This is a genomic window from Rothia mucilaginosa, from assembly GCF_964210535.1.
In the GTDB taxonomy this organism is placed as follows: domain Bacteria; phylum Actinomycetota; class Actinomycetes; order Actinomycetales; family Micrococcaceae; genus Rothia; species Rothia mucilaginosa_F.
Map to the genome: position 1 here is coordinate 230,687 of NZ_CAXOMR010000001.1, position 57,671 is coordinate 288,357.

The 57,671-nt window shown below is 59.1% G+C and carries 47 protein-coding genes (2 of these 47 running past the window's edge); 17 read left to right on the top strand and 30 right to left on the bottom strand.

Going from position 1 to position 57,671, the window contains the following annotated elements; translation table 11 throughout:
• Positions 1-108: the 5' end (the start) of a class II fructose-bisphosphate aldolase gene (gene fbaA, locus AB8C10_RS00955; protein ID WP_005507927.1), read on the bottom strand. Its footprint begins 918 nt before the window's first position; 108 of the gene's 1,026 nt are visible here — the first part of the coding sequence; the start codon lies at positions 106-108; its stop codon lies off the left edge, out of view.
• 263 nt (positions 109-371) lie between these two features.
• Between fbaA and AB8C10_RS00960 the strand changes: the two genes are divergently transcribed.
• From AB8C10_RS00960 to AB8C10_RS00970, 3 genes are all read left to right on the top strand, one after another.
• On the top strand, positions 372-758 hold the full coding sequence (locus tag AB8C10_RS00960) for a cobalamin ABC transporter ATPase (RefSeq protein ID WP_368866546.1): 387 nt from the start codon (positions 372-374) through the stop codon (positions 756-758).
• A gap of 306 nt (positions 759-1,064) precedes the next feature.
• Entirely contained in the window at positions 1,065-2,666 is a 1,602-nt protein-coding gene (locus tag AB8C10_RS00965; protein WP_368866547.1) for an amino acid permease, read from the top strand.
• 306 nt (positions 2,667-2,972) lie between these two features.
• Positions 2,973-4,025: an ornithine cyclodeaminase gene (locus AB8C10_RS00970; protein ID WP_005504242.1), complete on the top strand. Its 1,053-nt coding sequence runs from the start codon at positions 2,973-2,975 to the stop codon at positions 4,023-4,025.
• A gap of 215 nt (positions 4,026-4,240) precedes the next feature.
• On the opposite strand, the gene AB8C10_RS00975 is transcribed toward AB8C10_RS00970, so the two are convergent.
• From AB8C10_RS00975 to AB8C10_RS01005, 7 genes are all read right to left on the bottom strand, one after another.
• Entirely contained in the window at positions 4,241-5,056 is an 816-nt protein-coding gene (locus AB8C10_RS00975) for a hypothetical protein (RefSeq protein WP_049342002.1), read from the bottom strand.
• Between the two features lie 102 nt (positions 5,057-5,158).
• A complete protein-coding gene (locus AB8C10_RS00980) occupies positions 5,159-5,992 on the bottom strand; it encodes a hypothetical protein (RefSeq protein WP_368866548.1) in 834 nt (277 codons plus the stop codon).
• 67 nt (positions 5,993-6,059) lie between these two features.
• Entirely contained in the window at positions 6,060-6,410 is a 351-nt protein-coding gene (locus AB8C10_RS00985; protein ID WP_368482953.1) for a peptidase inhibitor family I36 protein, read from the bottom strand.
• A gap of 448 nt (positions 6,411-6,858) precedes the next feature.
• Positions 6,859-7,614 (bottom strand): TrmH family RNA methyltransferase, encoded by a 756-nt coding sequence (locus AB8C10_RS00990; RefSeq protein WP_314925189.1) that lies wholly within the window; start codon positions 7,612-7,614, stop codon positions 6,859-6,861.
• A gap of 115 nt (positions 7,615-7,729) precedes the next feature.
• Positions 7,730-8,311 carry an orotate phosphoribosyltransferase gene (gene pyrE / locus AB8C10_RS00995; protein WP_314925188.1) on the bottom strand — a complete coding sequence of 194 codons (582 nt, stop codon included), beginning with the start codon at positions 8,309-8,311 and terminating at the stop codon, positions 7,730-7,732.
• A 79-nt stretch (positions 8,312-8,390) separates the two neighbouring features.
• Complete coding sequence (locus AB8C10_RS01000; RefSeq protein WP_368866549.1) at positions 8,391-9,971, bottom strand: anthranilate synthase component I family protein; 1,581 nt, start codon at positions 9,969-9,971, stop codon at positions 8,391-8,393.
• A 27-nt stretch (positions 9,972-9,998) separates the two neighbouring features.
• Positions 9,999-10,331, bottom strand: coding sequence for a rhodanese-like domain-containing protein (locus tag AB8C10_RS01005; protein ID WP_005504230.1), 333 nt, complete (start codon positions 10,329-10,331; stop codon positions 9,999-10,001).
• A 310-nt stretch (positions 10,332-10,641) separates the two neighbouring features.
• Between AB8C10_RS01005 and AB8C10_RS01010 the strand changes: the two genes are divergently transcribed.
• From AB8C10_RS01010 to AB8C10_RS01030, 5 genes are all read left to right on the top strand, one after another.
• Positions 10,642-12,102 (top strand): peptide MFS transporter, encoded by a 1,461-nt coding sequence (locus AB8C10_RS01010; protein WP_368866550.1) that lies wholly within the window; start codon positions 10,642-10,644, stop codon positions 12,100-12,102.
• Between the two features lie 332 nt (positions 12,103-12,434).
• A complete protein-coding gene (locus AB8C10_RS01015) occupies positions 12,435-13,625 on the top strand; it encodes a Fic family protein (RefSeq protein ID WP_368866551.1) in 1,191 nt (396 codons plus the stop codon).
• Positions 13,626-13,886: 261 nt separating this feature from the next.
• Positions 13,887-14,411: a DUF4242 domain-containing protein gene (locus AB8C10_RS01020; protein ID WP_005507939.1), complete on the top strand. Its 525-nt coding sequence runs from the start codon at positions 13,887-13,889 to the stop codon at positions 14,409-14,411.
• A gap of 30 nt (positions 14,412-14,441) precedes the next feature.
• The gene (locus AB8C10_RS01025) at positions 14,442-15,527 is read left to right on the top strand and encodes an acyl-CoA dehydrogenase (RefSeq protein WP_368866552.1); all 1,086 of its coding nucleotides are present in this window, start codon (positions 14,442-14,444) and stop codon (positions 15,525-15,527) included.
• A 257-nt stretch (positions 15,528-15,784) separates the two neighbouring features.
• Positions 15,785-17,119 (top strand): uracil-xanthine permease family protein, encoded by a 1,335-nt coding sequence (locus AB8C10_RS01030; protein WP_368866553.1) that lies wholly within the window; start codon positions 15,785-15,787, stop codon positions 17,117-17,119.
• A gap of 316 nt (positions 17,120-17,435) precedes the next feature.
• Here the strand turns inward: AB8C10_RS01030 and AB8C10_RS01035 are convergent, their stop codons facing one another.
• From AB8C10_RS01035 to AB8C10_RS01045, 3 genes are all read right to left on the bottom strand, one after another.
• Positions 17,436-18,248 carry an HAD-IIB family hydrolase gene (locus tag AB8C10_RS01035; protein ID WP_368866554.1) on the bottom strand — a complete coding sequence of 271 codons (813 nt, stop codon included), beginning with the start codon at positions 18,246-18,248 and terminating at the stop codon, positions 17,436-17,438.
• A gap of 52 nt (positions 18,249-18,300) precedes the next feature.
• Positions 18,301-18,846, bottom strand: coding sequence for a YbhB/YbcL family Raf kinase inhibitor-like protein (locus AB8C10_RS01040; protein WP_296548211.1), 546 nt, complete (start codon positions 18,844-18,846; stop codon positions 18,301-18,303).
• 83 nt (positions 18,847-18,929) lie between these two features.
• Positions 18,930-19,865 carry a carbohydrate kinase gene (locus AB8C10_RS01045; RefSeq protein ID WP_368866555.1) on the bottom strand — a complete coding sequence of 312 codons (936 nt, stop codon included), beginning with the start codon at positions 19,863-19,865 and terminating at the stop codon, positions 18,930-18,932.
• A 287-nt stretch (positions 19,866-20,152) separates the two neighbouring features.
• Between AB8C10_RS01045 and AB8C10_RS01050 the strand changes: the two genes are divergently transcribed.
• Positions 20,153-21,589 carry a glyceraldehyde-3-phosphate dehydrogenase gene (locus tag AB8C10_RS01050; protein WP_049345935.1) on the top strand — a complete coding sequence of 479 codons (1,437 nt, stop codon included), beginning with the start codon at positions 20,153-20,155 and terminating at the stop codon, positions 21,587-21,589.
• A 137-nt stretch (positions 21,590-21,726) separates the two neighbouring features.
• Here the strand turns inward: AB8C10_RS01050 and AB8C10_RS01055 are convergent, their stop codons facing one another.
• The 4 genes from AB8C10_RS01055 to AB8C10_RS01070 all read right to left on the bottom strand — a co-directional run bounded on the left by AB8C10_RS01055 (position 21,727) and on the right by AB8C10_RS01070 (position 31,310).
• The gene (locus tag AB8C10_RS01055) at positions 21,727-22,923 is read right to left on the bottom strand and encodes a putative glycoside hydrolase family 15 protein (RefSeq protein WP_368866556.1); all 1,197 of its coding nucleotides are present in this window, start codon (positions 22,921-22,923) and stop codon (positions 21,727-21,729) included.
• Entirely contained in the window at positions 22,913-24,628 is a 1,716-nt protein-coding gene (gene pelF / locus AB8C10_RS01060) for a GT4 family glycosyltransferase PelF (protein ID WP_070599560.1), read from the bottom strand. Before pelF ends, AB8C10_RS01055 begins: the two co-directional genes overlap by 11 nt.
• A gap of 33 nt (positions 24,629-24,661) precedes the next feature.
• Positions 24,662-26,017 carry a hypothetical protein gene (locus tag AB8C10_RS01065; protein ID WP_368866557.1) on the bottom strand — a complete coding sequence of 452 codons (1,356 nt, stop codon included), beginning with the start codon at positions 26,015-26,017 and terminating at the stop codon, positions 24,662-24,664.
• Positions 26,018-26,420: 403 nt separating this feature from the next.
• Positions 26,421-31,310, bottom strand: a complete 4,890-nt coding sequence (locus AB8C10_RS01070; protein ID WP_368866558.1) for an NAD-glutamate dehydrogenase — start codon at positions 31,308-31,310, stop codon at positions 26,421-26,423.
• Between the two features lie 240 nt (positions 31,311-31,550).
• Between AB8C10_RS01070 and AB8C10_RS01075 the strand changes: the two genes are divergently transcribed.
• The gene (locus AB8C10_RS01075) at positions 31,551-32,465 is read left to right on the top strand and encodes a shikimate dehydrogenase (protein ID WP_368866559.1); all 915 of its coding nucleotides are present in this window, start codon (positions 31,551-31,553) and stop codon (positions 32,463-32,465) included.
• An 84-nt stretch (positions 32,466-32,549) separates the two neighbouring features.
• On the opposite strand, the gene AB8C10_RS01080 is transcribed toward AB8C10_RS01075, so the two are convergent.
• The 6 genes from AB8C10_RS01080 to AB8C10_RS01105 all read right to left on the bottom strand — a co-directional run bounded on the left by AB8C10_RS01080 (position 32,550) and on the right by AB8C10_RS01105 (position 39,702).
• The gene (locus AB8C10_RS01080) at positions 32,550-33,842 is read right to left on the bottom strand and encodes an MFS transporter (RefSeq protein WP_368866560.1); all 1,293 of its coding nucleotides are present in this window, start codon (positions 33,840-33,842) and stop codon (positions 32,550-32,552) included.
• 250 nt (positions 33,843-34,092) lie between these two features.
• Positions 34,093-35,292: a hypothetical protein gene (locus AB8C10_RS01085; protein ID WP_368866561.1), complete on the bottom strand. Its 1,200-nt coding sequence runs from the start codon at positions 35,290-35,292 to the stop codon at positions 34,093-34,095.
• A 155-nt stretch (positions 35,293-35,447) separates the two neighbouring features.
• Complete coding sequence (locus tag AB8C10_RS01090; RefSeq protein WP_070689884.1) at positions 35,448-36,323, bottom strand: glycosyltransferase family 2 protein; 876 nt, start codon at positions 36,321-36,323, stop codon at positions 35,448-35,450.
• 49 nt (positions 36,324-36,372) lie between these two features.
• Positions 36,373-36,750: a DUF2304 domain-containing protein gene (locus AB8C10_RS01095; RefSeq protein WP_368866562.1), complete on the bottom strand. Its 378-nt coding sequence runs from the start codon at positions 36,748-36,750 to the stop codon at positions 36,373-36,375.
• 2 nt (positions 36,751-36,752) lie between these two features.
• A complete protein-coding gene (locus tag AB8C10_RS01100) occupies positions 36,753-37,439 on the bottom strand; it encodes a glycosyltransferase family 2 protein (protein ID WP_439958515.1) in 687 nt (228 codons plus the stop codon).
• Positions 37,440-37,680: 241 nt separating this feature from the next.
• Positions 37,681-39,702 carry a DUF6541 family protein gene (locus tag AB8C10_RS01105; RefSeq protein WP_368866563.1) on the bottom strand — a complete coding sequence of 674 codons (2,022 nt, stop codon included), beginning with the start codon at positions 39,700-39,702 and terminating at the stop codon, positions 37,681-37,683.
• Between the two features lie 395 nt (positions 39,703-40,097).
• Here AB8C10_RS01105 and AB8C10_RS01110 point away from each other — a divergent pair, with 395 nt between their 5' ends.
• From AB8C10_RS01110 to AB8C10_RS01120, 3 genes are all read left to right on the top strand, one after another.
• Positions 40,098-40,640, top strand: a complete 543-nt coding sequence (locus tag AB8C10_RS01110; protein WP_313969189.1) for a flavin reductase family protein — start codon at positions 40,098-40,100, stop codon at positions 40,638-40,640.
• Between the two features lie 112 nt (positions 40,641-40,752).
• The gene (gene argE, locus AB8C10_RS01115; RefSeq protein ID WP_368866564.1) at positions 40,753-41,982 is read left to right on the top strand and encodes an acetylornithine deacetylase; all 1,230 of its coding nucleotides are present in this window, start codon (positions 40,753-40,755) and stop codon (positions 41,980-41,982) included.
• 481 nt (positions 41,983-42,463) lie between these two features.
• Complete coding sequence (locus tag AB8C10_RS01120) at positions 42,464-43,471, top strand: MIP/aquaporin family protein (RefSeq protein WP_070819212.1); 1,008 nt, start codon at positions 42,464-42,466, stop codon at positions 43,469-43,471.
• Between the two features lie 161 nt (positions 43,472-43,632).
• On the opposite strand, the gene AB8C10_RS01125 is transcribed toward AB8C10_RS01120, so the two are convergent.
• The 9 genes from AB8C10_RS01125 to AB8C10_RS01165 form a co-directional block, all read right to left on the bottom strand.
• The gene (locus tag AB8C10_RS01125) at positions 43,633-44,067 is read right to left on the bottom strand and encodes a HEPN domain-containing protein (RefSeq protein ID WP_368866565.1); all 435 of its coding nucleotides are present in this window, start codon (positions 44,065-44,067) and stop codon (positions 43,633-43,635) included.
• A 40-nt stretch (positions 44,068-44,107) separates the two neighbouring features.
• The gene (locus AB8C10_RS01130; protein WP_314657241.1) at positions 44,108-44,653 is read right to left on the bottom strand and encodes an ArsR family transcriptional regulator; all 546 of its coding nucleotides are present in this window, start codon (positions 44,651-44,653) and stop codon (positions 44,108-44,110) included.
• Positions 44,654-44,766: 113 nt separating this feature from the next.
• Entirely contained in the window at positions 44,767-45,408 is a 642-nt protein-coding gene (locus AB8C10_RS01135; RefSeq protein ID WP_368866566.1) for a VanZ family protein, read from the bottom strand.
• Between the two features lie 225 nt (positions 45,409-45,633).
• Positions 45,634-46,086, bottom strand: coding sequence for a fluoride efflux transporter FluC (locus AB8C10_RS01140; protein WP_294627277.1), 453 nt, complete (start codon positions 46,084-46,086; stop codon positions 45,634-45,636).
• Entirely contained in the window at positions 46,086-46,490 is a 405-nt protein-coding gene (locus tag AB8C10_RS01145) for a CrcB family protein (protein WP_368866567.1), read from the bottom strand. The genes AB8C10_RS01140 and AB8C10_RS01145 overlap by 1 nt, the downstream gene beginning before the upstream one ends.
• A gap of 145 nt (positions 46,491-46,635) precedes the next feature.
• On the bottom strand, positions 46,636-49,422 hold the full coding sequence (locus AB8C10_RS01150) for an MMPL family transporter (RefSeq protein WP_368866568.1): 2,787 nt from the start codon (positions 49,420-49,422) through the stop codon (positions 46,636-46,638).
• A 190-nt stretch (positions 49,423-49,612) separates the two neighbouring features.
• Positions 49,613-50,314, bottom strand: a complete 702-nt coding sequence (locus AB8C10_RS01155) for a TetR/AcrR family transcriptional regulator (protein ID WP_368866569.1) — start codon at positions 50,312-50,314, stop codon at positions 49,613-49,615.
• A gap of 280 nt (positions 50,315-50,594) precedes the next feature.
• Positions 50,595-52,259, bottom strand: a complete 1,665-nt coding sequence (locus AB8C10_RS01160) for a sensor histidine kinase (protein ID WP_368866570.1) — start codon at positions 52,257-52,259, stop codon at positions 50,595-50,597.
• A 93-nt stretch (positions 52,260-52,352) separates the two neighbouring features.
• Positions 52,353-53,096 (bottom strand): response regulator transcription factor, encoded by a 744-nt coding sequence (locus AB8C10_RS01165; protein WP_200963600.1) that lies wholly within the window; start codon positions 53,094-53,096, stop codon positions 52,353-52,355.
• A gap of 254 nt (positions 53,097-53,350) precedes the next feature.
• Between AB8C10_RS01165 and AB8C10_RS01170 the strand changes: the two genes are divergently transcribed.
• The 4 genes from AB8C10_RS01170 to AB8C10_RS01185 form a co-directional block, all read left to right on the top strand.
• Complete coding sequence (locus AB8C10_RS01170) at positions 53,351-54,220, top strand: PRD domain-containing protein (protein WP_012902659.1); 870 nt, start codon at positions 53,351-53,353, stop codon at positions 54,218-54,220.
• Between the two features lie 776 nt (positions 54,221-54,996).
• Positions 54,997-55,977 carry a mannose/fructose/sorbose PTS transporter subunit IIA gene (locus AB8C10_RS01175; protein ID WP_049326832.1) on the top strand — a complete coding sequence of 327 codons (981 nt, stop codon included), beginning with the start codon at positions 54,997-54,999 and terminating at the stop codon, positions 55,975-55,977.
• Entirely contained in the window at positions 55,974-56,843 is an 870-nt protein-coding gene (locus tag AB8C10_RS01180) for a PTS mannose/fructose/sorbose transporter subunit IIC (protein ID WP_368866571.1), read from the top strand. The genes AB8C10_RS01175 and AB8C10_RS01180 overlap by 4 nt, the downstream gene beginning before the upstream one ends.
• Before the next feature lie 11 nt (positions 56,844-56,854).
• Positions 56,855-57,671 carry the 5' portion of a PTS system mannose/fructose/sorbose family transporter subunit IID gene (locus tag AB8C10_RS01185; protein WP_294632365.1) on the top strand. The gene runs 38 nt beyond the window's last position, so the window shows 817 of its 855 coding nt (coding positions 1-817); its start codon is at positions 56,855-56,857; its stop codon lies beyond the right edge, outside the window.

Sequence of the window (57,671 nt, forward strand, 5' to 3'; positions counted from 1 at the left end):
AGCGTTCAGGGTCTGGGAGGAGGTCACGTTCACTGCGGGGTACGCGAAGCCCTTTTCCTTCGCGGTCTGCAGCATTTCTGCGTAAACTTCGGGGGTTGCAATAGCCATATGCTGACTCCTTGGATAGATGCGACCGGTTACCGATGCTGGGCCGGTTCACCATATTTTGTTGGCGCGCGAGACGCCTCCTACTCGCACTATTTTACCAAGATACGACTTATTTATCGTTAATTTTTTGTGGGTTTTTTTGGGTTTACTGCAGCGAAAGTTCCGCGAATTACCGCGGTAAAGTAGAGGTGTTAATGACTTGATGTCTTCTGTGCGTGCAGGTCAGCGTACACATCACCCGGACGCGGCGAAAGGAACCTCCCATGAGCAAGGCGAGCGCTAAAAATAATCCGAAACAGCTCGACGCGAAGCGTGAGAAGCGTGCCCGCCAGGCGCAGCGTCGTGCTGAGCGTGAGCATCCGAATGCGGCGGCTATTGCGCCGGTGCGCGCCCAGTTGGATGAGGTTCTGGATCGTAAGAGTCGGCATGTTTTGGGGCACGGCGATATGGCGAAATCCCTTGAGTTGATGGAGAAAATGCGTGATAAGGGCGCGAGTGACCATGAGATTGATGTGGCGCTTGCGGAGGCGAAGCTCCCCTCGGTCGTGCAGGTGGGTCGTAAGTCGTTGATGCGTTGGCCGAGCTGGTGGTGGTTGAATCGTCGTGAGCGTGCGTTGCGTGCGAAGATTGACCGCCTGATGGAGGGCTAAAGTCCCGTTCTGATTAGGTTGCTGGAGCACCCCGTTGTGGGTGCTCTTGTGCTGTGCGGTGGTGAGGTAATTGATTTTTTGGACTCAGGGTTCAATTAATCTATTTCACAAAACAATTAAAACCACACAATACAACATGAACCAAATATATTCATAAGATATGCATTATATGTATATAAATTGTTACGTGACGCGGGTTATATTTACCTAAATTGCCGTGCTATAGTCGTTACAACTCACAGACGTGTTCCCAACCACATTTCATGTAACACGTGCTTCAGGCGTAACTATCCAAGGAGGTATAGCATGAGCACCTCACCGAACAAGAACCCGCAGACTTCTGCAGCGGATCAGTACACCAAGCCCCCCACAGACGACCCGTTCGCACACGAACAGGAAGGCTTCCACAAGGGGCTTGGCGCACGTCAGCTCCAGATGATCGCCATCGGTTCCGCTATTGGTACCGGCCTGTTCCTGGGCACCGGTAGCCGCCTACAGGACGCAGGCCCCATGCTCGCCGTCATCTACGCCGTCATCGGCTTCTTCGGCTACCTGATTCTGCGTGCTCTCGGCGAGCTGATTCTTCACCGCCCCTCCTCGGGCTCCTTCGTCTCCTACACCCGCGAATTCTACGGCGAAAAGGCCGCATTCGTATCCGGATGGCTGTACTGGCTGAACTGGGCAATGACCGCCGTTGCAGACGCCACCGCTATCGCCATCTACATCAGCTGGTTCGGTCGATACAACCAGTTCTTCGCAGATATTCCCCAGTGGCTCAGCGCATTCATCGTCGTTGTCATCACTGTGGCCCTGAACCTCATCTCCGTGAAGCTCTTCGGTGAGCTGGAATTCTGGTTCGCACTCATTAAGATTCTTGCCCTGCTGTCCTTCATGGCGGTAGGTATCTGGTACCTGGTCTTCGGTGAACCCATCAACGGCGTCCGCCCCGGCCTTGAACTCATCGCAGCCAATGACGGCTTCTTCCCCAACGGTATTCTTCCCGCTCTTATCGTGGTTCAGGGCGTTGTGTTCGCCTACGCCGGTATTGAGCTGGTCGGCACCACCAGTGGTGAAACCAAGAACGTTGAGAAGGTTATCCCCCGCGCTATCAACACCGTGATCTGGCGTATCGCGATCTTCTACGTTGGTTCCGTGGTTCTGCTCTGCCTGCTCATGCCCTACACCGCATATAAGGATGCAGAGTCGCCGTTCGTGACCTTCTTCGACTCGATCGGCATTGACGGTACCGCACCGATTATGCAGCTGGTCGTTATTACCGCGGCTGCTTCCTCGCTGAACGCTGGTCTGTACTCCACCGGCCGTATTCTCCACTCGATGGGTGTTGCGGGTTCGGCGCCGAAGTTCACCACTAAGGTATCCCGCTCCGGCGTTCCGGTGGCAGGTATTCTGCTGACCGGTGTGGTTGGCCTCTTCGGTGTTGTGCTGAACTTCTTCGTTCCCGAGCAGGCGTTCGAGGTCGTGCTGAACATCGCGTCGGTGGGCACCATGGCTAGCTGGGCGGCTATCGCAATGTCGCACCAGAAGTACCTGAAGATGGTCGGTGAGGGCAAGTACAAGCGCCCCAACTACCGCGCACCCGGCGGTCGCTTCAGCGACTGGGCTGTGATGGTGTTCCTCGCTGTTGTGCTGGTGCTGATGGCTCTGGATTACCCGGTGGGTACCTACACCCTGGCATCGCTGCTGGTGGTTATCCCGCTGCTGATTATCGGCTGGTACACGGTTCGTGACCGCGTCAACGAGATTGCTCGCGTCCGTGAAGGCTACACCGGTTCCGTGCCTGTGATTGCTGCCCGCCCGGTGGTGAAGAAGCTCGTTTCGGAGCCTCGTACCCACATTGACCTGGGTGAGCTGGATCTTGAGGATGAGGACAAGCCGAAGGGACACTAACCCGACCGGCAGCTTCCGATCCCGGTGATACCCCGGCGGAATCCCGGTGAAGGCGATGAGGGGGTTCTAGACCCTAGTCCTAAACCCTAGCCCGTAGGTTCCAGGAGCTCTAGACTCTAGAACCCCCTCCCTGCACGTCTTTTCGTGTTCGCTTCCGTATTACATCCGTGTAATACATAAAGCAAAGTACATATCTATAGCATTTCTAATACGGTGTGTCCTGCAATATATTTTGAGATAATAGATATCCGCAGTGACCACCAGATGCACAAAGAAGTTTTGTGCAGATATTCAAAGGAGAAAATCATGACTGAACGTCCTAGCGCACACGCGGTGGAATTTGTTGACGTCGCCTCGATGGCGAAGTGGATTCAGAAGGACGGCGTAGGCAACATCATTGCCGGCATGGTCGACTTCCTCGAAGAAGACTTCAAGAAGTGGCAGAGCTTCGACAAGATCCCGCGCGTCGCCTCCCACACCCCCTTCGGTGTGATTGAACTGATGCCCACCTCCGACAACATCACCTACTCCTTCAAGTACGTGAACGGCCACCCGTCGAACCCGGCACGCGGTTTCCAGACTGTGACCGCGTTCGGTCTGCTCGCTGACGTGGACAACGGCTACCCGGTGTTCCTGGCTGAGATGACCCTGCTGACCGCGCTGCGTACCGCTGGCGTGTCCGCCATGGTTGCTAAGCACCTGGCACGCAAGGATTCGAAGAAGATGGCGATGATTGGTACCGGCTCTCAGTCTGAGTTCCAGGCGCTGGGTATGCGCGCTGTGCTCGGCATTGAGGACCTGTCCGTCTATGACGTTGATCCGCACGCGATGGAGAAGTTCCGCCGCAACCTGGAGCCGCTGGGCTTCCGCATCCACCTGGCTAAGGACGTGGACGAGGCTGTTGAGGGTGCCGACATTATTACCACCTGCACCGCCGATAAGCAGCAGGCGAAGGTTCTGCTGGACCGCCAGGTGAAGCCCGGCGTGCACCTGAACGCTATTGGTGGCGACTGCCCCGGCAAGACTGAGCTGGAAAGCGAAATTCTGGACCGTTCCACCGTGTTTGTTGAGTTCCCGCCGCAGACCCGCATTGAGGGCGAGATTCAGCAGAAGGACCCGGACTTCCCCGTGGTGGAGTTCTGGAAGGTTCTGACCGGTGAGGAGCCGGGCCGCGTGTCGGATGAGCAGATTACCCTGTTTGATTCGGTGGGCTTCGCGATTGCTGACTTCTCGGGTCTGCGTTATGCCCGTGCGGCTACGCAGGACACCGACCTGCAGCAGTTCATTGACCTGGTTGCTAGCCCGGATGATCCGAAGGATCTGTACTCGCTGGTGAACGTTAACGTTCCGGTGGGCTAAAGGGCTTAGCAGCCTGACGCTGAGTGGCCTTGAGCTGGCGAGCCTGTAGGTGCGCTGGCGTAGGCTGCGAGGTTGAGAGTGAATAAAGTGAGGGCCGGGGAGTGTGACACTCCCCGGCTCCTTCTTGTGCGATTTTCTTATGCACGGATTTTCTATGGGCAACTTGTGGGCATTCTGCGGCTGGTTCGCCCGTTCTGCCTTTCAGGTGGATGCGGCTACTGGTGGGTGGCAATAATTTCGCGCGCCTTCGCTATCTTCGCATCACGTTCAGCCTTCAATTCATTCAGCAGCGCCTGATTCTTCTCAATCAAAGGCCCCTGATAAGACGCCTCAAGATCACCCAGACGCTGGGCCAACCTCACCTTCTCGCTACATTGAGCTTCAATGGTTGCCAGGCGGATAACCTCCTCCAACACTTTGGGATCATCAGCATTCAGACTGGCCGTTTCTTTGCTCGTCCATTCACCGTCCCCGGTGCGAGGCGTCAACCCTTCCTGACGCTGACAGTCCCACCAATCTGAGCGGGCTTTCTTCCATTCGGGGTCAGCCTGCGCACGCATGTACGCTTCACTACGGATACGCTCGACGGGGCGGTACTTTTTCTCATCATCCTCATCAAAATAGAGCATATCCAGTTCTTCCCGATGCTCTTCGCGGCAGCTGGCCCTGACGTCTTCAGGGATGCTCTTATAAATCCTTTCCTGCTCATCTCTGACTTGGATGGACGTAAAATGATTCGCCGCATGCTTCACGTTCCAGGAGCCGTACTGGGAGGCGTTGCCAGAAACCAAGCCGTTTTCTAGAATTTCAAAATCGTATCCTTTTTTCGCATAGCACTCTTTAAGAATCAACAAATACGCCCTATATGTTATATCTTCGGCCTGGTCACTCATATCGTATTCGTCGAGGGGAAGAGTAATATAGTTATTTTCAAAATCCAGCTGGGCTTTGAGGCTAGTATCCTTAGGCGCAGCGGCACAGGAACTTAAAGCTAAAGCAAAGCAGGCGAGTAGGGCAGAAGATTTCTTCATTGTTACCAACTCCTTTCAATCAAGAAAGTCAGGAGGAGCCCACAAACATTGGGCTCCTCCATCACAATTATTAGTTGCACTGTTCAGTTCAAACAGAATGTGTTATTGACTAGTGGCGATAATTTCACGCGCCCTCGCCACATGCTTTTCTTTCTCTTCTTTCAATTGATTGAGCTTCGCCTGATTCTTCTCAATGAGAGGCCCCTGATAGGACGCCTCAATATCACCCAGACGCTGAGCCATACCAACCTTCTGGTTACATTCCGCTTCGATAGTTGCGAGGCGAATCACTTCTTGAGTTTTTTCCTCCTCACTCTTAGAACTTACGTCAATATTGGACGTCTCTTGACTACCCCACGCCTGGTCATCCTTACGTGGTGTTAACCCATTGCTCTCTAGGCAGCTCCACCATTCAGAGCGAACTTTATTCCATTCCGGATCACTTTTCGCACTCGCATAGGCTTCCTGTCTAAGCCGGTAAGCGAAAGAGTCATTGTCATTCTCGTATTCAATTTCTTTCAACTGATTGGCACTTTCCTTGCGACATTGCCGTCTAATATCTTCCGGTATTTTCTCTGCATTCATATAAGCCTCTCGAGCCTTTTCTTCATTGGCATATCCATACTTCTTGGCATATTCAACATTCCAGGCACCATATATATTGCTGTGCTGATCATCAGAGAACGCAGGGACAGCATCAGAGTATCCCTTAGCTACGTAACATACTTGCATGATACGGGCGGTCGCCTCATTAATTACAGCCCTTGACGCATCGTCATAGTCATACTCATCCAGGGGAAGAGTAATCAAATTATTCGCGTAATCGAGCCTGGCTTTATACTCAGAATTTGAGGCACCTCCCTGAGCGCATGAAGACAGCAAAAGCGCGCCTGCTAGGGCAGTGATTGTGAATGCACTACTTTTATGCAAAAGCACACCCTCCTTTCAGAATGGAAGAGAAACTTAAAGCAGGAAAGCATCTTGTCTCTCTACCACCATTCACTTAGCAACCCACATGCATAACTGAGCTAATCCGGTCATCCCAGGTCTCACCCCAATGGAGACCTGCATGGCTTAGACCCCGCAGATAGTTGAGGTCGGAAGAAGAATCAAACCTGCGACCCCTATAGTGGCTGTCTTCGTAATAGCGCCACCGACATCCATCAGAATGCAATGAAGATGCACGGTCATTCATCCAACCCAGATGAGGGTTAGTCCCGGTGTACATGCGGGACCCAAGGAAATTTGCATCCGAATAGAAAGTAACACCCGCATGTGCCGGAGGTGCTACCGCACCGAAAGTCACCGCAGCCACACAGGCCGCAACAGCAAGAGACTTATTAAAGATCCTCATCAGAATCTCCTTTCAAAAGAATGACGCCGCGGTCATTCATACCCACAACCCGCAACCATTAGCGAGCCGAAGCCAGGAAATCTCGCATGCCCCAAACTGAAATTGAGAGTGCGATTCTCATATTCCCTGTGACTTGAATTAACACTAGCACACCTAGACTATTTATTTAGTGACCTAAATCACTTATGTGATAATATGTGATTTACCCACTTTAGATATATTCAAATATTATTTACTACATTTATAAGACAAAAAATCCAGATAACATCACACAACCCCACCACAAACAACGAACCAAACCCCATAGGTACCCACATTCATGTGAAAAACTCAACACCCCACCCAAACAAAAAATCACCCAATCCCCAATAAAAACCCCCAACAAAAAAGGTTCCGACGCGCACACAACGCATCGGAACCTTTAAACACCTCATAAACAGCCGCCAAACTACGACGGAATCTGGCCAAACACATGGCGGCGAACCCACGCATGCATCGCAATACCCGCAGCCGTCGCCGCATTCATCGAACGCGTCGACCCAAACTGCTCAATCGACAGAGTATCCCTAGCCGCCGCATGCAACTCCTCCGACAGACCCGGGCCCTCCTGACCAAAAACCAGCACACACTTCTTCGGCAGATCATACGTCTCCAACGGCACCGAATCCGGAAAAATATCAATACCAATAATCTCCAGACCCTCACCCTGCGCCCACGCCACAAAATCCTCAATCGTCGGATGATGACGCACATGCTGATAACGATCCGTCACCATCGCACCACGACGATTCCAACGGCGACGCCCAATAATATGGACCTCCTTCGCCAACATCGCATTCGCAGTGCGCACCACCGTGCCAATATTCAAATCATGCTGCCAATTCTCAATCGCCACATGAAAATCATGGCGGCGCGTATCCAGGTCAGCAATAATCGCGTCCATCGACCAGTAACGATACTTATCCACCACGTTACGGCGGTCGCCCTCACGCAGCAGCTCCTCATCCCAATGGTCACCCTCAGGCCACGGGCCCTCCCACGGGCCCACACCCACCTCAAAACGGGCAGTACCCTGCTCAGTACCCTCAACAGTCTCAGCTACAGCCGCCTCCGCAGGCACAGCCTCAGCCGCCTCACGATTCTCAACCATCACAACCACCTTCACGCCAACAACCAGCGCCACAACCGGCGCCCACAGAGCCATCTTACAGACAAAAACCCGCACCACCAGCCACACACAGCAGCCAGCGGCACGGGTTCACCCGCCGCAACGGGAATGCCTTAAAAATTCACGAGGTCCTAGTCCAAGCCAGTAGAGACTAGTCCAGGCCCAGCTCATCCTTCGAGTATGCGTACAGGCACGGAACGCCCGCAACCTCTTCCACATGCTCCTTCGCACCGGTCGCACGGTCAACAATCACAGCAACCGCCACAACCTCAGCGCCAGCCTTACGCAGCGCCTCAACAGCGATCAGCGCAGAACCGCCGGTCGTGGAGGTGTCCTCCACAGCAACCACGCGACGGCCCTCAACGCTCGGGCCCTCCACCTGACGGCCCATGCCGTAAGACTTCTGAGCCTTACGCACCACAAACGCGTCAATCGCACGGTCCTGATCGCCAGCAGCACGCATAATCGCGGTACCCACCGGGTCAGCACCCATGGTCAGACCGCCAGCGGCCTCAAACTCGATGCCGTTCTTATCCAGCAGGTCCAGCATGACCTGACCAACCAGGCGAGAAGCCTCGTGGTGCAGGGTGATGCGGCGCAGGTCAACGTAGTAGTCGGCTTCCTTGCCGGAGGCGAGGACCACGTGCCCGCGCACCACAGCCAGCTCCATAATCAGCTGGCGCAGGCGTTCACGGGCTTCTTCAATGGGGAGGTTTTCAGAAAGCTTAGTCATAGTTCCAGTGTAGCGGCTCACGTGCAGGCGGCGCAGGCTATCCTGCGCTATCCCACTACCGCGTTATCCCGGCGCTAGGCTATTCCACCACGCGGCCCACCGACGGCGGCAAGGCGGCGTGCAGTTTCGTCAGCATCTCCTCATACTCGGCGGCAGGATCCGAATCGGCAACCACCGCACCACCGGCGGCAAGAGTCATCGTGCCGTCATCGTGCGCCACGAGCGTGCGAATCACAATCGATAGGTTTGCCGCGCCATCCGCCGACACAAAGCCCAGGGCACCCGAATACACACCGCGAGCGCGATTCTCCAGGCGCTCAATAATCTGCATGGTCGAGGGCTTAGGCGCACCCGTCATGGAGCCGCCCGGGAAGCACGCCCGCGCGGCGGCCACCGCGGAAATTCCCTCGCGCAGACGGGAACTGACTGTAGACACCAGCTGATGCACGGTCGAGTAGCTCTCCACACCCATGAGCACCGGCACGCGCACCGTGTGCGGCTCGGAAACCAGCGACAGGTCGTTACGCAGCAGATCCACAATCATGAGGTTCTCGGCGCGGGTCTTCTCATCGGTACGCAACCACGCCGCGGCGGCCTGGTCTTCTTCCGGGGTGGCGCCGCGAGCAACCGTGCCCTTAATCGGCTTGGTTTGCGCGTTGCGGTGCATATCCACGCTCAAAAAACGCTCCGGGGAGGAGGAGAGCACCGAAAAATCACCGCACCGCAGGTACGCCGCATAGGGTGCCGCATTGTGGGCGCGCTGGCGGCGGTACAGCTCAAAGAAAAGCTCCGGGCTCGGATTCTGGATGCGCGCGACCGTCTGCGCGGTCAGGCACACCTCGTAGCTGTTACCCTCGTAGATTTCGTGCTGACTAGCGCGAACAGCGTCCATGTAGGCTTCCGCTGCGGGTGCCGGGAAGAGCAGGAGCTCGGCGAGCTCAGGGGTATTGTCAGGGGCGTTGACGGGGGTATTTTCGGAGGCGCACTCCCCCGCCGCAGTCAGCGCCGCGCTCAGCAGCTGTTCCGCCGCCTCACACCACGACTCATCGCCCACCAGCCAGCTACGCGCCGCAGCCCCCGGGCGGGCATGCTCATGCACCAGGTAGCGGACCGCCGGCAACCACAGAGAATCCGGGGTCGGCGCCTCATGCGCCGGCAGGTAGCCCGGTACCGGGTGGCCGTGCTCCAGGCTCATGGCGGCACGCGCCTCATAGCCGAAATAGCCCACGTAACCGCCACGCAAACCCGCGGGCAGACCGGTTGCCGCCGCGGTATCCGGGTGCACGCGCGGTGCGCGGGCGAGCGCCGCCTCCAACTGGGCGAAGGGGTCTTCCCCGCCAGACTCAGCCGCCGCACGCGCCGAATCCACGCGCAAGGGCGACAGCTGCGCCGGGACCACACCTACATACGAGGCAACCGACATAGGCGACTCCTCACGCGCCGAATCCAGCCAGAAGGAATACTCAGCGCCACCGCTCAGCAGCGGGTACGCCTCCTCGCAGTTCACCGCGAAAGGAAGCGGGCGCACGACAAGCTCCCGCGTCTGCGCATCCCACGGGATGCTCTGCAGAATACTCGGCAGGGCATGAGGGGACGCAGAAGCGGGAGCGTTCGAGGTAGAAAAAATACGGTCCGCGGAAGTTTCAGTCACGGACTCCATTGTATGGCGTACAGGCGAACTGGCGGTTTAGTGAACGACTGCGGGTGCTTCGCCGTTTTCGCTGGTCATCGGCAGACCGGCAGCGAACCATGCGCTGGTGCCGCCCGCAATGTTGTGTGCGGCGTAGCCGTGTTCGCGCAGGAAGGTTGCCGCGCGGTTCGAACGGCCGCCACCGTGGCAGATGACGTAGAAGTCTTCGCCGGGTGCGGGCAGTTCTTCCAGACGCTCAGCGATGGTGCCGAGGGTGATGTGCTTGGCGCCGGTGGCGTGGCCGCCCTCCCACTCGTAGTCTTCACGCACGTCGATGATAGTTGCGCCTGCGGGAACGTCGCGGGGGTCAACCTGGGGTACAGCGGTCATGGGGTTCTCCTTTGAAATGGTTAAAAATGAGCCGGTCGGCACGACGGGGTGCCGGGTGGGCATAGTTGTGGTTCCACTCTATCGCTTTGGGGGTGTGCGGCGCATCTAGCCCGGTATTTGGGGGTTTGTGAGACTCGGAAATGATGCATACGAAAAAATCGAAATGATTTTTCATGCACTGATTGATAGTTCAATCTTTGAAATACATGAACACAATATGTATACATATGCACCCACAAGGGTATAGACTTAAACACATATTGCCCGGGTCACACAGAACCCCGGGCTTGCACAGAAAAGAATTACCACCATGTCTCACACCATCACAGGTGCCGAACCCAAGGAAACCAAGACCTTCTTCGGCCACCCGAGCATGCTCGCGAACCTGTTCACCGTAGAAATGTGGGAGCGCTTCTCCTTCTACGGCATGCAGGGCATCATGATCTACTACCTGTACTACACCGCCGACAAGGGCGGCCTGGGCCTCGACAAGGACCTCGCCACCGGCGTTATCGGCGCGTACGGTGCAGTCGTGTACCTCATGGCAATCCTCGGCGGTATCCTCGGTGACCGCATCCTCGGCCCCGAGCGTACCCTCTTCTACTCCGCCATCGGCATTATGGCGGGTCACATCTCCCTCTCCCTCATCCCCGGCGTGCCCGGCGTGGTGATTGGTCTGCTGCTGGTCGCTATCGGCTCCGGCGGTCTGAAGAGTAACGCATCCGTGCTGGTCGGTTCGCTCTACAGCGACAACGACTCACGCCGCGACGCAGGCTTCACCATCTTCTACATCGGTGTGAACACCGGTGCACTGCTCGGCCCGATCCTGACCGGTTGGGGCTGGAGCACCTGGGGCTTCCACATGGGCTTCGGTTTTGCCGCAATCGGTATGGCTGCCGGCCTGATTCAGTACTCGCTGACCCGCAAGAACCTGCCCGCCTCCGTACACCACGTGGGCACCCCCTTCACCGGCGCCCAGAAGCGTAACTTCTTCCTGGCACTGGTCGGTATCGTCGTCGTTCTCGGCATCCTGCTGGCAACCGGCCTGATGACCGCAGACAACCTCAAGAACTGGGTCATGGGCTTCATCTTCATCGGCGCTATCGCCCTGTTCGCACAGATGCTGACCGCCAAGGACGTCACCGCTGATGAGCGTTCCCGCGTCACCGCATTCATTCCCCTGTGGATTGCAAACGCCGTGTTCTGGGCACTGTACCAGCAGCAGTTCACCGTCATGGCGGTGTACTCGGATGAGCGCCTCAACTGGAACATCCTGGGCATGGAACTGAGCCCGAACCTGGTCAACTCCATCAACCCGATTTTCATCATCGTCTTCGGCATGATGTTCTCCGCCCTGTGGACCAAGTGGGGTGACCGCCAGCCGGTGACCACCGTGAAGTTCTCCGCAGCGCTGATTATTATTGGCCTGGCGTTCTGGATCTTCCTCGCTCAGGCGGGTGTTCAGAGCGTGAACGTCGGCTGGATTGTGCTGATTCTATTCGTCTGCACCATCGCTGAGCTGATTATTTCCCCGGTGGGCATTTCGCTGGCGACCAAGCTCGCACCGAAGGCGCACCGCGTGAACATGATGGCGCTGTACTTCACCTCCGTGGCAATGGGTACCGTGCTGTCGGGTTGGTTGGCTCAGTTCTACAGCATGGAAACTGAAGTTCCCTACTTCACCTGGATGGGTATTATCACCATCGCGACCGGTGTGCTGCTGTTCCTGGTGCACAAGCCGGTTCAGAAGATGATGCGCGGCGTGAAGTAGCCACAAAGTTGCTTATCTACACTGCCAACTCGCTGCTTCGGGCAGCGTGAGCGTGTAGATGTGAGGGCCCCAAATCCTTGAATTACCAAGGGTTCAGGGCCCTTGCTGTACGCCCTGGTACATGCTCCAGTGTATGCCCCGGTGTATGCTCCCGGCAGTCGGAGCCCCGGAATGTCGAGGGGGGTTCAGGAGGGGCGTTCGGAGCATGTTCCTTAATGAGACAATCCGCGCAGATTTTCTTATTAAGCGCCTTAATAAGAAAATTGAAGTGTATTGTCTTATTAAGACCCCTCAAGCACGACCAGCATTAACGACACCCAGGAGGAGGAACCATGCCCTCAGCCACCACCTGGCCCGCCCTCACATGGGAGCCGCAAACCCCCTGGGTTCACCGGGACGCCCTCGCCTCCCGACGCGCAACGCGCCGCAACTCCGGCACCTTCTCCAGCGCCGTACCCGCTTCCATTGCCGCACTCAACGTCGAACTCAGCCCCGCACTGCGAGTGCGCCTCCAAGAGAACGCCACCGCAATGACCCGCTTCGATGAGCGACTCCACCACATCGGCGGCATCCCCTTCTCGGCAGTTCTTCTGCGCGGCGAATCCGCCTCCAGCTCACAGATTGAAAACCTTACCGTTAGCGCACGCAGGCTCTCGCTAGCTGTCCTGGGTGCAAGCGGGTCGAAGGTCGGCGTTAACGCCGAGCTGGTGGCGCGCAATGTTCACGCCATGCGTGCAGCCTTGAACACCGCAGAGAACATTAGCGTCGATAATATCCTCGCGATGCACCGCGAACTGACCCGCGGCCTGCAGCAGGACTCCGGCGTACTCCGCACCCAGTGGGTGTGGATTAAGGGTGATTCACCCGTCGCCGCCGACTATGTGGCACCGCATCACGAGCGGGTTCCTGCCGCCCTCGAAGACCTTGTAGCCTTCATGAACCGCCGCGATATTGACCCCCTCGCACAGGCGGCTATCGCGCACGCCCAATTTGAAACGATCCACCCTTTCACCGACGGCAACGGCAGAACCGGACGAGCCCTCATCTCCGCGCTCCTGCTCGCCTGCGGCGTCACTCGCCACGTGATTCTGCCCATCTCCTCCGGGCTGCTGCACGATACTGACGGGTACATTCAGGCGCTCACCGACTACCGTGCAGGCGATGCTGAGCCCATCATCGAGCTCTTCATCGACGCCGCGCAGAAGGCAATCACCAACGCAGAAATCCTGGCGCAAGACATTGAAATCTTGCGCGATGAGGTGCTGTCCATTGCCCAGCGCAAAACCCCTCTCCTGCGTTCCCTCGCCGACCTGTGCTGCACCGAGCCCGCCTTCACCGCGCGCATGGTGGAGGAGCACACGCAGGGGTCGAAAGCCAGCGTGTACCGCCTCCTCAACCGCATGGTGGAGTTGCAGATTCTGCGTGAAGAACGCGTCAAAATTCAGGGGCAAAAAGTGTGGACTGTCCCCGCTCTCAACCGCGCCCTCGACGACTTTGCGGCACGAGCAGGACGACGCGGATAGATGCGCCATCGGGTTCGATAACCCGCGTGAAAATTTTGCGACCATAGGCGGGTTCCCACGCGCGAAACTACTGCGCGGGACTGTGACGATTTATTTCTTCACATGAACGCACATGACGACATACAGGGTCAAAAAGGGACGCATTAAGCCACGAACAGAAATCTACTAGACAGCCCTCAACCACAGGTCTAAGGTGATTCCAGAACGAGTCGGAAAACCCCTTCCGGCACGACCCTTCAACCCTTAGCCGAGGAGAAAATCATGGCACTTTACCTGGTAGAACTGACCCCCGCACAGCCGTCCAAGGACGAAGCAACCGCACTCATCGAGACCGTCAACTCGTCCCTGACCAACGGCGCCGAGCTCATCGAAACCCAGGTCTCCGCAGACCACAAGATCGTCTTCGTCATCGTCGAATCCGAGAACACCGCATTCGGCCCCGACCTCGCCGCAGCAATCGGTGAGCGCGCAGCCGTCGCAGGCCCCGACGCAGTCCGCCTGGTCGGCGCAGAGCTCGAAGACATCAAGAAGCTCAAGAAGGACGCAGACTACCTGGTTGAGTGGGACATCCCCGCAGAGATCACTATGGAACAGTACCTGACCCGCAAGAAGGCAAACGCCCCCAAGTACGCTGAAGTACCCGAGGTTTCCTTCCTGCGCACCTACGTTCGCGAAGACACCGCCAAGTGCCTCTGCTTCTACGACGCACCCGACGAAGAAGCTGTTGTTCGCGCCCGTAAGGCCGTCAGCACCCCCATTGACCGACTGTTCAAGCTGCACGCATAGACGCGATGCTCCCCGCTTAGGAGAAACCCCATGTCCGAGTTCACTCTCGAACCCCTCTACGATTACCCCCAGCGCGAGCAGGTGCTCGCACTCGCCCGAACCCACGCAGATGCTGTTGACCGCGGCGAGCGTTCCCCCTTCGAAAACCTGCGTGAAATCGCTAAGGACGGCCTGATTACCCTGGGCCGCGACGGCGGTTCCCTGGTCCCCCAGGTTTCGGTGGCTTTCGACCTTGCCACCGAGGACGCCTCCACGGCGTTCTCCCTGTGGGCTCACCGCTCGACCATTGCGTTCTTTGACGCTGTGGGCCGCGAGCTGCCCGCCGGTCTGGCGGATGCGACCGTCAGCGGCACTACCGCCATGGCGGCGGCGTACAAGGAGGCTTCGGGTCTGGCACCGATCAAGGTGGAGGGTACCCTCGTTGAGGGCGGTCTGAAGCTGAACGGTTCTGTGTCGTGGGCGTCGAACCTGTACCCGGGCGGCGTGATTGTTCTTCCGGTGGCTGTGCAGAACGCCCCGGAAAGCCACCCGAACCGCTACATCGTGACGGTCCGCCAGGACGTCGAGGGTCTGAGCGTTGACTACCACCGCAACCTGCTGGCGCTGAACGGCACCGAGTCCGGCACCCTGAAGTTCGAGGACGTTTTCGTTCCGAGCGAGGATGTTCTCAGCGACAACATTGAGGCGTTCCTGCACGATGTGACCGCGCCGTTCCTGCTGGTTCAGTCGTCGTTCTGCTTGGGTCTTGCCGCTGGTGCTCTACAGGAGGCTGCTAAGCATCTGGACGTCTCCCAGGGTGTGTTCCGTCCTGAGTTCCCGCTGATTCTGACGGAGTACCAGAGCCTGCGTGAGGAACTGGTTCGCCTGGCGTCTGAGCCGGAGCGTGCTGAGCGTCGTGACCTGCTGAGCTTGCGTTTGGGTGTTTCGCACTTTGCAACCATTGCTACTCACTTTGAGCTGCAGGTTGTTGGAGGCGCCGGTTACGTGGCTACTTCCCCGACTGCTCGTCGCCTGCGTGAGGCGTCGTTCCTGCCGGTTCAGTCGCCGACCGAAGGTCACCTGCGATATGAGTTGGCGCGTTACGATCACCTGGAGAACCTGCGTGACGCTCTCTAAGCTAATGAGCTACGTATAGCGAGTGTTTTTATTCGCTCTTTGCATCAATACCCCGTATATGCTTTGAATTGCATATACGGGGTATTGATGCATTCTGGGCTATATATTAGGGGTTTGGGGCTCATCATAAGAGAATATATGCCCCGCTCAACGTATCCCTGCTCATATTTACAGCCGTTTAGCTGTGACCCACACCCGCATACGCGTAGAATTATGTGGAATTTTATACACCACCACATTCACCTCAGGAGCTCCCTTTGAGCATCTCTAAGCTTCTCGGCTTTGACTGGTCGATCCACGGCGACGGCCGCAGCATCAAGCCCGGTTCCTTTGTTGCCCCGAACGAGCGCCTCGCATGGCCGATTACCATCGGCATCGGCGCGCAGCACGTGGTCGCAATGTTCGGCGCGACCTTCCTCGTGCCGATTATTACCGGCTTCCCCCCGGCAACCACCCTGTTCTTCTCGGGTATCGGCACGATCCTGTTCCTGCTGATTACCCGCGGACGCGTCCCCTCCTACCTGGGCTCCTCCTTCGCGTTCATTGCGCCCCTGGCGGCTGCCATGAACTCACACGGCCCCGCTGGTGCCCTCGGCGGTATCGTCATGGCGGGTGTGGCGCTGTTCCTGGTCGGTCTGATTGTTCAGTTCGCTGGCACCGGCTGGCTGACCAAGCTCATGCCCCCGGTCGTAACCGGTTCGATCGTGGCGCTGATTGGCTTCAACCTGGCGAAGAGCGCTAAGGACAACTTCATGGTGGCACCGGTGACCGCGCTGGTGACCCTGTGCTCCATCATCCTGATTTCGGTGCTGTTCAAGGGCATCATTGGTCGTCTGTCCATCCTGCTGGGTGTGGGCATCGGCTACATTACCGCCGTGATTCGCGGCGAGGTGAAATTCGAGAAGATTCAAGAGACCGTTCAGGCTCAGGGCTTCATTGGCCTGCCGCAGTTCCAGACCCCCGAGTTCCACTGGGAGCTCGCCGGCCTGTTCATCCCCGTGATTCTGGTGCTCGTGGCTGAGAACATCGGTCACGTGAAGTCGGTGGCTCAGATGAGCGGCGAAAACCTGGACGACTACTCCGGCCGCGCCCTCATGGCGGACGGCCTGGCAACCACCATCGCAGGCATGGGTGGCGGTTCGGGTACCACCACCTACGCTGAGAACATCGGCGTTATGGCTGCGACCAAGGTGTACTCCACCGCGGCGTACTGGGTGGCGGCTATCTTCGCGATTGTCCTGTCTCTCTTCCCGGGCTTCGGCGCGGCTATTGCATCCGTTCCCGCGGGTGTTCTGGGCGGTGCCGCAACCGTACTGTACGGCATGATTGGTATGCTCGGCGTTCGTATTTGGAGCGAGAACCGCGTGAACTTCTCGAACCAGATCAACCTGACCACCGCCGCTGTGGCGCTGATCGTGGGTATCGCGGACTACACCTGGACCTTCGATGGGATGACCTTCGCCGGTATTGCTCTGGGTACCGCTGCGACCCTGATTATCTTCCACCTGATGACCTTCATTGCGAAGTACACGAAGGCTGCTGGCGACCCGCTGGAGCCCTTCGACCCTGAGAAGAGCGCTGAGGGACACTAAGTTCTTCACCGCCCGTTGGGAGTGATGCTCCTGATGCGTAGGCTGTAGAAAAGCGGCCCGGATGGATTGGTTTCCATCCGGGCCGCTTTCATGTCTTCTAGGCGTTACACACAACTGCCATTTTGTTCAGACACAAATCAGATGTAAATCAGACACAAAAATTTGAGTCTAGACATAAATTTTTATGTCTAGACTCAAATTTTTTATGTGTAGACATAAAAGTTTATGTCTGAGTTATGTCTGCGGAGGATACCTTTGCCGCGCACCCCAGCCGCTCGTGCTGGATAGCTAGTGCCGGCTGGCTAGTACTAGACGGCTAGGACCGTTCGGCGAGCATCGCCTCAATCGTCTGCGCCACACCGTCCTCATCGAAGGGAGGGCAGGTGCGCCCCACCTTCGCAATGAGTGCCGGCTGACCCGACGCCATAGCGAAGCCCTCCCCCGCCCAGCAGAGCATTTCTGCGTCATTCGGCATGTCACCAAACGCCATCACCTCGTGCGCCTCAATGCCGTGGCGTGCCGCGAACTTCTCCAGAATCCGGCCCTTATTCACGGTCTTAGAGCCCATCTCCACGAGCGGCTCACCGACCACGCCGCGGGTCACCGACACCAGCGAACCGACCGCCTGATGTACGCGCGCCTGCAGAATATCCGGGTCCATGCCGGGCACACGAATCAGATACTTAATGACCGGGGTCGAGCCGATACGTTCGAGCGCTTCGGCGATTTTCGCCTCCACCACGCGGGCGCCCTCAAGCACCTCGCCACCGTTGTGCGGGCCCTGAATGTAGACGGTGTCCACAGTTTCGAGGGTGTAGGTGGCGTCGGGGAACATGGGCTCCAGCAGTTCGTGGGCGCGGGCAATCACCGCGGGATCAGCGCCGTTGACTTCTTCCACCTCGTTCGCGCCCAGGTGGTACACCACGGCGCCGTTGGAGCAGATGGCGTAGGAGTCGAAGTCGGTCTGTTCGCGCAGGGGCGTGAGCCAGCGGCTCGGGCGGCCGGTGACGAAGACGATCTCGATTCCGGCGGCGCGGGCGGCCTCGAGGGCGCGCAGGGTGCGCGGGCGGAACCGGAAGTCGTGTCCGATGAGGGTGCCGTCCAGGTCGCTGGCGATGAGTTTAATCATGCAGTGTTTGCCTTCGGTGGTGGGGTGTATCGGTGCTGGTTAGGGCTACGCGCTAGGCTGCCGGTTCCGCGTAGGTGACGGTCAGGAACGCGCGGCCCAGGCCGTGGCCGAGCAGGTTAAAGTTCACGACGGCGGGGGTGGCGTTCTCGTCAATGTCGAGCTTCTCCACGTCTACGGCGGTGACGCAGAAGATGTAGCGGTGCGGGCCGTGACCAGCCGGAGGTGCAGCACCCAGGAAGCCCGCCACACCGGCGTCGTTGCGGTGCGTCAGGGCACCGGCGGGTGCATCCGCGCCGGTGTCGATGCTGGTCACGTCGGCGGGAATGTTGGAGACGGTCCAGTGCCAGAAGCCGCTGGGGACCGGCGCATCCGGGTCGAAGCAGGTGAGCACGAAGGACTTGGTGCCTTCGGGGAATCCGCTCCAGGACAGCTGCGGGGAGCGGTCCTGACCACCAGCAATGCCGAAGAGTGCGGAGCGCATCCATTCGGGGGCGGTGCCGCCGTCCTGGATGTCGGTGGAGGTCAGGGTAAATTCGGGCAGTTCGGGCATGCCCGCGTAGGGTTCGCGGGGCAGGGGCGCGGTGCCGATGTTGGTCATGGTGCTCCTCGTCAGTGGGGTGCGGGTGGATACGGCGACGCCGGCGGACAGAGTGAGCTATCCGCCGGCGAGGCGTGAATTTTTTAGCCGTTGAGTACGGCGTCGAGTTCTTCGCGGGTGGGCGGGTTAGCGCCCGCGCGGGAGACGGTGATACCGGCTGCGGTTGCGGAGAAACGCAGCAGGTCGGCGATGTCTTCTGTGGTCAGTGCGGCAACCTTGGCGCGCGCCTCGGAACCGGCAATGCCGCGGTCGAGCAGACCCGCGATGAGTGCCGCCATGAGGGAGTCACCGGCACCGACGGTGTCCGCAACCTCTACGCGGTGTGCGGGCTGGCTGATGCCCTCGGGGTACTTCTTGGTGAAGGCGATGGGGCCGTCTTCGCCGCGGGTGATGACCATCAGCTCTGCGCCGAGGTCGAGCCACGCGCGGGCGGTGTCGTCGAGGGAGCGCTCGGGGTAGAGCCACTGCAGGTCCTCGTCGGATGCCTTCACGACAGTGGAGAGGGAGACGAACTTTTCAGCCCATGCGCGACCCTCGTCAACGTTGTGGATGAGGGTAGGGCGGCAGTTCGGGTCGTAGCTGAGCAGGGCGCTGTCGCGGGCGGCTTCGAAGGCTGCGGCGACCACGTGCGCGCCGGGTTCGAGCATGGCGGCGATGGAGCCGGTGTGCACTGCATCGGAGGTGCGTGCCAGTTCGGTGAGCTTCTCTGCGACGGAGTCGAGGGACCAGGTGATGTCGAATTCGTACTCTGCTGCGCCGTCGGCACCGATGGTTGCCTGGGCGACGGAGGTGCGCTCAGCGCTGTGCTCGAAGGGCAGGGTCACCTGGGATGCTTCCAGGTGCGCGTCAATGCTCTTGCCGTAGGCGTCGGGACCGTAGTGGCCGACGAAGTTGGTGGGGTGGCCGAGGCGGCGCGCGCCGACGGCTACGTTCATGGGCGATCCGCCGGGGTAGGCGCGGGTTTCTCCGTCGTGCTGGTGGACGACGTCTACGAGTGCTTCACCGATTACAGTCAACATGGTTTCAATTCTACTCATGTTTGCGCCCTCGTGGCGTGTGTTTTTGTGGGTATTTAAAGTGGTTTTGCTTTCCCTTTTGAGGGCTTATGTTGGCTTGTCGTGTGGGTTCACAAACTGCCTTCTGTCTCTTCTGACTTTTAGCCTCAATATCGCTAATTTTGAGGCTCTGAAGGGGTCCGCACGGGTTAGACTTAAACCGACGCCGGGTCTTAACGCCCGGCACGGTATTGACGCGACAGCATCGTCGCGCCTACCCTCCAACGACGAAGTTAGGAAGAAGGTCATACGTGACGACTGCAACCGCTACCTGGGTTAACCGTGAGGCTACCGCAGAGGAGCTGATCCCCCTCATCGGTAAGCTGCACCGCGAGAACGGTGTGGTGCTGAGCATTCACGGCCGCAGCCTGGTCAACAAGTCTGTCATTGAGCTGCTGAAGCTGCACGATTTCGTATCCCACATCGACGGTGCGCCCCTGAACCCCGCGCACTCCCTCGAGCTGGTTCGCGCCCTGGTTGAGCTGAACCTGGGCGCGTGCTCGATTAACATTGCTGCTCTGCACAAGGCACACCACGAGGCGGGCTCCCCCGAGCTGTCCATGTGGCTGCCCGAGCAGCTGGGTTCCTCCGTGAACCACCAGGGTGACCAGCCGAAGGAGCAGGACGTTGTGCTGTACGGCTTTGGTCGTATTGGTCGCCTGCTGGCTCGTATTCTGCTGGAGCGTTCCTCCTCGCCGCTGGGTTCTGGCCTGAACCTGCGCGCTGTTGTGGTGCGTAAGAACGGCGATAAGGACCTGGTCAAGCGTGCATCCCTGCTGGAGCGCGACTCTGTTCACGGCCCGTTCAAGGGCGTTATTGAGGTGGACGAGGAGAACAGCACCATCATCGCTAACGGTGTTCCGGTTCGCTTCATTTACTCCTCTGACCCGACCACTGTCGACTACACCGAGTACGGCATCAAGGACGCTCTGCTGGTGGACAACACCGGCCGCTGGCGCGACGTTCCGGGCCTTGAGCAGCACCTGAACTGCCCCGGTATTTCTCGTGTTCTGCTGACCGCTCCCGGTAAGGGCGACATGAAGAACATCGTGTTCGGCGTGAACGACAACGTCATCACCGATGAGGACAAGATCCTCTCCGCAGCATCCTGCACCACCAACGCGATCACCCCGGCACTGAAGGTTCTGGATGACGCATACGGTGTTGAGCGCGGCCACGTTGAGACCGTTCACGCATTCACCAACGATCAGAACCTGATTGATAACTTCCACAAGGGTGACCGCCGCGGTCGCTCCGCTGTGCTGAACATGGTCATCACCGAGACTGGTGCAGCGAAGGCTGTTTCTAAGGCTCTGCCGCAGCTGGAAGGCAAGCTGACCGGTAACGCGATCCGCGTTCCCACCCCGGACGTCTCCATGGCAATCCTGAACGTGAAGCTGACCAAGCCCGCAGGTTCCGCTGAGGAACTGAACGAGCTGTTCCGCCGCGAGTCCATCGACGGCGAGCTGCGCCGCCAGGTGGGCTACTCGGATTCCCCCGAGGCTGTTTCCACCGACTTCGTGGGTTCCCGCACCGCAGGTGTTGTGGACTCGCTGGCTACCGTGGTGACCGATGACTCCGCAATTGTCTACGTCTGGTACGACAACGAGTTCGGTTACTCCTGCCAGGTGATTCGCGTTCTGGAGCGCATGGGCGGCTACGACGTGCCCTCCTACCCCGCTAAGTAAGCTACCCCAGCTCATCTAGCACACATATAGCAAACCCACCGGTACATATAGCCATTTGGCTATATTGCCGGTGGGTTTGTTTATGAGGTTATATGCGCTAGCAGTACGCTCACAGGCGGTACTGTGCAAGCGGCGATTTACGCCTTACGGCGGTACACCACACCCTGATGCGCCCGCAGCGTGAAGCTCGAGGGCACCGGGCGGTTCGCCGCATCCACCAGACCGGAGGGAACCTTCACGGTCACATCCTTTGAGCCGGTGTTCAGTGCCGCCCAGCCGTTCGTAAATGCACGGGTCTGCGCGGTCTTCTGAGCGATAATGCCGCCGACCGGATCCCCCAGGTCGTAGGAGAGCTCGGGGGCGTGTGGAATCTCGTCGTAGGCGTCGTGGTGGGTTGCGCTGATGCCGGTGAAGGCGCCTCCACCGAACACCCAGAAGCCCGCCAAACCGTAGAGGAAATTTTCATCCGTGCCGGTAATCGGAGCCTTGCGGTCGCTGAGCGGGGTACGCAGAATCGTCACCTTCTTCTGCGAGGCGGCGCTACGGCCACCCAAACCCGCAAAAGTAGTACCCAGGTTCACGTCGCCCGCCGAGCCGTTCGCAATCTCACGACCCTGCATCACGGCGTACGGCGAAGACAGGTAGTCGTTCGGACCCCAGCCAAGCCACACCTCCTCAAAGCCGCCACCGTAGGCGCTGTGACGCTCCCACTTGCCGTAACGCAGACGAGACTCAGCAATATTGGGCACCAGAATCTTGCCGATTTTATTCAGCTCAATACCGGCGTACGCGACCAGAAAATCCAGGTGCTCACGAATCTTCGTCATAGACTCCACACCCTGGATGGGCAGGTTCAGGTCGTAGTAGTCGTTCTCGATGTCGTTATCCGCCATGACCCCGTCGAAGGGTGAGTTGCGCATTTCGCGCACCACAGCGTCCACCCACTGCCAACGGTAGTCGGCGTTCCACACCTGCATCTGGAAGTGCTTGGGGTAGCCCTTCCACTCGATACGGTCACCGTTGAGGCGGTGGGCGAAGAAATCCTTACCGGAGTTCGCCATCGACTGCGCCAGCGGGTAAGAGACACCCGAAGAATAGATCGGGCCGGGCTCATAAGAGCGGGTGGAGGACAGGCACTTATACGCCAGCACCACCATTTGAGGTGCACGCTTCTTCAGGTAGCGTGCCGCGTCCAGTTCCCAGGGCTGCAGGATTGCGACAGAGTAGTTCTTGACCGCAAAATCAAGCTGCTGCTGGGTAATGGGCTTACCGCCGTAGCGGACCCAGGCACCAAATTTGCCGGGTCCGCCCAAGCGGGTGAGTTTATTCGCCATCGTACTCCGGGTCGAATTCGGGGGCGCGAGGGGGCAGCTTGCCCAGCTCGCGGTAGATCGTGTTGTAGCGGTCCATGACCAGTCGCAGCTGGAAGAAGCTGACGATACGGTCGTAGGCGTTCACACAGTAGCGTTCGTAGATGCTGGGCTCCTCCATGAGGGTGCGCAGCGCCGCCGCGAAGCCGTGAATATCGCCGGGGATAGTCAAGATACCGCAGTTACCGATTTCGTGGCCGTCGGGGGCGACCAGCACATCATCAATGAGCTGGGACATACCGCCCACGTCGGTGCTGACCAGCGGGATGGACGCAGCCATCGCCTCGAGCGCCACAATCGGCTGACCCTCATTGTAGCTGGGCATGAGCAGCAGGTCGAAGCGGTCGAGCATCGCACGCACGTTCACGGTGCCGTGGAAGGTGATGTACTCGCCCATGTTGAGCTCTTCGATGGTGCGCAGGCACAGCTCGTAGTACTCGGGCAGGTGGTCCTTGGGGCCGAGCACGTCCAGGTGGAAGTTCACCAGACCCTGATCGCGCAGCACCGCGAGGGAGCGAATCAGGTCGGTCAGGCCCTTAATAGGCACCACGCGGGCGATGAACACGAAGCGCCACACGTGGCCGCGGCCCTCAGCGAGGATGCGGGCACGCGCCGCCTGGCGGGCGTAGTAGGCTTCCGCCACGGACTCGATGAGCATACCGTTGGGCAGAATGATTGCGCGGTCCTTCTCGCCCTCGTTCATCTGGTCGATGGGCGCGCCAATACCGCGTGCCTCTTCCAGTGCCTTGGGGTACAGGTAGGTTGCCATGTCAGCACTGGGGTAGCAGAAGCGTCCCATTTCGACGAACCAGACGGACCAGGCACGCTCGTCGAGGGTGACCGGGCCCAGGCCGGGGTGCTCACGCTCCTCGTTGAGGAAGGCGTAGTCGGTGGTGACGGGCTTCGCCATGTTGCGTTCGAGCTTGGTGTTCACGGTGTCGCGAATGTAGAGGTTGTGCTCGGTCAGCAGGAAGCTGGTGCCGTGGTCACGTGCGGCTGCGGCGGCGATGAGTGCCGCGTAGCCGGTGGTGTGGGCGTGGTAGACGCGGGCGTGCGGCATCCGCTCGTGCAGGATTGCGAAGAGGATGGAGACGAAGTCGCGCACCTTCCAGAAGAGCTCACCGAAGGGCACCTCGGAGAAGAAGCCCAGGCCCGCAATCGCCTGCATGAACTCGCGGGTTCCGAAGAGGCCGAAGAGGTTGTAGCTGCGGGTTGCGGGGTTGATGCCCTCGTCGTAGAGCTTCCAGAGGGGGTTCACGTCGCCGGCGATGAGGGCGCTGAAGCCGTCCATGAGGCGCTGGGTGAGCGCCTGACGCTCCGCAAAGTTCATGCGCAGTGCGGAGGGGTCGCAGGCTTCCGCGAAGGCGTCGCGGTTGACTTCCAGGCTCAGGTACAGCACCTTGACCCACTTGACGTTCTCGGGCATGCCGTAGAGGTCTTCGTGGGGGGAGTTCTTATCCCAGGCGATGTGAATAATGCCGTAGGTCAGATCCGGGTTTTCGCAGACGATATCGTGCACCACCGCGGACACCCCACCCTTGAGGTAGGGGTAGGTGGATTCCATGATGATGGCGACGTCAACGTCCGGGTATTCGGGGTCGCTGTAGTGGGGGCCGGGAGCCGGAAGCTGCAGCGGCGCGTAGTGGTTTCGGTACATCTGTTCAGTCATTGTCGTGTGTATCTTTCGCGGACCGTGCGGTTCTTACCAGGCGAGGGCTCGACGCCAGAAGAGGGAGTACTCGGGTGCAGCCCACGCCTGACGGTAGACGCGGTAGCATGCGAAGGCGAGCACTGTCTCGCCCACGATGATGGGCAGGTAGCCGGTCTCGTTGGGCAGGATCATGAAGGAGATGAAGAGCAGCACCAGGTGCGCTGCGGAGAGCAGCTGCACGGTGACGTACATGGTCATGTACTCGATCTGGTAAATCAGCAGTGCCACTGCAACGAAGAGGAACGCCACGACCAGGCCGGAGAGCGCCAGCGGGTAGGACTGCGGCAGGAAGATGAACATCAGGATGCCGGTGACAATAGCGCTGGCGATGTAAATCAGCAGGGAGTTACGGATAGCGTGGTTGGAGGTGCGCAGAGCCTTCGAGGACTCCTCCTGAACACCCTTGTAGGGCAGGCGGTCGAAGATGGTCCACAGGTGCTGGATGCTTGCGTTGACGCGGTCTGCCTCCACCACGAAGAAGTAGTTGTAGGCGATAACGCAGGGGATCAGGCTCAGGTAGATTGCCACGACGTTGATCTCGCCGCCGGTGACCAGGAAGAGCATGTACTTATCAGCCCAGATAATGGAGCCGGTGAAGAAGCCGCGCAGGGCGTCGAGCGCAATGTCCTTGAGCGGGATGCGCGCGAAGTGCAGCAGGTGCACCAGGTCCTTGCCGAGGCTCACCAGCAGGATGAGCGAACCAACCAGCGGCGGCAGGAACCATTCCTTCGGGAAGAAGAGCAGGGCAAGAGTGTAACCAAGCCACGCGACGAACCAGATGATGCGGTTCTTCGCGAGGTTCGGGATGACCAGCAGCTGCGCGAACGCAATGTTGAGAACGCCCAGGACGAAGAACGCACCGAATGCAGTCGGGGTCCAGTGCAGGACGAGGGCGACCGGTACGGCGAAGATCAGTACCAGCGGCATGGTCATGAAAAAGAGGTAGAGCCAGTTGCGGGTGAATGCGGTCAGGTCGGTCATGTCCTGGAACTGCGGTTCGGACATGCGTGCGCGTACAGCGCGTGCTTCGGCGCGCTTGAGCTGGTGCTCAAGGGTTTCAGCGTGAATACGCAGGCCTTCGCGGGCGTCCGCAATCTTCTTGTGCTCCATCTGGATACCACGGTACAGGGGCAGGCAGGCCGCCTGGCTGAGCCAGGGAACGGTAATGGACGCTGCCAGGATCACCTGGATCAGGGGGACACCGTCGAGGTTGTACCGGTTAATGGTCGGGGTGACCATGGGGAAGACGGTGGTCAGCAGCGCGACCGGGGAAACGTAAAGCAGAAAGTTAATGAGGAGGCGCCAGGCGGTGGTGGTTTTTTCCTCGGTACCGTGGTTGGTAGACAATCTTGCAGACTTTCAGTCGATAATCGTAAAGATTAGGGGCAGTGTGTTTGAACAGCACCGTGTGACGCGCCAGGGGGGAAGACTCGTCGTACCGAGAAGTGCCGGGTCCCCATGGTTTGCGCTGATGCCGCCGTGAATCAATATACGGCATATATCAACTAAAACCTTTGGTTTCCTTAACCCTCTACTTGATATTTGGAGGGATTTAAAACACATTTCCACACTGCATTTAGTGTAAAAACGTATCGTTCCTTGTCAGAAGGGTTTTTCTGCATAGATTTTGCGGCATCCCTCCCCCTGTACAAACTCCCCCTGTACAAACTCCCCCTGTGCAAAAGCATCCCGGCCCCTCCGATTGGAGAGAACCGGGATGCTCTAAGCAACCCTAACGGGCCTTAGCTTTTTAGGATGCGCTCGAGAGAGTACGCAGTGCCACAGACACCACAGCCAGGCGCGGGTGACCGGATGCATCGGGAGCAGCTTCGCGGATCTCCTTCAGGACGCGGTCGATGTTGCCGACGCGGGTCGGGTGGTCCTCAACCCAGGTGTCCAGAGCCTGCTGTGCACCTTCCACAGTGGAGAAGTCGCCCTTGGCGCCCTCTGCCACGGACAGTGCCAGCTCTGCTGCGGTCTCGTAGAGGCTGCCGCGCAGTGCCTGACGTGCCAGGATCTCCCAGCGGTCGTTGCGAGGCAGGTCGGAGATGAGGCCGAGCAGCTCGTCCACGGTGAAGCGGTTGTAGGTTGCGAAGTAGACCGGTGCCAGCGAGGTTGCCTCGAAGTCGTGGTCGCGTGCCGCACGGATAACGTCCAGCAGGGCGTAGCCCTCGAAGCCGCGAATCCAGATGACGATGAGGTCCTCGGGCAGACCCCATGCCTCGCCTGCGTCGCGCTTTGCACGAACACGGTCGCGGGAGCTGCCGGAGAGGTACTCGGGCAGGTTACGGCGCATCTCGACGACGGAACCGAAGATCTCCAGCAGCTCAGAGATGCTGGTGCCAGCGACCACGCCACGCTCGGTGATGAACCAGCGGACTGCACGGTCCAGAACGCGCTGGTTGTCGCGCAGAACGGTGAACCATGCATCCAGCGGGGTCTTCGGGGGCAGTTCGCGGTGCAGCTTAGCTGCGGTGCCCAGCTCGAAGAGCTCGCGAGCGACGATGAAGGCGCGTGCGACGGAATCGATACCGACGTTGAACTCCTCCATCACGCGGTATGCGAAGGTGATACCGCCGATGTTGACCAGCTCGTTAGCGACGCGGGTGCAGATGATTTCCTTACGCAGCGGGTGCGAGTCCAGGTGCTGACCGAAACGCTCAACCAGTGCTGCCGGGAAGTAGTTGCGCAGAACGCCTTCCAGGTAGGGGTCGTCCGCGAAGTCGGTCTGCTCCAGTGCGTGGGTGAGGTAAATCTTCACGTACGCAGCCAGGACGGACAGCTCGGGGCGGGTCAGGCGGTCGCCAGTGGTCTCCAGACGCTCGTCCAGCTCCTCGTCGGTGGGCAGGAACTCGACGGCGCGGTTCAGGCCGGCGTGCTCTTCCAGGTCGTGCATGAGGCGCTTGTACAGGTTGGTGCCCAGGAAGGAGCCGTGGAACTCACCCTGCAGCAGAACGTTCTGCTCAACGTTGGTCTCGAGGACCTTGCCGCCGACCTCGTCCTGCAGGGACTCGATGAAGGAAGCACGCTCTTCGCTGGACAGCTCGCCGTGTGCCACGAGGCGGTCCACCAGAATCTTGATGTTGACCTCACGGTCACTGGTTTCCACACCTGCGGAGTTGTCGATTGCGTCGGTGTTGAGGATAACGCCGTTGAGCGCAGCCTCAATACGACCCAGCTGGGTGAAGCCGAGGTTACCGCCCTCGCCAACAATCTTGGCGCGCAGGTCCTTGCCGTTGACGCGCAGTGCGTCGTTAGCCTTGTCGCCAACCTGTGCGTTGGTCTCGGTGGATGCCTTCACGTAGGTACCGATACCGCCGTTGTAGATCAGGTCGACCGGTGCCTTGAGGATTGCGGAAATCAGCTCGGTCGGTGCCAGCTCGGTGACGGACTCATCCAGGCCCAGAACCTCGCGCACCTCGGGGGTGATCTCGATGGACTTCAGACCGCGAGAGTACACGCCACCACCGGCGGAAATCAGGTCGCGGTTGTAGTCCTGCCAGGAGGAACGGGGCAGGTTGTACAGGCGCTGACGCTCGTCGAAGGACACTGCCGCGTTCGGGTTCGGGTCCAGGAAGATGTCGCGGTGGTCGAATGCTGCGACCAGGCGGGTTGCCTTGGAGCGGAGCAGACCGTTACCGAACACGTCACCGGACATGTCGCCGATGCCGACTGCGGTGAACTCTTCGGTCTGAGCGTCGTGGCCGAGCTCAGCGAAGTGACGCTTGACGGACTCCCATGCACCGCGTGCGGTGATGCCCATAGCCTTGTGGTCGTAGCCGACGGAGCCGCCGGATGCGAAGGCGTCGCCCAGCCAGAAGCCGCGCTCGAGGCTAATTGCGTTTGCGGTGTCGGAGAATGCTGCGGTGCCCTTATCCGCTGCAACGACCAGGTAGTAGTCGTCAGCGTCGCGTGCTACAACACCCTCGGGGCGGACAACAGTCTCGGAGCCGTCATTGCCAACTGCGAGGTTGTCGGTGACGTCCAGCAGGGAGCCAATGAAGACCTTGTAGGACTCGCGACCCTCGGTGATCCATGCGTCACGATCCACTGCGGGGTCGGGCAGCTGCTTGGGGAAGAAGCCACCCTTCGCGCCGGTGGGGATAATGACGGAGTTCTTCACCATCTGTGCCTTGACCAGGCCCAGAACCTCGGTGCGGAAGTCGTCGCGGCGGTCGGACCAGCGCAGGCCACCACGTGCGACGCTACCGAAGCGCAGGTGAACACCCTCAACGCGCGGGGAGTAGACGAAGATTTCGAACTTGGGGCGGGGCAGGGGTGCGAAGTCAATCTCCTGCGGTGCCACTTTGAACGCGAGTGCGGGACGGTCAGCCAGGTATGCGTTGGTGCGCAGGATAGCGCGGATGACCTTGCCGAGGGAACGCAGGTAGCGGTCAGCGTCCAGGGTGGGGATCTGGTTCAGTTCCTCAGCCAGTGCTGCTTCGATTTCCTCGCGGCGTGCGTTGCGCTGCTCATCGTTGAGACCGTTGTTCGGGTCGAAGCTGACCTCGAAGAACTCGACCAGGTGCTTGGTGATGGCCGGGTTTGCGAGCAGGGTGTTCGACATGAAGGACGGGGTGTAGCCCAGGCCCAGCTGAATCAGGTAGTGGTTCAGGGCACGGAACAGACGTACTTCCTGCCAGGTCAGGCCCTCAGCCAGGATCAGGCGGTCCAGGGTATCGGACTCGCGCTCACCGAGCAGGTAGGCGTTCAGGGCGTCCTCGTAAAGGGAAGCCACAGCGTTTGCATCCACGCCCTCGGGGAATTCAACTCCGAAGTCGTAGAGGTAGCCGTAGTCTTCGCCATCCTCAGGCTTGAACTCGTAGGGCTTCTGATCAACAACGACCAGACCCATATTCTGCATAACCGGCAGAAGCTCGGTGAGGGTGTGAGGTGCGGACAGGTAGGTCTTCAGTCGGGTGGTGTTGGCTTCGCCGGCTTCAACCTTGATTGCGGCGGGCTTCTGGCCCGAGAGAGATTCAAGAATCACGATATCCTCGATTGCTTGTTCTACTGTGTAATCGGCTCGGTAGGCTGCGCTAGTCGCATCTGCCCAGGCTGATGCGAGTCGGCGGCCTGCCGCTCCGGGTTTCCATGCCTCAATAGCAGCTGCGGTTGCTTCCACCCAGGAGCGGGCGGCTTCTTGCAGTCGCTTTTCGAGAGCTTGATGATCCGTCTTCGGCACATCGTTGGGGTTGGTGAGCCGAATGCGGAAAAATAGACGCGCCAACGATGAGGAGGACAGGTACACCTCATGGTCGATGGCACTAAGATCAAATTCCTGTTGGAACACCCGCTGGATACGGGAGCACACGTTCGTGTTGTAACGATCCCGAGGCAGGTACACCACGGCGGAAATAAACCGGTTGAACCGGTCAGCGCGCAGGAACAGGCGGGTCTTGCGGCGCTCCTCCAGGCCCATGATGCCGCCGAACGTATCGGTCAGATCATTAGCGGAAGCGTGCAGCAGCTCCAGGCGCGGGTAATCCTCCAAGGCACCCAGAAGCGCCTTGTCAGAGTAAGAACCGGGGTGGTAGCCGAGGCGGCGGCGCACCATCGCGATACGCTCACGCACCAGCGGAGTCTCAATAGCGGGCAGTGCGTACGCCTGGCGGGTGAACAGGCCCAGAATGACGTACTCACCGATCACGCGGCCATTCAGGTCGAAGCGGCGCACACCAATGTAGTCCAGGTAGTCGTTCCGTGCGACAGTGGAGCGGGAATTCGCCTTCGTGATGTACAGGGGGCGCGGGAACAGGGCACGCTCCAGGGTCTCACCCGAAAGGGGGATGCGGCTCCTACCCTCCGTGGTGCGCAGAATACCGAGCGCCGAACCGGGGCGGTCCACCAGCGAAATAGCGCCGGAGGTGCCGTCCAGCACACGCTCCTTAACACCCATGAACACGAAGTTGCCGCGGGTCAGCCAGCGCAGGAAGTCCTGTGCCACCTCCACACGGGATGCAGGCTCCACACCGCGCGGGTTGGCGGCATAGGATTCCTCACCATGACCCAGGGTTGCGCCGCGCAGGTCGTACATGGACTGCGCCAGGTCGAAAACGCGGGCGACCATGGCATCCAGGTCGGTGTGGCAGGCGCGAACGTCAGCGAGGACGCGCTCAACTTCCTTCTCACAGCGGCGCTGCTCTTCCTCAGTGAGGTAGCGGGTCAGGCGGACCGCAATCCAGGACTCAATAGCGACCGTGGTGCCTTCGGGGGCGTTATCGCTGAGCTTGAGGGAGGGCACGCCAAGAGTGGCGGTATCGCCGCTGGCAAGGTTGCCGCGCATGCCGGTGCCGCGCAGGCTCAGGAGGTTACCGTCCGGGCCGCGTTCGGCGAGGAAAGTGGGGTGAAGAATCGTAACGAAACCACCAAAGTGCGCGGCGAGGCATGCGGTCAGGGAGCTGACAATGTGCGGCATGTCGTCGGTCGCGACGTACAGGGTGGTGTTGTACTCGTCGTTGCGTGCGGCAACGACAGGGGTCTTGGGCAGGCGGATTTGAGCCAGCGCACGGTGGGTGCGAGCCAAATCCTCTAACTCTGCCGGGGTGAACTCTTCACGCTCATCTTCGGGGCTGTTCAGGAAATACTGCTCGACCCATGCATCGGCGCCAGCGAAGTGTGCCATAGCCTTGTCAGTCATTGACAATCTATCCTCCGAATATCGGTATCACTTCACTGTGACGGTGTCTGTGTGGTCTCATGTGCGCGCCGTGGCGCGCGAGCACTTATACCAAGCTTATACCTTCGAGGTGTTTCTGTCAGACATATCGCTCTTGTGGGCATAGAAATTATTTTTATCTTCTTCCCAACTCCAGCGCGCATTTGGTACGGGTTCAAGAAAGTAGGTGCATCTTACGAGGCGGACACGTACAGTGAAACTATGAGTTTGCGTACTGAATCCTTCCTGGTGGGCCTCATTGGTGACGGCATCACCTCCTCACTGACCCCTCCCATGCACGAAGCAGAGGCGGACGCGCACGGCGTGCACTACCTGTACCGCCCCGTCGACCTGGACGCCCTGAACCTGGACGGAGCCTCCGCACCGGCGCTTCTGGATGCGGCAGCACTGCTCGGCTTTAATGCCTTCAACATCACGCACCCGTGCAAGCAGTCCGTCATGGAGCACCTGCACGAGCTTTCGGAAGCGGCACGCGCCCTGGGCGCGGTGAACTGCGTGGTGATTCGCGAGGACGGCAGCTTCTACGGCGACAACACGGACTATTCGGGATTCATCGCGGGCCTCAAGCGCGGCCTGCCGCAGGTGGCTGAGGATCCGACGCGCCTGGAGCACGTGGTGCAGTTGGGTGCTGGCGGTGCCGGTAGCGCCACGGCGTACGCGCTGTGCCGTCTGGGGGTGCGCCGCCTGAGCCTCTTCGAACGTGACGCAGCGAAGGCTCAGAGCCTGGCGGAGCAGCTGGGTGGGCTCTTCACGCAGACCCGGGTCGAGGTGCTGAGCGATGATGAGCGCTTGATTGAAGCTCTACTGGAGGCTCAGGGTTTGGTGAATGCAACCCCCGTGGGTATGCACGTGCATCCGGGTATGCCGTTGAGCGAGTCGGCGCTGAGCGCCGGGGTGTTGCGTGAAGGCCTGTGGGTTGCGGACGTCATCTACCTGCCGCAGGAGACTCAGCTGGTGCGCGCGGCGCGTGCCGCCGGGTGCGAGGTGCTGACGGGTGGCTACATGGCGGTGGGTCAGGCGGTGGATGCGTTCCGCCTCTTCACCGGGCTGGAACCGAACGCCAAGCGCATGGCGGCTCATTTTGAGGCACTGATTGCGGCACAGCAAGGGGTTTAGAAGGGTAAACACGCAGGTGGGGCTGGATAGCCAACTATCCAGCCCCACCTGCATTTATTCTATATACGGAATATATTCTGTGGGCTATGCATCCAGCTCAGCCAGAGTCTTCTTGTAACCCTCGCGAGCCGTCAGCGCACCCAACGCCACAAGCACACACATGGCGACCGTGAACACGGCGGGCAGCACCGCATTATGCAGGTCGGCACCCGCGAGGCTGGTCGCCACGGCGGGGGCGACGCCTCCAGAAATTGCGAAACCAATCTGGGTACCGAGCGCCAGGCCGGTCACGCGAACGCGGGTCGGGAACATCTCGGCATAGAAGGAGGGCCACACGCCGTTCGCCATGGAGTACAGCGCGCCGTGCATGAGCACGCCGTAGGCGAAGATACCCACCCAGTTGCCCTCGGTAATCGCACCGAGGTACGGGAACATCACCAGGGAAGAAGCCACCGCACCGGTAATGAACACGGGCTTGCGGCCAATCTTATCGGCGAGCATGGCGGCGAGCGGAATAGCAATCAAACCGAGAGTGTTCGAGGCAACCGGCACCAGCAGCATAGTGCTACGGTCCAGCCCGTAACCCTTCGTAGCGAAAGACAGCGCAAAGGTCGTGAAGACCATGTTCACGGTATTAACCATGGCGCACACGGCGATGGTAAGCACGGCACGCTTGTGGTGCTTGAAGACCAGCATGAGCGGGGACTCGGTGAGCTTCTCGCGCTGCAGGTAGGCGGGCGGCTCGGAGAGAGTGCGGCGAATCAGCCAGGCGGTCACCACCACGAATGCGGAGAGCCAGAAGGGCACGCGCCAGCCCCAGGTGAGCAGGTGCTCATCCGGCAGTGCGGCGAAGGGAATAAACACGGCGGTCGCCAGCAGCGAACCAAACTGGGTGCCCTGCAGGGTCCAGCTGGTCGTGAAGGCGCGCTGGTGTTCGTTGGCGTGCTCCAGGGAGATGGAGATGGAGCTTGCCTGCTCACCGGCGGCGGAGAGGCCCTGAAGCATACGGCAGGCAACCAGCAGAATCGGCGCGATAATGCCCGCCTGGCTGTAGGTCGGCAGGCAGCCAATCGCAAAGGTTGCGGCACCCATCAGGAAGAGGGTGAGCATCAGGACGAATCGGCGACCGTAACGGTCACCGAGGGGGCCAACAATCATGGCACCGAAGGGACGCACCACGTAGGCGACACCCACAACCACCATGGACTTGAGGATGCCGATGGCGGCGGTGTCTTCGGGGAAGAAGATGCGGTTGAGCACGATTGCGGCGGCGGTGCCGTAGACAGCGAAGTCGTAGTATTCGAGGGCGGAGCCTATCCAGCTGGCGAGGGCGGCTCGTCGTGGTGATCGGGCGGGCGCGTCGGTGCGTCGGCTCATGGGTGGCTCCTTCGGTGGTGTACCCGTTGGGAGGGACGGGGCGGCTGTGTGGGTGGCCCGCGCAGTCTGTCAATGTGCCCTTCCAGTGTAGGGAGCGTACCGCACGTTTTCCATAGGGTTACCTAAGTTCCCAAGGTTTGAAGTAGTAATAGCGGGCGGACACCCCCCCAGCCCCCGTCAGTTCATGAGCAATAAAAAATGAGGGGTTGAGCATAACTATTCGTTTGCTCAACCCCTCATCATTTATTTATTAAATATTCTCCAGCTCAGCGTTGCCGCTATTCGACACAGAACGCGCCTGCCACACCATCGCACCCAAATGTACTAGCAGGCCAAGAATCGGCCCCACATACAGGGCAAGAAGAGTGCGAGTCAGAAGAGGCAACGGCGACACCGCCACCACACAAGCAACTACAGCCGCCAGCGCCCAACCAGCCACATACGACCGGTGCATATTCAACGCAATCACCAGCGACCCCGACAACACCAGAAGCGCCAGGAAAGCAGAAGCAAACACCAGAAGCGCAAGCACCGGAGAAGTCACCACCTCGGCGTACGCTTCAACCTCTGAAGGCTTCGGCGGGTAAAGCAGACCAAACAGCCACGGGCCCAGCACATAAGCCGCCGCAGCGCCCACAAGACCCACACCCAACAGCGCACCAGCAGGCTTCGCAAAAGCACGCAACGGGTGGTTCTGTTGCTTCAAGAAAGCAGACACCGCCACGCCCTGAAAAGCCTGCAAAGGAATCATAATCGGCGAGCGCGTAATCGAAATCGCCAGAATCAGAACCGCCAAAATAACCTGCTGTAGCGGGTCGTTTGAATCGATGCTAACGTTCAGCAGAAGCGGCAAGCCCATCATAAGAACCGCATTAGCAGTCGACGACCCCATCGACAGTGTGTAGTTATACAGCAGACGACCCGAGGAAACATCCGCACGAGAGCTAAAAACTCGCCGAGCTTCTGGAAGCAGAAGCACCATCAGCAGCCACAGAAGTACCGGAGAAACCGCTGCGGCTTCAAGACCGATGAGATGCGCAGAGACCAGACCGACCGCACAGATAGCCATAATGCGCCAAATAGCGTCAAACCCCGACACGCTCGCGAAGAGGTACCAGCTTTCCTGACCAGCAGACGCACCGTAGAGAGTCATATGCATGGCATAGAGGGCCACACCAGCGCTCAGGAGAAGCACACCGCTAAACCCGCTCAGCGGAATCTGGGCGGAAGCCCACAGAGGGCTCGTTACTAAGGTCAGACCGCCCACGATAAGACCCACCAGAGCACCCACGGGGGCAATACGTGCACCCGTTTTACCATCGCGGCGCGCAGTGCCCACGGCGCGGGTCGCCTCCTGCTGGATACCGACCACCACACCGTAGAGGGCAAAAAGAAGCGACCAGAAGAGAAGGAACTCCGTCAGGCTTTCGCCCTCCAGAAACCGTTTCACAACAACGGTAATTCCTAGAGAAGATAGTGCAGCTAAACCGGACGATCCCAAAATTGCCATCGAATGACCACGAGTCATTTTCTTCGGCTGGGACTCTGCCGATGATTCCACGCTATCTCCGTTCTCTACTGGTCGCACCTATTAGATTGAAATCTTTACTTTACGACGTGCTCGGCAAGGTTCTTCACGCCCTGCCACTTCTTCGCCAGAGCCGCCTTCGGCAGCAGAGTCAGCGCGTGAGCACGCGAGGAGAAACGGATACGAGCCACGCGAGCCGCCTTCTTCCAACCCAGGGCGCTCATCTCTTCAACCATGGTGTTGTAGTAGCGGCGCTCCTCCTCAAAGCGGGTACCCTCCAGGGCACGCCAAGACGAGTCGGAACCACCGTGACGGCGGTACATGAACGCAACCTGCGGATCGTAGTACAGGGAGCCGCCGCGCATCGTAATGTCGAGAATCAGCGCCATATCCTGGATAACATTCAGGCCCTCACGGAAGCCGGTACCCACGATAGCGTCCTTACGCCAGCCCAGGGACGGGAAGTAGAACCACGCACCACGCAGCAGGGAGGTAGCCAGCTCCTCGCCCTGCAGAACAGCCTCACCCTTGGGGCGGTAGAACGCCTTAGTCTGCTCCACCAGGGTGTTCGACAGGCCGTTGTTCTCATCAATCACAACCACGCCGGGCTGGAAGATGGAAGCCTCGGGGTGCTTAGCCGCCGCGTCCACGAGCCACTGTACGTAGTTGGGGAGCATGACGTCGTCAGCACCCATGACGGTGACCAGCTCGTTCTCCACGAAGGTCAGGCACTTGCGGTAGTTCGCGTTCGCACCCAAGTTGGTTTCGTTGCGCATGTAGGTGATGCGTTCGTCCTTCAGGGACTCGAACCAGCCGGGAATCGAGTCGTCCGGGTAGCCGTCATCGACAACAATCAGGCGCCAGTCCGGGTTGGTCTGACCGACCACAGACAGCACAGCCTGCTTCATCATGGCGACGTCGCCGTAGTAGGGGAACAGAATATCAACGGTCATGGGGTATTACTCCAACTCACAAGGGGTGAAAAGTACTGAAAGATAAAGACTAAGAATCTTGCTGGTCACGCTTCTTCGCACCGGATGCACCCTCCGGCTGCTCCTGAAGCGCCTTCAAAATGGCGACTTCCTCAGCCAGGATGCGGGTCTTCTCCGACAGGCGCGACAGCTCCAGGGTCAGGTGAATACTCACACCCATCAGCAGCAGAATCGACAGCAGGAACAGCAGGTTCACCGGCAGGGCTACGCCCACGAAGTCCGCCACACCATTGAGAAGAGTCGGGAAAGCACCCAACACAATGATGATGGCACCAATAATCAGCCACAGGGCGGCGTAGCGCTCCTTCATGCGCTGGTGACGTACCTGAATCACCACAAAAGTACAGACCAGAATGGCAAGGATCAAGAAGAAAACACTGGCGCTCACGGCTACTTCTCCTCGGGGCGGCGGCTCACCGAAATGCCGTAGGCAAACAGTGAACGAACCAGATAGATGGCAGACTTCAGCGGACCGGAGGAGGGAGTACCTCCCTGACGCTCACGCATATGCACCGGCACCTGACGCACCTTCAAACCATTGCTAATTGCCATGGCGGTGATGTCAATCGTGTCGCCCAGGTATTCGGCGGGCAGGTTACGGCAGTAGAAGTCGATACCGCGACGGTTCGCAATCTTAAAACCGCTGGTCACGTCCGTGAACGGGGTTCCCGCCGCGCGAGTAAACAGGAACGACAACAGGCTCATCGCCCACTTGCGCGGACCGGACACATCATAGTCCGCCGCACCATCGGCAAAGCGGGAACCAATCACGATATCGTAATCCTGCACCGCCTCAATGAGCGAGGGGATGCTCTCGGGGTGGTGCTGGCCGTCCGAATCCACCTGCATGGCGTAGTCGTAGCCCATGCGCTGCGCGTACTTGTAGCCGGTGCGCATGGCGGCACCCACACCCATGTTGTAGGGCAGGTCAATCACAAACGCGCCCGCCTCACGAGCCACGGCGGAGGTGTTGTCGGTGGAGCCGTCATTGACCACCACCAGGTCCACGAAAGGTACCGTCTCCTGCAGCTCAGTAATAGTGCCGGGTAGCGCTTCTTCCTCGTTCCAGGCGGGCATAATCACCAGCGTACGAGGGAACGTGCGGGGGGTAAGGGACGATGTGGGAGAACCCATAGGGCAGTTACCCCTCCTAACGATTGTGTCTTACCGTGCGTGCGAAAGCCGACATGCCCTTATGGACATACCGGCTTTCATCATATCAGTGGTTCCGCGGCATCTCAGATTTGGCGACAGATTGTAGACTGCACCACTTATTCTCTGAGATACATACGCTTTATGAGGGGTGCTCGCGTACCTTCTAGTTATCGCAGGCGCTAATACGGTACAGAGTCATCGGACCCGAGGAGTACACGGGGGTCAGAACATCCGTATCAATAGCAGCCACCATGCCGTCATAGTTCTTCTGCTGAGTAGGACCGAAATTGCCCTGGTTCTCCAGGTGAACATACCAGTGAGCCTTGTACTCGTTCACTTCGCGGCAGACTTCCGGGTTCGTGCGGGCATCCTTCAAATCATTCAGGATCGCCGCGTACTTCGGGGAGGTCTGGAACTCGAAGTGGTAGCTGGTCAGGTGGCGGTCAGCCAGCGCATAAATGTAGGCACTACCGTCCCAGGGGTTGTTGACGATGGTGTCGCCCTTGGGCACGATCTTCGGGATTTCGTTAATGACGTTCATCTCATCCTGGTTCAGGATGTCGGAGGTCGGGGTCACCTTGTACCTATCCGCCACTTGCAGAGTTGCGTCGTGCATCGCCGGGGTACGCGAGGACAGGCCCGCAACCGCGAGCACCAGCATCATGGAGACACCCATCATTGCCGGGGCCACCTTCGCGTGCTTCTCACGCGGAATAGCGTGCATGATGCGCACGAAGATGCCCTCCACGGCGCCGCCCAGGCCGATACCAGCGAGCAGCACTGCAGGGAACACCACCAGAGCAGCCAGGCGGAAGTGGTCGGTGTACCAGGGAGCCACCATCAGCAGGCGGAAGTCGCCACGCGGCACCGAAGCCGCAATGATCCACATGTAGCCGACCAGCATCCAGCTACCAATCAGCCACAGGTTACGGCGCTTGTACAGCAGGTAGCCAACACCCCACAGCACCAAGAAGCCCAGCAGATATGCGGGCGCAAAATTACCACCCAGTGGGTTCGCGTTCTCCAGGCCCAGGAACAGGAACTGGTAGACAGCCTCGCCCTCGCTCATGATAGCGGTCCACAGGTCGCTGGCTTCCTCGCTCGGACGCAACGCCAACCAGATAGTGACACATCCGGCGATGAGAGCGACCAGAACACCGGTACCCACCAGACGCTCACGAGTGGACGCACTACGGGTACGCAGCACCTGCACCACACCTCCCAGGAGCATGGGCACAGCAAACACTGCGGCAGAAACCACCGCGTTCGGATGCACCAGAGCCAAACCACCCAAGCCCACCAGAATCGTCAGCGACAGGGACAGCACGAAGGAGTACTCACGGCACGCCATGAGCTGAATCACGTGTAGCAGTAGCGCCACGAACGCGGGCAGCAGGGCATAACCCAGAAGGTTCGGGAACAGCACACCCCAGAACAGCAGCAGACCGGGGAACGCAAAGAAACCGCAGGTCAGAGCCGGAATGGCGAGCGCCTGCAGGGGGCGCAGGTGCGGAATGCTCAAGCACATAGCAATCAGGGAGCAGGGCCAGATAATGCCTGCCGCCAGCAGAATCATGACGATGGTTGCCGTAGCGATGCTCGTGCCGGTCGTGCTGTAAATCAGGTACACGAAGTCGTGCCAGCCGGCAGGATAAAAAGTAGGTTCTTGATTCGCGGCGGCAATTGCACCCAGAGTCAGGCTGGAGGCGTCGCCGTGCTCCTGAATCCAGCGAATCGCGTTCATATGGAATGAGTTATCGAGGGTCTGCGAGAACGCCTCGGGCCCAAAGACCATATGCTGGGTTGCGTGCAGGGTCAAGAAACCGCCCAGCACCGCGCCGATCACGGGCCAGGCGAGGGGCACGGTATTACCCGCCCAGTTCTCTGCGGCCTCGCTGGAGGCGTCGGGTAGGGCGGAGGGCCAGCGGCGGCCCACCAGGTGCATCACACCCGCGGCGGCAGCCACCAGCACGGCGGCAACCGGCACGAAAGAAATCAGGCTCCACGGAATACCGGTCTTACCCAGCACAATCGCGGAAACAGCCACCAAAGCGAAGGACAGCAGCGGCGCATAAAAAACGCGCAGACGTGCGGGAACACGCAGCGCCCAGCCCATTGCATAGCCGGGGCCAAAAGCCAACACGACCGCAAAAAGTAGCAGCGGAATAGTTGCCAACCAGCTCATTAACCCTCTTCTCCCCACAGTTCACGCACCCGAAAACCCCTCAAATACGGGGGTCGGTGCGCTTTCGCGTACCAAGCAAGGATACCTTAGAGCCCTCTTCACCCCCGCGAAACCCCGCGGAAGAGAGAGGGACAGCACCCAAAACCAAGCGTTCCGAACCTTTCACGGGGTGCCCCGTGGAACACCTCCGGGAAGCCCCCAAACGGCGAAGAATATGACGTAATATTTCGCGCCCTACGTCATGAAAGGTGCACCTAAGAAACATAGGGCAATAAATAAGGTGTTCAGCACCCATTAGCTTTACCCTGAAACATATCTCCCCTTAACAAAGGGTCGCCCAACGCATACACATCGGGACGAACCCTCAAACGCAGCCGCAGAAGAAAGGGTCGATCATGACCGAAACCATTGCAGCACAGGCACCCATCGCCGACACCTCCGAGCAGTTCAAGCTCGCCTTCGGACACCAGCCCGCCGGCGTCGCCATCATCACCGCCACCGACGAAAACGGCGAACCCGCAGGCTTCACCGCCTCCTCGCTGACCTCCGTATCCGCAGACCCCGCCATTATTGCTTTCTCCCTCAAGGCAAACAGCGGCTCCGCAGCAAAGATCGCGGCTGCCTCCTCCTTCCTCGTGCACATGCTCGACGCTGAGAATGTCACCATCGCTAAGAACTTCGCAACCCACGACTACCCCCGCTTCGAAGACCCCAGCACCTGGGAATTCGTCCACACCGGCGAGCCCCTCGTCCACGGCGTGCGCCGCGTACTGCGCGCAACCCCGCTCAGCCGCGTTGAGGCAGGCCCCGCACTCGTCTTCACCGCGCAGGTTGAAGAGTTCATTCGCAACGACTGCGAAGGCACCCCGCTGGTCTACCACTCGCGCAACTTCCACGCGCTGGGTGACCACTCCAACGTGAACAACTACATCATCTAACCCCGCGCAGGGGTCACGGGGCGGTATTCGACGACCATGAGGCGACGAATACCGCCCCGCGGCGTACCCTGAACATAACAGCGCACAGCATCACAACGCAGAAGGAATAGTTATGACGGCTCAGACCACCCAGCCCGCATCCCTCCCCTGGCTCGAAAAGCTCATCGCGATTCCCACCATCTCCGGCAGCTCCAACCTCGAACTCATCGATCTCATCGAAGCCGAGTTCGCCCGCTACGGCTACAGCGGCGTGCGCACCTACAACGAAGACGGCACCCGCGCCAACCTCTTCATCACCGTCCCCGCAGCGGACGGCACCACCCGCGGCGGCCTCATCCTCTCCGGCCACACGGACGTCGTTCCCGTCGCCGGTCAGGACTGGGACGCCGACCCCTTCACCTTGCGCGTGGAGGGTACCCGCGCCTACGGCCGCGGCGTGTGCGATATGAAGGGCTTCATCGCCGTCGCCCTCTGGTTGCTGCCGCGCGTTGCCGAGGCGAAGTTGCGCGCTCCCCTGCACTTCGCGTTCTCCTACGACGAGGAAATCGGCTGCGTCGGTGCCCCCTCCCTCATCGAGGAGTTCGTGGCACGTGACCTCGCCCCCGATTACGCGATTGTGGGTGAACCCTCCAGCATGCGCATCATCGACGCGCACAAGGGCGCACACCGCGGCCGCGTCACCTTCACCGGCGTACCCAAGCACGGCTCCCTCGCCACCCACGGCGTGAACGCGGTTGCTGCCGCCGGCGAGTTCATCACCTTCTTCACCGACATGGCGGACCAGTGGGAAGAAGAAGGCCCCTACGATGAGTCGTTCATTATTCCCCACTCCACCGGTAGCGTGAACCTGGCAAACGGCGGCCTGCAGTACAACATCGTCGCCGAGCAGGCGGTCGTGGAGTACGATGTGCGCACCCTGCCGCAGGTGACCACCGAGTCCTTCGTGGAGCGCGTTGACCGTGAGCTTTCCGAGGTGATTCTGCCCGACCTGCAGGCGCGCGCCGCACGCGCAGAAAAGCTGACCGGCGCGGAGCCCGGTAGCCTCACCTCCCGCGTGGGCGTGAAGCACGAACTGCTCGCCGCCGTACCTGGCCTCGGTACCGAAGACGATGCGCCCATCGTGCGCCTCGCCCACGAGTGGCTCGGCACCGACGACGCACCGCAAAAGGTAACCTACGGCACCGAAGCGGGCCAGTTCCAGCGCGCCGGCGTGCAGAGCATCATCTGCGGCCCCGGCGATATTGCGCAGGCGCACTCCCCGAACGAGTGGATTGAGCTGGAGCAGCTGAGCGAATGCGAGCGCTTCTTCGAGGGGATTCTCGACTGGGCGAGCGCCAAGTAGCAGCCAAATAGCAACCGTGTAGCGGCGTAGACCCAGACCATGGCGGCTGCAAGAGCCATGTAGAAACCACAGAAAATGCCCGGGCACCTCATACGGTGCCCGGGCATTTTTTGTGCTGATGGCGGGTAGTGAAGGTGGGGATTCAAGTGTTGGTTGAGCCATGGATTTAACGATCGGTTGAACTGTGGGTTTAAGTATGGGTTTATGGAATGAGTCCAAGGTGTGGACTATGCCCGTTTTTCCCCTCATCCACCACATTTATTTTTAAACGAAAAACCCGAAAAACCGCTTATGTCTAAGGGTGAAATAACACCAAAGTATTGTCTTCCAGGGGTATTCAAGGTTCCATAGATGCCAAAGGTTTAAACACGCCACTCGGGCGACATAACCCACACAAAACCACACCTCCCTCACGCTCGGCACTGCACACCCGGTCGAACCCCGGTTCACCACCCGCAGTTCACTACCTGAAGGACACCCCGTGTACACCATCAGCCCCTACCTCGCCGAATTCCTCGGCACGCTCATCATGTGCACCATCGGCTGCGGCGTCATCGCCAACGTCGAACTCCGCCGCTCCAAAGGCCACGGCGACAACTTCTTCACCATCGCCTTCGGCTGGGGCTTCGCCGTCACCTTCGGCGTCTACGCCTCTCACGCCTACTCCGGCGGCCACCTAAACCCCGCCGTGTCCATCGGACTGGCAGCCTACGGCGAATTCCCCTGGGAGAAGGTTCCCGGCTACATCATCGCCCAGGTCCTCGGCGCAATGGTCGGTGCCGGACTGGTCTACCTCAACTACCTGCCGCACTGGAAGGCAACCGCCGACAAGAAGATTAAGCTCGGCATCTTCGGTACCGTCCCCGCCATTCACAACTACTTCACCAACGCCCTCTCCGAAATGATTGGCACGTTCATGCTGGTCTTCTCGGCACTGTACACCGGTGTGAACTTCAAGCCGTCCATCAGCGGCGGTGTGGAACTCTCCCTCAACCTCAACGACGTGCTCAAGCCCCTCGCCTTCGGCTTCATGGTCGCCGTGCTCGTCATCGGTCTGGGTGGTCAGACCGGCTACGCGCTGAACCCCGCCCGTGACTTCGGTCCGCGCCTCATGCATGCCCTGCTGCCCATCCACGATAAGGGTTCCTCGCGCTGGTTCTACGCGTGGGTTCCAATTTGCGGCCCGATTGCCGGCGGTTTCATGGGTGGCGCGTTCTTCAAGCTCTACTACGAGGGTCAGGTCAGCCCGTGGCTGTTCGTTTCCAGCGCGCTGGCAGTTGTGGTTCTGCTCTTTGCGTGGTGGGCTAATAGCCACCTGTACCGCGCACCTAGCTCCGAGGTCGTCCCCGAGTTTGAAGACACCCACGCTACCGCAGCGGCACGCGCGGCAACCTACACCCCGACCGGTTCCATGCCGGTTCTGCTGCCCGAAGAGGTGAAGGAGAACCGTAGCACCCGCGTCGTGAACCGCGTGACCGACGACGAGTAGTCTTCCCGCCTGGGAACTTTCCTGTCTAGGGTTTCATCTAAAACGGCGAACCCCTCATTTTCATAACCTGATTTATGTTGTTCAGGTTATGAAAATGAGGGGTTCGCCGTGTCTACCTCACAGAAGGAGGTTCATTCAGGGGTGCCGAAAAGAAATACAGTCTAGAAAGGTCCTAGCTTAGGTACAAAAAGAGTCATCTCCTGAACGATATACTCTGCATCTTCCAAAGCCTCTTCAGCTTCTTCCACAGCTATAGGCTCATAATCCAAACCGGGATACTCAACCTCATGGCGAGTTCGACGCAAGCGAGAATACAGCTTACCCACCACATCATGAGGGCCTCGCTGAGCACGCAACGCATCACCCACCACAATATGACCTCCCCGAGTAGTCGGCCGCAGACCCTGCACCGCCAAGGCGGCAGTCATCGCCAATCTCGAAGCATCATAGAGGAGCGTATAGGCACCTTCCGGATCATCATCTACCAAACGATGCGCCGTCTTTAGATGCCGACGAGCACGCAACAACAGACCTTGAGCATGCTCACGATTTACAGCGACCCGTTCCAACTCACCGGCATTAATCAGCTCAAGCATGCGCTCCCGGCCAACAGTCCAAGGACCAGGAGTCGGGGCATTAGGCTTCAGCGTCGACATCATTCACCTCCAACTGCCCAAAGAGAACCTCCATCGGGCGCGAGCGCACAGTCTGCACAAAGCCGTCCTGCGAGTTCCAAGCCTCAGGAGATAGCCGCTTTACGTTCACCTCATAGCCAAGCTTCTGCTCAGCATCATCAATAGCCTCATACAGCTTCTGACGTGAAGGGGAGCCAACAACCAGCACATCAATATCGTTCGGCACGTGCCCAGCCACCCCAGAACGACGGCTAGCCCACGAGCCATAAATAGCGGCACCCTCAATATTGGAAACACCCTGCAAAGTATCCCGGAGTACCGGAACGGGGCCATAAGTTACCAGAATCAGCTGACGCATCGCCTGGCCCACCGGATTATCAACCTTGGCTTGCACCATACGGGTCCTGCCAACATTCTGGACGGTCACCAAACCGGACTGTTCCAGACGGTTCACCTCTCGGGAGACAGTCGGCAACGATGCACGTGTCGCATCAGCAATCTGCGACACCGTGTACTGCTGCTCAGGGTGAGAGAACAGCAATGCCATCACTTCACCCTGCAGGTCACTACGCAAGATAGGAAGGAGACTAGGAGCAGACGTTTTCATAACATGAATTATATCAATCATGTTATGAAAACGTCTGCCAATTTGGAGGGGTTCTAGACCGCAGCGGAAGCCATTGCCAGCACCCGATCATGCTTAGCGAGGCGGCGCTTCTGAATCGCGCGCACCACCCAGATGCAGACCGCACCCAGCACCGCGCCGGCAGTGTTATTCACAATGTCATCCACATCGAAAGTGCGGTAGGTGAAGCCCGCCAGACCCCAGTTACCGGTCAGCTGGCTCAGTTCAATAAAGCTCGAGAGCACGAAGCCGCTCAGTGCCGTAGCGCGCAGACCCCACCGCAGGCAGCCCGCCGTAAAGAAGCCCAGCGGAATGAACATCGCGATATTGAAGAAGAGCTGCGCATACACGGTGGTGAAGAAGCGGCGCAGACCCATGCCCGCCGTCAGGTCCCACGCCTGCTGCCAGCTCCAGCCCACATAGAAGCGCGGGTAATAGAGTTCGGGGTTCGTGACGCTATTCGCACTACCAATCGGGGTTAGCGTCAGCGAAAGAATCGACGCAAGGAACAGCGCGAAGGACGCAGTCAGCAGGTACTGGCGGATGCTGTGTGCTCGGCCGGTCTTCTTGGTGCGCAGGTGCATGCCAATGAAGCCGATGATGGAGAGCGCCACGGTGAGCACCACAATCTCGATGGCAAAGGTGCCAATCATGTGTTTATTCAGTAGTTCCTGCATGCTGTGTGTTCCTTAGGTCGTGAGAGTGAGTTATATGCTTCCCACATGAACATATGCCTGTCCTTACATATATTTCCGGTGGTATATAGCGGGTGTCTGTTCATGCCCGCCGCATATCATTCACCACCAGTGTAAAAGACGGCTCTATGGCTCACCCTAGGCGAAACTGTGAAAAAGCTGTACACGCACCCAAACATGCCATGAGAACCACCACAGCCGGTGCCGTCAGTACAGAACATCTGGCGGGAACACCGGCGCAATATACCGACCAAACAGCAGCACAAACAAGAAGGCGCCCGCAATCGCAGCCACCATCGCACCCACAACCTGCACCAGCCAGAGCATCAGGAACTTCACCATCTTGCCCTCAGCGCGGGCGGTCAGCGCCTCCACCATGGCGGTCGAGAAGGTCGTAAAACCACCCAACAGGCCGGTCGTAATCACCGTACACCAGAACGCCACCTGATCCGTGGCGTTATAGTGCACGCCCAGCGCGCGAGGATTCGACACCGGCAAAATCAGCAGACCGTACAGGAACGAACCCACCAGGTTAATGACGAACACCGGGCTAATAATCGACGACTCCGTGCGCAGGCGAGGCGACATCGCCTTATCGAGGAAGAAGCGGGTCATCGCACCCAGACCGCCGCAGAGGAACACCATCAGAGCGAAAAACATTAGCGACCCTCCTCAGCATCACGGGCGGGCACCAGGCGGGACGCCACAAACTGACCCGTCAGCATGCCGGCTGCGGCGGCAACCAAACCACCCACGAGCAGCACCAGAATCGCCAGCACCATATACCCGCCGTGCACCGTGTACGGCAGGAAAATCGTCTGCGCCAGTACCGCAGCAATCGACGAATACGTCGTGTAGCCGCCCATCATACCCGCACCGAACAGCAAGCGGAACGAGTGAATCTGCTCCTCGCCGTCACGGCGCGCGTAGGCGTTCCACACCATCGTCAGCAGGCCCAGCGTGAACGAACCCAGCAGGTTCGCCACCAGCACGCCGCCGGGGGTGTACACGCGGCACAGCGCACCCGTACCGCCGCCCAAAAAGACAAGAAAAGGGGCAGGCACACGGTTCAGAACGCCTCCTATCCTCTGCCGGATACTCGCGCGGTTCCTCATCACCGTACACCTGCCCTTTCGTCTCGTATTAGTCTTCAAAGTGCGCTATAACAGCACACAAACGCACACTAATACTTTAGCGGTTACCCAGGCTTTAGCTGTTACCCGAATCGGCGGCAGACTCACGCTCGTGCTGATTCTTCTCACTCAGCGCGGCGCCCTCAACATCCATATTCGGGGTGAGGCGGTCCAGCCACTTCGGCATCCACCACGCCTTATCGCCCAGCAGAGCCATAACCGCAGGGGTCAGCGTCATGCGCACAATGAACGCATCTACAAGCACGCCGAATGCCAGGCCGAAGCCCATCGGTCGAATCATCGTCGAATCAGCGAATATGAAGCCACCAAACACCGAAATCATGATGATCGCGGCAGCCACCACCACACGCACCGCATGGTTATAGCCGGTTACGATGGCGGTTGCCGCGTCCTTACCGTGCACGTACGCTTCACGCATGCCAGTCACCAGGAACATCTGGTAATCCATGGCAAGGCCAAAAAGAATACCGATGAGCAGGGTCGGCAAGAACGACAGCACCGGGCCCGGGTGGTCCACACCGAAGAAGGAGCTCATGAAGCCCAGCTGGTAGATGGACACCACGGCACCGAAGCTCGCCAGCACCGAGAAGAGGAAACCCACCGAGGCAACCAGCGGCACCATAATCGAACGGAACACCAGAATCAGCACCAGGAAGGACAGGCCCATCACCACGCCCAGGTACAGGGGTAGCTTCTGCGCGAGCACCTCGGAGACGTCAATATTGCCGCTGGTCTGACCCGCAATGCCAAGAGAGACCTCAGAGCCCTGAACCGGAACGGTTACGGCGCGCAGCTCGTGGACGAGTTCTTCGGTCTCCACGGAGCTTGCACTGTGGGCAGGAATCACCTGGAAAATCATGAGGGTACGGTCATCGGTCATACCGCCGGGAACCACAGCCTGCACGTTCACGCCGCCACGCTCCTTCACCGCAGAGGCGATATCGATCTGTGCCTGCTGAGCCTGCTCCTCACTCATGTTCGCGGGGGTGTGCGCGACCGCAACCAGCGGGGCGCTCATGCCCTCACCGAACTTGTCCTTGACCAGCGCGTACGACTTATACGCGGCGCTATCGGAGGGGTAGTTCGAGGCGTCCGGCAGGCCCAGGCGCATCTGCGACATGGGGGCGGCAACCGCCAGCAACGCCAGCGTACCCATCACTAGGGTCAGCAACGGACGCGCCAGCACGAGACGCAACCAGCCGTTCGGCTTCTCGGTGCGCTCGGCATCCTGAGCGCGGCGCTCCTCAATCTTCTGCGGGGTATCGATAGAAGCCCACAGCTTCTTCGACATGATCTTGGTACCCGCCAAGGACAGCACCGCCGGGGTGAGGGTCACCGCGATCAGGGCAGCAACAACCACGCAGAACGCGGCGGCGTTACCCATCACGCCCAGGAAGGGAATACCGGTCACGTTCAGCGCAACCAGCGCAATAATCACGGTGCTTGCCGCAAAAATCACGGCATTACCGCTCGTACCATTCGCTAGAGCAATCGCTTGGACCTTCGGCATGCCGTCGAGCAGGTTCGTGCGGTAGCGGTTCAGGATAAACAGCGAGTAGTCGATACCGACCGCCAGGCCGAGCATCAGACCCAGGGTGTAGGCGGTCGAGCTCATCTGAATGATGGAAGACAGCGAGAGCGTGCCGAGCACACCCACCACCACGCCCACCAGGGACATGAGAATCGGCAGACCGGCAGCCACGAGGGTACCGAGCATGACCATCAGCACGATAAAGGCGATGACCATGCCCGCAACCTCACCGGTGTGCGAGCCGCCGCCGAGCGCAGATTCGCTCAGGTTCGCATCGAACTGGACGGTCGCCCCGTGCAGGTTCGCCGACTCGATATCGGACATGACCTTCTGCAGGTCAGCAGAGGGGACCTCAAAAATCTTCTTCTTGAACGACACGGTCGCAATCGCCGTGGACTGATCCTCGGAGACCATACGGTAGCCGGCGGTGAAGTCGTACAGCTTCTGCTGACGCTCCAGCTGCTCACGCTGTGCGGGCAGCTCACTTTCGGTCTTCTGCAGCTGGTTGCGCTGCTCGTCCAGCTTCTTCTTGCCTTCAGCCAGTTCGTCCTTCTTGGAAGCAATCTCTGCGCGGCCCGCATCGACCTGCTTCTGGCTCTCTGCAAGAGTGTCGCGCTGCTGGTTGAGGGCGTTCTGCTGTTCGGTCAGCTGCGTCTGCTGGGCGTTGAGTTGCTCCATCATGGCGGCGGGTGAGCCTGCCGCCTCCGCCTGAGCGTAGCCGTCCTTCAGCTGCGCCTGTGCGTCGTCGAGCTGCTTCTGCGCCTCGTCCAGCTGCTTTCGACCAGCGGTAATCTGCTCCTGCGAGTCGTCGAGCTTCTTCTCGTTCTCGGCAATCTGCTTGGTGCCATCCTCAATCTGCGAGGCGGCGGCACTCAGCTGCTTCTTGCCGTCCTCAATCTGGGTGGGGGCGGCGTCAATCTTAGCGTGCGCCTCGTCGAGCTGGGTTTTCGCCTCGGCAAGCTTGGAGGTGGTGGTGAACGGGTCGGTGACCGCATCCACGGAGGGTACCTCGGTGGTGAGCTTGTTCAGCGCGGCAGAGAATGCCTGCTTCTGTTCTTCGGTGAGGGCGGTGCCGTCACCGGTGGTGAGAATAATCTGGCCGGAGCCGCGGTTGGCGCTCGGGAAGCGCTGTGCGAGCTCGTCGGAGAGCTGCTGGGTCTGCGTTCCGGGCATGGTGAAGGTGTTGCTGAGTTTGCCGTGGAACGCGGTGTAGGCACCCGCTACACCTGCAATGATGAGTGCCCAGGCGAGGATAACCGCCCAGGCGCGGCGGGCGGCGGCTTCACCGATGCGGTAGAGCCATGTAGCCATGAATTATTCCTTTGAAGTTGAGTGAGCGAAGAGTTTGTGGTGTTGGGTGCGTGTGAGTACGGTGATTGCCCTGTTTTGCCACCCGCATACTGAGGTGACGCCCCTGTTTTTGGGCAAAAAACACCCCGCTTCGGGCACCTGCAGGTGAGGTGCCCGAAGCGAGAGTTTTTGAGCGTGAACGCTATGGGGCTTAGCTTGCGAATTCGCCCTGGACCAGGCGGCCCAGGTAGTCGAGTGCCTCGAGTACGCACTGGCGCATTGCTTCGATGGCGAGTGCTTCGGGGTGGGTGTCTTCGGGGGCTTCCGCTGCGACCTTGGCGGTTACTTCTTCGGCGCGGGTGAGGTAGTAGTAGACGCCTTCACCGATGGTTTCGGAGAGGTTGGAGGCGAAGACTGCCACGCGCAGGTAGGGCAGGTCGGGGTATGCCTCGAGGTACTGTTCGAGGAAGATGTCGTAGGTGCGCTCGAGGATGACGTGCGAGTATTCTTCGAACTTTGCGGGGCTGTCCATTTCGAGGGCGTAGAGCAGGTGCGCGAAGGGTGCGATGTACTCTTCGAGGGTGTTGCTCATGAAGACATTGCGGGCGATGGAGAGCATTTCGGCTTCCATGCTTGCGTTTTCGCCAGAGATGCTGAAGTCGCACTCTTCGAAGATGCGGTTGAAGTACTGGTTCATGCGGGTGACCAGCACGTCGTCTACGGAGGCGAAGTGGTTAAAGATGGTGCGGCGGGAGACGCCGGCGCGTTCTGCGAGTGCTTCTGCGTTGAGGGCGCCGTAGCCACCCTCGAGGATGAGGGATTCTGCTGCCTCAACGATTGCGATGCGGTTCTCTGCCTTGCGGGCGGAGCGCTTGTCCGTGATGTTTGCGGGGGATTCAACAAGATTAGCCATGTTTTTTACAATACGCGCATTGTTTCACCGAGGGTAACTATTTTGGGGTTAGATTGACCACATATTTGCACTCCAGGTAATAAACTTGAAGTGCAGATTTAATGTTTACTCAACAAGCAATTTAGTGTTTTTGCACGTCAACCCACCATAAAGCCGCAAAAGCACCGCAAAGGGGAGCAGAGTGCACACACGGCACACCCCACTCCCCCTCAAGTAGCCATTCACAGAGTGGACGCGCGCGGACCAGGTAGCAAACCAGGCCGGCTGATTAGACGCCGGACTAGGCAGCCGGCTGAAGACGCGCATCCAGCGGCAGGCGCACCGTAAAGACCGTATGGCCCGGCTGACTCTGCACCTGAATCGAACCACCGTGCGCCTGCACGATCGCCTGCACAATCGCCAAACCCAGACCGGTGGTTCCATCCGAGCCGGAGCGCGCCTTATCGGCGCGGGTGAAGCGGTCAAAAATCTTCGGTAGGAACTCGGGTGCAATACCCGGGCCGTTATCGGTCACGGTGACTACAGCCTCGCGGCGTGCCGCGTCCACCGACAGGCCCGCGGTCACGCGCGTACCCTCATCGGTGTGCTTGCGGGCGTTCGAGAGCAGGTTCAGAATCACGCGCTGAATCTGGGAGCGATCCGCCACCACTTCGACGGGCTCATCGGGCAGGTTCAGGTGCCACTCGTGGGTGCGGGCTGCCGCCTGCATATCCGAGGTGCACTCGAGCACCAGCTCGGTCAGGTCAACCTGCTCCAGCTTAGGTTCACGGCCCTCATCGAGGCGGGCAAGGGTCAGCAGGTCCTCTACGAGGCGGGACATACGCTCAGTCTGCGAGTCAATGCGCGCCAGGGAGGACTGGCCTGATTCGCTGAGCGGTTCGGTCCAGCGGAGCATATCGGAGTAGCCCTTAATGGCGGCGAGGGGCGTACGCAGCTCGTGGGATGCGTCCGCAATGAAGGCGCGAATCTGGTGCTCGGTGCGTTCACGCACTTCGAGGGCGGAGTTCACGTTATCGAGTAGCTGGTTGAGGGCGTAGCCCACCGCGCCTACTTCGGTGCGCGGGTCGGAGTCTCTCGGTTCCACACGCACCGCCGAGGAGATGGTGTGTTCTTCCAGGTCCAGGTGCGCCACATCGGTTGCCACCGCGGAGACTCGCTCCAGCGGTTTCATGGTGCCGCGAATAATGTAGGAGCCAGCCACACCGGCGCCGACCATTACGGCGATAGATCCGAGGGACACCACAATCACGAAAATGGTGAGGGTCTGCTGCACGTTGGCGAGCGGGATACCGACCACCTGCGCGTCGGCGGTGCTGCTAGCCTTCGGGGTGATTTTCACGAGGTACAGACCGGATTCCAGTTTGATCTCTCGAACTTCTTCTTTGGTGGCATTCAGTGCCATGGTTCCGAGGGTTACCTGGTCATTGGCGGAGAGGGTTTGTACGGTACCGTCCTTACCGAGCTTGCTGGCGATTTCCACAGCGCCTTCGGACTCAACACAGGTAATGATGGTTCCGGACGCCTGACCGGGCGCAAAGAGAGAGCTGCTCTTCTGCAGGTCGCTGCAGTCCACTTCTTCTCGCTTGCCGTTTCGGGAGGTCGGCTGCACTACGCGGTGACTGGTTTCTTTGAGGTCGCTTTGCGCCTGCTGGTAGAGGGAGTTCTGCAGGGTCACGTAGGTGGACAGGCCAATAATGAGGCAGGCGATGCCGAGGGCTGCCACAAGGATGGCGATAAGGCGCGAACGCAGGTGGGGTACGTACCCGAGTTCTTCGGGGGATGCCTCGGGATTCCTCATGCTCTTCCAGGCGGCGCGTAGGCGCACGAAGAAGTTCCCCGGCGAGCGCGTGGCGCCGTCTCGTGCGGGGGTACCCGCGCGCAGGGGGCGGGTTGCTTCGTTATCCAAAGAGGCGGGGTCACCGGGTGAGTAGGAGCCCACGAGCATCCTTTCTTTCTATATTCGAAATACGGAATATAACTGATATGGCGCGGTATAACCGGGTGTTATACCGCGCCATATGAAGAGCAGAGAATAAACTTAGACAGCGGGACGTAGCACGTAACCGGCACCGCGCACGGTGTGAATCATCGGTTCGCGACCCACGTCAATCTTCTTACGCAGGTACGAGATGTACAGCTCCACAATATTTGCCTGACCACCAAAATCGTAGTTCCAGACATTATCAAGAATCTGACTCTTGGAGACCACGCGCTTCGCGTTCTCCATGAGGTAGCGCAGCAGGTCGAACTGCGTTGCGGTGAGGTTAATCTGCTCGCCACCGCGGGTCACCTCGCGGGTGTCCTGGTTCAGCACCAGATCGCCGACGACCAGCTCAGCATCATCAATGGAGGCAACACCGGAGCGCTGCACCAGGCGGTGCAAACGGATCATGACCTCTTCCATGGAGAAGGGCTTAGTCACGTAGTCGTCCGCACCGGCGGCAAGGCCTTCAATACGGTTATCAACCGAATCCTTAGCGGTCAGAAAGAGGCAGGGAACCTCGGGGTAGAACTTGCGGATACGGGAGAGCAGCTCCAGGCCGTCAAAGCCGGGCATCATAATATCCAGCACGAGCACGTCGGGGCGCCAATCGCGGGCAATCGCGAGCGCGGAGGGGCCGTCGCCTGCGGACTGCACCTCCCAGCCGATCATTTTCAGACCCATGCTGACGAGTTCTTTGAGCATCTCCTCATCATCAACAACGAGGGCGCGGATGGGGCTACCGTCCGGGTGCTCTAGCGCGGGAAGGTTCTTTGCGATTTCGGTTGCTTTGCTGCTCATGTGATTAAGGGTATCGCGATTTAGGGTTCGCGGGCGGGGCGGGAGCCGGTTTTCAGCCGCAAACTTATGGAATGCTTGCCCGCATCACAGCTGGGACACAGCTTTACCCCACATTTGCGCGTTATCCCTTCATGACGGCTTCAAACTTTCGGTAGAATTTGTACTAGCTTAGGTAACACTCAATCACCTTTGCGTATCTTTTGTTTTTGCCGTTTCTGTTCCGGCGACCCAACACCCGTGAAGGAGGACGACGTATGCGCATTAGCCGTATTTATAACAATAATGTTGTCCTCACGGTGGATCATTACGGCAAGGAGTCCGTGATGATTGGTCGCGGCATTGCTTTTGGTAAGCGTAAGGGTCAGCTGATTGACCCGTCTGCGGTGGAGCAGACGTTTGTGCCGGAGCAGGGCATGTCGGGTGAGCGCTTGAGCATGACTCTGTCTGAGATTCCGGCGGAGATTCTGTCGATTGCCACACTTTTGGAGTCGAAGGTGCGCGCCGAGGGTGCATTGGAGCTGTCGAACTCGTTTATTCTTCCGCTGGCTGATCACTTGCACTATGCGGTGGTTCGTGCGCGTGACGGGGTGCGGGTGCAGTATCCGCTCGCCCCGGAGGTGACTGTTCTCTACCCGCGCGAGGTGGAGTACGGCCGCACGGTTTTGGAAATGGTTCGCGAGCGCCTGCAGGTTGAGCTGGACCCGAATGAGGCTATTCCTTTGGCGTTGCACCTAGTCAACGCGCAATTTGCGACGGCGGATATGTCTCAGGCATTCCGCATGACTGAGGTTTTCGCGCAGGTTTTTGAAATTATTGAGGCGAGCTACGAGCGGAAGATCGACCCGGACTCAATGAGTGCGGCACGTTTTGTGACGCATCTGAGGTACCTGTTTGTGCGGGCGAGCCGCGCCTCCGCGAATCGCACGGAGGATGCTGATGAGGTGTCGCAGCCGAGTTTGTTGGCGGCTCTTCGTGCGGATGTACCGCGCGCCTACGCGTGTGCGCAGAAGGTTTTGCTGGTACTGCAGATGCAGCTGAAGCAGAGCCTGACTCGTGATGAGTTGACGTATTTGACGATTCATATTGCGCGTCTGGCGCGGGATATGTGGGGCATTAACGCGTAGCGCATGTTCGATAGAAAGCGACCGGGAGGGTTCTCGGTCGCTTTTTCTATGCCCCCGGATTTTCTATGCCCTGAAATATATACCCCGGAATCTATGCCCTGGAACCTATATCTCGAATTCTATACTTCGGAATCCCGGCGAGGGGTTCGGGTGGGGAATCTGGGAGTGAGGATTCTAGAGGGGTGATGCCGGGCGGAACATGGCCGTTAAAGGTGGGTTGCTATTTATATATACAACCTGTCACTAAAATGTCGTTTTCCCGGGTGTTCTTTCGCGCGTTAGCGCGTCGATTTAAATTTTGAAATGACGGTTTATAGCGGCGTATTCCAGAAATACCATTCTGTGGACAAACCTCAGACAAATGTGGGTTTTTCATAAATCCCACATTTTTTGATCAATGCATTCATTTTTTGCTCGATATTTTCTTTGTAAATCATTTTCTCGCACTCGTGCGCTCCACATATTCCACGTCAAACACCTCGCCAGTCCATCAGCAAGACGCCAATACTCCCGAATTTTCGCGAGAGTAACGCTAACCCCTTCGCGCAGACAAGCATTTTTCGGTGTTCTGTTTAAATTTTTTACACCCTGGCAATAAATACGTGTTTTGACATCAAAAACCCATATTCCAACACCGATAAAAATGTCACAAGAACCTAAAGTGTGCATGCTCAGAAAAAACCCACAAAACACAAAAACAACGTGTTACTATCTGAGAATTATGAGGCTCCTCACGGGGCCACTACACACCATGTCACGAACACGAGAGGACCACTATGGTCACTATCATTGTGGCGGCACACGGCGAGTCGGCTCCGGCTCTGCTGAAGACCGCCGGCATGATCCTCGGTAACTTCGAAAACGTCCACCCGGTCACGTTCCTGCCGGGTCAGGGCCCCGAAGATCTCGTCGAAGAGTACACCCGCATCGTTGAGGCGTCTGAAGCAGAAGAAACCCTGCTGCTGGTCGATCTCTTCGGCGGTAGCCCCTACAACGCCGGTGCGCAGTTCGCAGCCACCCGCGAGGGCGTCGACGTCGTCTCCGGTGTCAACGTACCGATGCTTATTGAGGTCATCTCCGGCGCAGGCCGTAAGAACGCAACCCTCAAGTCCCTGGTCGCTAAGGCGCACAAGGCTGGCACTAAGGGTATTCGCTCCTTCCAGGAGGCGAACCAGCCCGCGGCCGCCAAGCCCGCCGAGGCGAAGCCCGCAGAGACCAAGGCGGTCGAGGTTCCGGCTGCTCAGCAGGTTCCCGGCGGCACCATGGACGCTATCTTCACCCGCATCGACTCCCGTCTGATTCACGGTCAGGTGGCAGGCACCTGGGTTCCGCATATCGCACCGCAGACCTTCATCGCGGCATCCGATAATGCGGCACACGATCAGCTGCGCAAGTCCCTGCTGCTGCAGGTCGCGCCGACCAGCGTGAAGACCAACGTCCTGGACATCGCTAAGGCTGGTCGCGTGTACAACAACCCCAAGTACACCGGCATGAAGACCATGTTCGTCGTAGAATCCCCCGTTGACGTGGTGCGACTGCTCGACGAAGGCGTCAAGATCAACGAAGTGAACGTTGGTGGCGTCACCTTCAAGACCGGCATGGTTCAGCTCTCGGACGCAGTGTACGCCTCCGAGGAGCACCTGGAAGCCTACCGCGAACTCATTAAGCGCGGTGTGAAGCTGACGGTGCAGCAGCTGCCCAACCACTCCCCGGTTGATTTGGAAAAGATCCTCAAGCAGAAAGGCCTGGACGCATGAGCGCCCTGACGTTTATTCTCGTTGTTCTCGTGGCGTTCATTGCGGGCGTCGCATCCGTGGTGGACGAGCGTCAGTTCCACCGCCCCCTGGTCGCTTGTACCCTGATGGGTTTTGCGCTGGGTGACCCGACTACCGGCATTATGCTCGGTGGCGCACTGGAGCTCATCGCCCTGGGCTGGATGAATGTTGGTGCCGCTATGGCTCCCGACTCGGCTCTGGCGTCCACCATCTCCGCTATTGTTGTGATTCAGGGTCACCAGGACATCACCACCGGTATTGCTATTGCTGTGCCGCTGGCTGCAGCAGGTCAGGTTCTGACCATTTTTGTTCGTACCATTACGGTGTTCTTCCAGCATCAGGCGGATAATTTCGCGAAGACGGCGAACTTCCGCGGTATTGAGTTGATGCACATTAGCGGTATGGCTCTGCAGGGTCTGCGTGTGGCTATCCCGACCGCTATTGTGGCTCTGATTAGCTCCGAAGAGCTGACCCGCCTGCTGGGCATGATTCCGGAACAGGTGACCATCGGTCTGCGTATTGCCGGTGGCATGATTACCGTGGTCGGTTTCGCAATGGTCATTAACATGATGCGTTCGAAGGCTCTCATGCCCTTCTTCTTCCTCGGTTTCATTGCCGCTGCCGCTATCCCGGCAACCCAGTCGATTGTGCCTCTTGCCAGCGGAAAGCCCGAGGATGTTCTGGTGGCACTGTCCACCCCGGCACAGTTCAACCTGGTTGCTATCGGTATTGTGGGCGCCTGCCTGGGTCTGCTGTACACCCAGCTGAACCCGCTCTTCCATAAGAGCGAGGCACCCGCCGTAGCACCGGCAGTCGCAGCAAACGACCTCGATAACGAGCTCGAGTAAGGAGCATCATCATGACTGAGAACAAGAACGTCGAGCTCGTTGAAGTTCCCGAGCTCACCCAGCGCGATAAGGTCGAAACCTACATCCGCTCCACTTTCCTGCTTGGTTCGTTCAACTTTGAGCGTATGCAGTCCATCGGTTTCGCGGTTTCCATGATTCCGGCTATTAAGCGCTTCTACACCAAGAAGGAAGACCAGGCGGAGGCGCTGACCCGCCACCTGGAGTTCTTCAATACCCAGCCGTGGGTTGCATCCTCGATTATGGGCGTGACCGCTGCGATGGAGCGTGAGAAGGCAGCCGGTAAGGACATTGACGAAGCCGCCATCACCAACGTTAAGGTGGGCCTGATGGGCCCACTGGCCGGCGTGGGCGACCCGATTTTCTGGGGTACCGCACGTATCGTGCTGGCGGCTCTGGGCGCATCCCTGGCGGTGACCGGCAATATTCTGGGCCCGCTGCTGTTCTTCTTCGGCATGACCGCAATTCGTTGGGCAACCCGCTGGTACGGCTTCAAGTACGGCTACGAGAAGGGCACCCAGATTGTGACCGAGGCGGGCGGCAACACCCTGCAGAAGATTACTCAGGGCGCCTCCGTGATGGGCCTGTTCGTGATGGGTGCTCTGGTGTACCGCTGGACGAGCGTGAACATTCCGTTGCCACTGACTAGCTACACAAACCAGGCGGGCGAGACGGTAAATGTGACCGTCCAGTCCGTGCTGAACGATCTGCTGCCGGGCCTGGCCTCGCTGGGTCTGTGCTTCCTGTGCATGTGGCTTCTGAAGAAGAAGATTAACGCCATCTGGTTGATTTTCGCCCTCTTTGGCGTGG

Coding starts and splice junctions, on each gene's coding strand:
- argE (WP_368866564.1), top strand. CDS start 40,753: ATGACGGCTCAGACCACCCAGCCCGCATCCCTCCCCTGGCTCGAAAAG.
- AB8C10_RS01165 (WP_200963600.1), bottom strand. CDS start 53,096: ATGAGCAGCAAAGCAACCGAAATCGCAAAGAACCTTCCCGCGCTAGAG.
- AB8C10_RS01150 (WP_368866568.1), bottom strand. CDS start 49,422: ATGGCTACATGGCTCTACCGCATCGGTGAAGCCGCCGCCCGCCGCGCC.
- pelF (WP_070599560.1), bottom strand. CDS start 24,628: ATGACTGAACAGATGTACCGAAACCACTACGCGCCGCTGCAGCTTCCG.
- AB8C10_RS01110 (WP_313969189.1), top strand. CDS start 40,098: ATGACCGAAACCATTGCAGCACAGGCACCCATCGCCGACACCTCCGAG.
- AB8C10_RS00990 (WP_314925189.1), bottom strand. CDS start 7,614: ATGGCTCTGTGGGCGCCGGTTGTGGCGCTGGTTGTTGGCGTGAAGGTG.
- AB8C10_RS01175 (WP_049326832.1), top strand. CDS start 54,997: ATGGTCACTATCATTGTGGCGGCACACGGCGAGTCGGCTCCGGCTCTG.
- AB8C10_RS01130 (WP_314657241.1), bottom strand. CDS start 44,653: ATGGCATTGCTGTTCTCTCACCCTGAGCAGCAGTACACGGTGTCGCAG.
- AB8C10_RS01140 (WP_294627277.1), bottom strand. CDS start 46,086: ATGTTTTTCGCTCTGATGGTGTTCCTCTGCGGCGGTCTGGGTGCGATG.
- AB8C10_RS01100 (WP_439958515.1), bottom strand. CDS start 37,439: ATGCCCGCCTGGAACGAGGAAGAAGCGCTACCCGGCACTATTACTGAG.
- AB8C10_RS01025 (WP_368866552.1), top strand. CDS start 14,442: ATGTCCGAGTTCACTCTCGAACCCCTCTACGATTACCCCCAGCGCGAG.
- AB8C10_RS01090 (WP_070689884.1), bottom strand. CDS start 36,323: ATGACCGTTGATATTCTGTTCCCCTACTACGGCGACGTCGCCATGATG.
- pyrE (WP_314925188.1), bottom strand. CDS start 8,311: ATGACTAAGCTTTCTGAAAACCTCCCCATTGAAGAAGCCCGTGAACGC.
- AB8C10_RS01045 (WP_368866555.1), bottom strand. CDS start 19,865: ATGTTGACTGTAATCGGTGAAGCACTCGTAGACGTCGTCCACCAGCAC.
- AB8C10_RS00970 (WP_005504242.1), top strand. CDS start 2,973: ATGACTGAACGTCCTAGCGCACACGCGGTGGAATTTGTTGACGTCGCC.
- AB8C10_RS00975 (WP_049342002.1), bottom strand. CDS start 5,056: ATGAAGAAATCTTCTGCCCTACTCGCCTGCTTTGCTTTAGCTTTAAGT.
- AB8C10_RS01155 (WP_368866569.1), bottom strand. CDS start 50,314: ATGGCTAATCTTGTTGAATCCCCCGCAAACATCACGGACAAGCGCTCC.
- AB8C10_RS00965 (WP_368866547.1), top strand. CDS start 1,065: ATGAGCACCTCACCGAACAAGAACCCGCAGACTTCTGCAGCGGATCAG.
- AB8C10_RS00960 (WP_368866546.1), top strand. CDS start 372: ATGAGCAAGGCGAGCGCTAAAAATAATCCGAAACAGCTCGACGCGAAG.
- AB8C10_RS00985 (WP_368482953.1), bottom strand. CDS start 6,410: ATGAGGATCTTTAATAAGTCTCTTGCTGTTGCGGCCTGTGTGGCTGCG.
- AB8C10_RS01015 (WP_368866551.1), top strand. CDS start 12,435: ATGCCCTCAGCCACCACCTGGCCCGCCCTCACATGGGAGCCGCAAACC.
- AB8C10_RS01135 (WP_368866566.1), bottom strand. CDS start 45,408: ATGCAGGAACTACTGAATAAACACATGATTGGCACCTTTGCCATCGAG.
- AB8C10_RS01005 (WP_005504230.1), bottom strand. CDS start 10,331: ATGACCGCTGTACCCCAGGTTGACCCCCGCGACGTTCCCGCAGGCGCA.
- AB8C10_RS01035 (WP_368866554.1), bottom strand. CDS start 18,248: ATGATTAAACTCATCGCCAGCGACCTGGACGGCACCCTCATCGGACAC.
- AB8C10_RS01105 (WP_368866563.1), bottom strand. CDS start 39,702: ATGAGCTGGTTGGCAACTATTCCGCTGCTACTTTTTGCGGTCGTGTTG.
- AB8C10_RS01000 (WP_368866549.1), bottom strand. CDS start 9,971: ATGGAGTCCGTGACTGAAACTTCCGCGGACCGTATTTTTTCTACCTCG.
- AB8C10_RS01080 (WP_368866560.1), bottom strand. CDS start 33,842: ATGAGCCGACGCACCGACGCGCCCGCCCGATCACCACGACGAGCCGCC.
- AB8C10_RS01180 (WP_368866571.1), top strand. CDS start 55,974: ATGAGCGCCCTGACGTTTATTCTCGTTGTTCTCGTGGCGTTCATTGCG.
- AB8C10_RS01055 (WP_368866556.1), bottom strand. CDS start 22,923: ATGGCGAATAAACTCACCCGCTTGGGCGGACCCGGCAAATTTGGTGCC.
- AB8C10_RS01070 (WP_368866558.1), bottom strand. CDS start 31,310: ATGACTGACAAGGCTATGGCACACTTCGCTGGCGCCGATGCATGGGTC.
- AB8C10_RS01170 (WP_012902659.1), top strand. CDS start 53,351: ATGCGCATTAGCCGTATTTATAACAATAATGTTGTCCTCACGGTGGAT.
- AB8C10_RS01075 (WP_368866559.1), top strand. CDS start 31,551: ATGAGTTTGCGTACTGAATCCTTCCTGGTGGGCCTCATTGGTGACGGC.
- AB8C10_RS01040 (WP_296548211.1), bottom strand. CDS start 18,846: ATGACCAACATCGGCACCGCGCCCCTGCCCCGCGAACCCTACGCGGGC.
- AB8C10_RS01160 (WP_368866570.1), bottom strand. CDS start 52,259: ATGCTCGTGGGCTCCTACTCACCCGGTGACCCCGCCTCTTTGGATAAC.
- AB8C10_RS01125 (WP_368866565.1), bottom strand. CDS start 44,067: ATGCTTGAGCTGATTAATGCCGGTGAGTTGGAACGGGTCGCTGTAAAT.
- AB8C10_RS01010 (WP_368866550.1), top strand. CDS start 10,642: ATGTCTCACACCATCACAGGTGCCGAACCCAAGGAAACCAAGACCTTC.
- AB8C10_RS01020 (WP_005507939.1), top strand. CDS start 13,887: ATGGCACTTTACCTGGTAGAACTGACCCCCGCACAGCCGTCCAAGGAC.